We start from the raw sequence: 57,249 nt of genomic DNA, 5'->3' as shown, positions 1-57,249 counted from the left end.
TCACCGACGTCCTCGACGAGCAGTCGTCCCGCCTGGACCAGGTCACCGGCGAGGCGGTACGGCTCGTCAGCGAGGAGACCGCGCGGCTGGCCCGCCTGGTCGACGACCTGATGGAGATCTCCCGGTTCGACGCGGGCGCCGCCGAACTCGGCGCCGACGAGATCGACCTGGCCGAGTCGGTCCGCCGCACCCTCGCCTCCCGCGGCTGGCTGGACCGGGTGCGCACGGAGCTGCCGGACAGCGGCACGCCGCGGGCCGTGGTGGATCCGCGCCGCGTGGACGTGGTGGTGGCCAATCTGGTCGGCAACGCGCTGCGGCACGGCGCACCGCCGGTGACCCTGCGGCTGACCGCCGCCGGCGGATGGGCGGTCATCACCGTCACCGACCGGGGTCCCGGTGTCCCGGAGGCCGACCTGCCGCACATCTTCGAACGCTTCTACAAGGCCAGCCGGGCCCGGACCCGCAGCGAGAGCAGCGGTCTCGGGCTCGCCATCACCGCGGAGAACGTGCGCCTGCACGGCGGCCGCGTGCGGGCGGCCAACGCGCCGGGCGGCGGCGCGGTGTTCACCGTCGAACTGCCGCTGCGCCCCCGCCCCGGCACGGACACCGCCCCCGCGCGGGACGGCGAGGAGCACGCGGAAGAGGAGGAGTCATGAGACGCGCCCCGCGCACGGCGGCCACGGCGGCCCTCACCGGCGCCCTGCTCACCCTGGCGGGCTGCGGCGTACCCACGTCGGGCGTCATCGACGCCGGTGCGCCGGCGTTCGGTGTCCCCGCGCGGATCATGGTCTACTTCGTGGCGGCCGACGGTCTCCTGCGACCCGTCCCGCGGCGCACACCCGACGAGGCCGCCGACCCGGTCACCGCGGCCGTGCGGCTGCTGCTGGCCGGGCCGGACAGGAGCGAGGCCCGGACGCTGACCACGTCCCTGCCGGCGGTGCCGGGGCCGGTCGCCGTGAGCGTCGGCCGAGACGTCGTCTCCGTCCGCTTCCCCGCCGGGGTGGGCCGGCTGGACAACCTGGCGATGGAACAGCTCACCTGCACCGCGGCGGACACGCTGAGCCGGTCTCCGGACCTCGCGCTCCCCTCGTACCCCGCCACGCCTGCGGGACCCGTCGCCGGGGGCGTGAGCACACCGGCACCGCAGCCGCACATCAGCGTCCGCGCCGAGGGAGAAGGCTGGGCCACGGCCCGCTCGGACACCGTCTGCCCCGGCACCTGACGCGGCGACCGGGCGGCGCGTCACCGGGCCCGGGTGCTCGCGGGTTCGGCCGGTGGTGCGGGTGGCGGTGGGCCGGTTTCGGGTGCCGTCCGTCCGCCCTGACGGGCCGCCGTCGCCGTCGTCATCCGCTCACGGCCTGTCCCGGCGGGCACGACGGGTCGGCCGTCGCATCGCCGTCCGCCGGGTCCTGGGCCGCCGGCTGCCCCGTGGCGTCCGGGGAGGAACTGGCCGAGGACGACGGGCAGGACGAGGGGGACGCCGAGCCGCCGGGGGCCGTCGGCCCGCTGGGCTGCGGGGTCGGTGACGTGGGTGACGGGTCCGCGGTGGAGGACCCCGAGGGGTCCGGGGAGGGCGAACCGGGCTGTGACGGCTCCTGGCTCCCGGTGGGCGAGGGCGCCGGGGAGGACGGTCCGGTCGGCGGGGCCGGGTGGGGGCGGGAGGGGACGGGGGTGACCGGTCCCGAGGGGCCGCCGGGACCCGGGTCGACGACGATCCCCCCGCCCCCGCCGCCGCTCCCGCCCGGTGCGCCGCCCGAGTCGACGGGCTTCGTCGCCGGGGTGTCCCCGCCCGCGCCGGGCGACTTCGGGATGACGCCCTTCCCGTCGGGCACGCTGTGCACGCCCCGGCGGTAGAAGTCCAGCCAGTAGCGGACCAGGTCCAGGTAGGCGCGCGAGTCGTTGTAGCTGAGGACGGCCCGGTCCAGGTCCGCGGCCCGGCCCAGGTCCCGGTCCCCGGCGCACAGGTAGTGTCCGGCCGCCAGGGCCGCGTCGAAGACGTTGTCCGGGTCGGCGCGGCCGTCACCGTTGCCGTCCGCGCCCCATCCGGCCCAGGTCGACGGCAGGAACTGCATCGGTCCCACCGCCCGGTCGTACACCTTGTCGCCGTCGTACACCCCGCCGTCGGTGTCCCGGACCAGCGCGAAGCCCCGGCCGTCGAGCGCCGGGCCGGTGATGCGGCCCAGCGTCGTGCCCTGCCGGTCGACCGCCCCGCCGCGCGCCTGGCCCGACTCCACCTTGCCGATCGCGGCCAGCAGTTGCCAGGGCAGCCGGCAGCCGGGGTCGGTACGGGCGACGGACCGCTCGGCCGCCCGGTAGGCACGCAGTACGGTGCCCGGGATCCCGGACTCGGCCCTCACCTCGGTCTCCTGACGTGGCGTCAGCGGCGTGCCGGTGGTGATCAGGGGCGGCAGTTCGGTGTGGTACGAACCGTCACCGGGCGTCCCGGCGGCGGGCGTGTACGGCACGGCACCGGCCGCCGGAGTGCGCTCCTCGTCGGCCGCCGGACGGCCGGGACCGCTCCCGGCCGCCCCGGCCGCGCCCGGCGCGCCGGGGGCCTGGGAGGCGGTGAGAGCCGCCACCGCGGCCACGGCGATGGCGGTGGTCCGCAGGCCCTGGCGGGTACGGGCGCGCAGACGTCGGACGCGGCGTGCGGGCATGGCTGTCACTCCCTGTCGGTGGGCCGCGGTGTGCCCGGAAGGTCTTCGGTGGGGCGGGTGGTCCTCAGCGGCCGAACGTGTCGATGCCGGAGACGAGCCAGTGCCCGTCCCGCAGTACGACGTCGACGGCGAACATGGCGCCCGCGTACGTCCCCTGGTCCTGCGCCGCCTGCTTGCCCTGTGCTCCCTGGCCGCCCTCTGCGCCCCTGGTCCCGGCCTTGCTCCCGGCGGTGCTGACGCTGCTCTGGTCCGCGTAGACCAGGACCCGGGCCCGGTCGCCGTCGACGCGCTCCACCGCACTGTCGGTGACCGTGGTGGTGATGACCGCCTTCTGCTGGTCGGCGCGGGTGCGCACGGTGTCGAGCAGGGCCCGGTGCTGCGCCACGGCCTTGCCCGTGAGCAGGGTCTTCACGGCCTTGTCGTAGGCGGCGGGGTCGGCGTGGTCGTAGGAGAAGAGCGCGGCGACCGCCTTCTCCGTCTGCCCCTTGATCTCGCTCGTGCGGGCCGGATCGGTCAGGGCGGTGTTGCGGACCGCCGGGTCGTCCCGCAGGTTCTGGGCGCGTCCGTGCGCCCACCCGGCGAAGCCGCCGAGGACGAGGGTCAGCAGGCACAGCACGACCAGCGCGGGGGACCGGCGCGTGCGGGGACGGCGGCTCGTGGGGCCTGCGTCCGTGTCCGCTCCCGGGACCGGTTCCGGGCCCGCTTCGGTGAGCGGTTCCGTGTCCGTCTCCTTGACCGGATCCGGGTCCGGTGCCGCCTCGGGGGTCGCGCCCGCCGCCGGCTTCCCCGGCGCCGCGCGTTCGGTCTTCCGGGGCGGGGAGACGGCGGAGGGGGCTCGGGCGGGGAGCACGGCGACACCGGCACCGGGCCGTGCGCTCCCGGGCGCTTTGGGGTCGTCCGCCGCTGGGGCCGCCGTCCGCGCCCGGACCTCCGGGGTATCGGGCCGCGGTTCACGCGCCTGGCGGCGGCGCTGGCGGTTGATGTGGTGGCGGGTCGTGGGCATCGATGTCGTCCTCTCGTGCGCCCGGCCGCTGCCGCGGCTGCGGGCCGGGTCAGCCGGCTGATGTGCCGCCCACGGGGGCCTGGCCCAGGGCGCTCAGCTTCCATCCGCCGCCGGTGCGGGTGAGTTCGCCGAGCATGCGGCTGTCCTTGTCGGTGCTCCGGCCGCCGGGCGCCTTCACCGTCACCCGCAGCGCGACGAGCACCCGGGCGCGGCCGGCCCGGTCGTCGAGTTCGGAGACGGCACCGGAGAGCACCCGGGCCGTGGTGACGGTCTTCGCCGTCTTCACCTGCGCGGTGAACTCCTTGCGCCCGGCGACGAGTTGGTCGTGCAGGTCGCCGGTCGTCGAGGACTCCCACAGGTCGAGGCCGCGGTCGACGCTGCGGTGGTCGAGGGTGTTCAGGTTCTCCACGGCCTGTTCCCCGGCGGCGAGCGCCCGGTCCCGCTGGAGCGCGTACGCCGCCGAGTCGTCGTGCGCGGCGTCGTACCAGTCCCAGCCCGCCCACGCCGCGAACCCGCCCGCGAGGAGGGTGAGGGCGAGGGCCGCCGCGTACAGTGCGCGCAGTCCGGCCGGCAGGGTGCGGACCGTGCGTTTCATGGGGTGCTCCCGTCTCGCGTGTGCCGTCAGCGGGTCTGGAGGTCGACGATCCGCCACTGGTCCCCCTCCCGTCGGGCGGTGACCGCCAGCTGTGCCGCCGCGGCCGAAGGCTTGCCCTTGCCCCGGCGGGACACCTGGTCCAGGAAGACCAGCAACTCGGCCTCGTCGCCGTGGAGTCCGACGACCCCGACGCGTACGGCCTGGGTGCTCAGGGTCACCCGCTGCCTGGCGACGTCCGCCCGGATCCGGGCGACGAGTCCGGTGTACTGGCGGGCCGCCTTCCCGGTGAGGACGGACCGCGCGGAACGCTCGGTGGCGTCGAGGCCGTCCGGGGTGTACGAGAAGACGCGGGCGAGGTCGTTGCCGACGTCCCCGGCGACCTTGGTGGTGGCCTCGTCGTCGGTCAGGGCGGTGTTCCGGGCGGAGGGTGCGGAGCGCAGTTGGTGGGCGCCGTAGAAGAAGCCGCCGCCCGCGAGGACGAGGACGAGCGCGCTCGCCGCGAGGGCGGCCCGGCGGAGCGTCCGGCGCCGGGAGGGGCGTGCGGGTGCCCCGTCCGCGTCGGGCCTCTCGGCGCCGGAAGCGTTCTCCGGCTCGGCGCCGGAAGCGTTCCCTTCCTCGGTGCCGGGCGCGTCCCCTTCCTCGGTGCCGGGCGCGTATCCCTCGTCGGCACCGGAAGCGTCCTCCTCTTCGGTGCCGGAAGCGTTCCCCTCCTCGGCACCGGGCGCGTATCCCTCGGTACCGGGCGCGTTCTCCTCGGCGCCGAGCGCTTCCTTCCGCCCGGTGCCGGACGCCTCCTCCTCCGTGCCGAGCGCTTCCCTCTCCCCGGTACCGGACGTTTCCTTCTCCTCCAAGTCGTCCCCCGCGCGCCCCTGTCCCGCCCGCTCCTCCCGGGTCCGCTCCCCGCCCTCCCGCTCCCGGCGGTCCTTGCGCAGCAGCCGTGTCATCGGCCGTCGTCCTCCCCCGCCGTCCGTGCGAGCGGCACCGCGTCCAGCGCCTTGACCTTCCACTCGTCGTCACCGGTGCGCAGCAGGACCGCTTCCAGGCGTTTGCGGTCCGTGGTCGGTGTCCCCGACCCGGCCGGGGTGACGTCCACACGGACCGTCGCGATGAGTTTCGCGGTACCCGCCCGGGTGTCGAGCGCCGTGACCGCGGCGCCGGTGACGGTGCCGCGCGCCGAGGCGCCCGTCCTGGGTGCGGTGCGGCCCAGTTCGTCCTGGAGCGGGCCGGTCGAGGCGTCGCGCCAGGCCTGGATGCCCGCCTTCGCCTTCTGCGGCGAGGAGGCGTCGAGGGTGGTGAGGACGGCGAGGGCGCCGCGCCCGTCGGCGAGCGCCGCATCGCGCTGGCGGCCGTAGGCGAGCGAGTCGTCGCCGCGGGCCTGCGCGTATGTCCACGCGCCCGTGCCGCAGAAGGCGAGCGCCAGCGTCAGTCCGGCGCCGGCGAGGACGCGGGCCCGCCTCACCGGTCACCCCCGCCCGCCGGGGCGAGCAGGCCCGCCAGGTCTGCCGGGGGGCCGTCGCCGACGCCCGGCAGCGCGAGCGCGCCCGGCAGGGGGGCGGGGAGCGGGCCCCTGTCCGGCGTGCCGTCGCCCGTGGTCCGCGCGCCGCTGCCGGAGGGCAGGGAGGCGGGTGCGGCCGGGTCGGGGACCGCGCCGCCGCGCGGGGCGTTCGCCGAGCCCCGTACGCCGATCCCGCTGGAGGCCGGGGCGGTGCACGAGGCGCCGGTGTTGAGTGCGGGGGCGGTGCCGAGGTCGAGGCCGTTGCGGTAGCGGGTGGCGCCGTAACCGGCGATGCAGGGCAGGGGTTTGAAGAAGGTGACGGCCATGCCGAGGTTCAGTTTTCCTCCGTCGACGGCGGTGGCGCCGGCGGCGACGGCCGCCGGGTACTTCACGAGCAGTTCCTCGATGCCGTGCTGCCGGGTGACGGCGACCTCGGACGTGGTGAGCAGGTTGGCGAGGACCACGCCCAGGCTGGGGTCGAGGTCCCGCAGCACGCCGCTGATCTGGGTGGCGGCGTCGGGCGCGACGGTGAGCAGCCGGCGCAGGTCGGCGTCGGATCCCTTGAGGGTGCGGGCGAGTTCCCTGGCGCCGGTGGCGAAGTCCCGTACGGCGCGGCCTTCTTCGGCCTGGGTGCGCAGGACCGTCTCGCCGTCGTCGATGAGGCGGGTGGTGGCGGGCAGGTTGCGGTCGGCGGCCCGGACGAACTCGCTGCCGTTGTCCAGGAGGACCTGGAGGTCGTCGCCGTGGCCCTCGAAGGCCTTCCCGAACTCGTCGACGACGGTGCGCAGGTCGTCCAGCGGTACCGACTTGGTCAGGTCGTTGACGCTGGTGAGGACGTCGGTGACCGGCGCGGGCACCTGGGTGTCGGACTGTTCGATGCGGGCGCCGTCGGCGAGGTAGGGGCCGCTGCCGCCCTGGGGCCGCAGGTCGATGTACTGCTCGCCGACGGCGGACAGCCCGGCGACGACGGCCCGGGTGTCGGCGGGGATGCGCGGGGCGGACTTCTTGATGCGCAGTTCGGCGACGACGCCGTCCCCGGTGAGGTCGATCGGGCCGACCCGGCCCACCGAGACGCCGCGGTAGGTGACGTCGGAGTGGGTGAACAGCCCGCCGGTGCGCGGGAGTCGCACGTCGACGGTGTAGTAGTCGGCGACGCCGACGTAGCGGCCGAGGTCGGCGTAGCGGATGCCGACGAAGCCGAGGACGAGGACGGCGATGACGAGGAAGGCGAGGTTCTTCAGGCGCACGGCGAGGGTGATCACTGCTGGCGGCCTCCGTCCTGGGCCGGGGTGGGGACGGACGGCAGGGGCAGCGGGGCCGCCGGGGAGGTCTGGGTGGCCGCCGTGGACCCGGCGGTGGCCTTCCCGTTCCCCGCGGCCTTCCCGGCCCCTGCGGCGGCCGGTGTCCGGCCGCTCGCGCCCCGGGCGCCGGCCGCCGCGGGGGCGGAGGGCGAGGGCGAGGGGCCGGCCTGCGGCACCAGGGGCGGGATGACCTGCGTACCCGGCAGAGCGACCATGTTCAGGTACACGTTGAGGTAGTCGCCCTTGACGCCGCGCAGCACCTCGTCGGTGAACGGGTAGGTCAGCAGCACCTGGAGCGAGTCGGGCAGGTCGGCGCCCGCGTCCGCGAGGGCTTTCAGGGTGGGCGCGAGTGCCTTGAGGTCGGCGACCATGTCGTCCTTGCCGGCGTTGATGGTGGAGACGGCGACGCCGGACAGCGTGTCGAGGGAGCGCAGCATGGTCAGCAGGGCGCCGCGCTGCTCGTCCAGGGTCTTCAGGCCGGGCGACAGGCCCGTGAGGACGGTCTGTACGTCGGTCTTGCGGTGGGCGAGGGTGGCGGCGAGCCGGTTGACGCCGTCGAGGGCGTCGGTGATGTCGCCGCGGTGCCGGTCGAGGTCGGTGACGAGCGTGTCGACGCGCCGGAGCATGGAGCGGACCTCGGGTTCGCGGCCGCCGATGGCGGTGTTCAGTTCCCTGGTGATGGTCTTGAGCTGGTTGACTCCGCCGCCGTTGAGGAGCAGGGACAGCGCGCCGAACACCTCTTCGACCTCGGTGTTGCGGCCGGTGCGGGTGATCGGGATCTCGCTGCCGTCGGTGAGGTGCCCGCCGCCGGTGTCCTTGGCGGGGGCGACGAGCTGGACGTACTTCTCGCCGAGCAGGCTGGACTGTTCCAGGCGGGCACCGGCGTCGGCGGGCAGCCGCACATCGCCGTTGATCTTCATGGTGACGCGGGCCTTCCAGCCGTCGAGGCGAATGGCGGTGACCCGGCCGACGGCGACGTCGTCGACCTTGACCGCGGCCTGCGGGACGAGGCTGAGGACGTCGTCGAGTTCGGCGGTGACGGTGTAGGGGTGGGAGCCGAGGTCGGCGCCGCCGGGCAGCGGGAGGTCCTCGATGCCGTCGAAGCGGGGGGCGGTGACGGAGAACGCGCCGAAGGCCAGCGCGAACCCGAGGGCCAGGGCGATCAGTCCGGCCGCTCCGGCTCCGACGGCCGCGCCGCCGGTGCGGATGGAGCGCTTCACCTGTCCCCCTTCCCCGGGGCGCCGTCCGTGGCCGCGGCGCCGCCGGTGGCCGGCAGCGGCAGCAGCGGACCGCCCATGCTGATCTCGTTGAGGTCGGCGCGGCCGTCGAGGGTGCGGTGGTCGGTGTCGTAGGCGTTCACGACGTTGCCCGCGGCCAGCGGTGCGACGTCCAGGGCCTCGGCGAGCGAGGCCCGCTGCCGTACCAGGGTCTGGGTGACGGGCACCAGCTTGTCGACGTTCTTCTTCAGCTCGCCCCGGTTGTCCTGGATGAACTGCTTGACCTGGCCGAGCGCCTTGCCGAGTTCGGCGAGCGCCCCGGCGAGGTCGTCCTTGTTGTCGGCGAAGAAGCCGACGACGGTGTCGAGCCGTTCCTGGGCGGTGCGGACGTCGGCGTCCTTGTCCTTCAGCATGGTGGTGAAGGTCTGGAGCCTGCTGAGGGTGGCGAACAGGTCGTCGCTGGAGCCGTTGAGGGTCTTGGCGGCCTTGCCGAACTGCTCGATGCTGTCGCCGATGGCCCTGCCGTTGCCGTCGAGGTTGGCGGCGCCGGTGCGCAGCAGGTCGGACAGGGCGCCGGTGGAGTTGGCGCCGTCGGGCCCGAGGGCCTTGCCGAGGTCGGTGATCGAGGCGTAGAGCTGGTCGATCTCGACGGGGGTGCGGTTGCCGGAGGCGGGCAGCTCGGCGCCGTCCCGGAGAGCGGGTCCGAACCGGTAGGCGGGGGTGAGCTGCACGAAGCGGTCGGCGACGACGCTCGGCGCGACGATCACGGCGTGCGCCCCTTCGGGGACCTGGACGCCGTCGTCGAGTTCGAGTTCCACCCGCACCTGGGTGCCCTGGGGCCGTACGGACTTCACCTCGCCGGCCCGTACGCCGAGGATGCGCAGGTCGGAGCCGGCGTAGATGCCGACCGCGCGGTCGAAGTAGGCGGTCAGCCGGGTTCCGCCGGAGTCCAGGACGCGGGCGACGGCGAGTCCGGCGGCGACGACGACCAGGGCGACGGCCGCGGCGAGGAGTTTCCTGCGGGTGCTCATCACTCTCCGCTCCCCTGGGCCGGCGCGGCCTGCTTCGGCGGCATGCATCCGGTCCTGGGCTGGGACTGCGCGGGCAGGTAGTCGCGGGGGACGACCCCGCACAGGTAGCTGTCGAACCAGCGCCCGTTGCCGAGGGTGTTGCCGACGAGGCGGTAGTACGGGCCGACCAGGGCGAGGGTCTTGTCGAGCTGGGTGGTGTTCTTCGCGAGGACGTCGGTGACCCGGCCGAGTGCCTTGAGGGTGGGGCCGAGCTGCCGGTCGTTGTCCTGGACCAGGCCGCTGAGCTGGGTGGCGAGCGCCCTGCTGCCGGTGAGCAGGGCGCGGATGGCGTCGCGGCGGTCCTTGAGTTCGCCGAGCAGGGAGCCGCCGTCCTCGATGAGCGTCTCGAAGCTGGACTTCTTGTTCTTCAGTGTCTGGGTGAAGCGGGCGCTGCCCTGGAGGAGTTCGGAGAGTTCCGCGTCGCGCTTGGAGACGGACTTCGACAGGGCGGACAGGCCGGTGGCGGCGTTGCGCACGGCGGGCGGCGAGTCCTTGAAGGTCTGCGAGATGGTCTCGAAGCTCTTGGCGAGCTGCCGGGTGTCGATCCGGTCGACGGTGGAGCTGAGGTCCTGGAAGGCCTGGGTGACGTCGTACGGCGAGGTGGTGCGGGCCAGCGGGATCCGGCTGCCGGGGTCCTGGCGGGCGGTGCCGAGCGGGTCGAGCGCCAGGTACTTGTCGCCGAGGAGGGTCTTGATGGCGATGGCGGCGGTGGTGCGGTCGCCGATCCAGGCGCCCTTGGTCTCGAAGCTGACCTTCACCCTGCCGCGGTCCAGGGAGACTCCGGTGACCTTGCCGACCTTGACGCCGGCGATGCGGACCTCGTCGCCCTTGTCGAGTCCGGCGGCCTCGCTGAAGTCGGCGCTGTAGGTGGTGCCGCCGCCGGTCAGCGGGAGCCGGTCGGCGTTGTAGGCGAAGACGGTGAGCAGGGCGAGCAGGAGCAGGCCGACGAGGGCGACGGCGATCGGGTTGCGTTCCTTGACGGGCTTGAGGCGGGGGCGGCGGGTGCGGCGGGGCGGCACGGCCTGATCGTCGGGGCGGGGGCGCTGCAGCAGGGTCATGCGCCGCACCTCTGTTCCGTGACCGCGATGCCGGTCGGCGGTCTGGAGCCGTCGGAGGTGCTGACTCCGCTCACGCGCGCCTCGCACAGGTAGAGGTTGAACCAGGATCCGTAGGAGGACAGCCGGGCCAGGGCGGTCATCTTGGCGGGGCTCTTGGCCAGGAAGTCCTCGATCCGGCCGGTGGCGTCGCCGAGGTTGCCGGAGAGCCGGCCCAGTTCGCCGATGTCCTGCTTGAGGGGGGCGCGGCCGTCCTGGAGGAGGCCCGCGGTGACGGTGGTCAGGTCGCCCATGGCGGCCACCGCCCGGCCCAGCGGTCTGCGGTCGTCGTTGAAGCCGCTGACGAGCTTGCGGAGCGTGTCGACCAGGGTGTCGAAGCCGGCCTCGCGTTCGTTGAGGGTGGTCAGGACGGTGTCGAGGTTCTTCACGACCGCGCCGATGACCTGGTCCTTGGCGGCGACGGTGGTGCTGAGCGAGCCGATGTGCCGGATCAGGCTGTCGACGGTGCCGCCCTCGCCCTGGAGGACCTGCACGATCGATCCGGCCAGTTCGTTGACGTCCTTCGGGGAGAGCCCCTCGAAGAGCGGCTTGAAGCCGTTGAAGAGCAGCGTCAGGTCGAGGGCGGGCGCGGTGTGGTCGAGGGGGATGGTGTCGCCGGAGGCGAGGGTGCCGCCGAGGTCCCCGCTGCCCCGGTCCAGGGCGATGTAGCGCTGGCCGACCATGTTGAGGTACTTCACGGCGGCGGTCGTGGAGCGGGGCAGGGTGCGGTCGTCACGGACGCTGAAGGTGACCTGGGCGGTGCGGTGGTTCACGACGCGTACGTCGGTGACCTCGCCGACCTTCACCCCGGAGACGCGCACGCTGTCGCCGTCGACGAGGCCGGTGACGTCGGTGAACAGGGCCTTGTAGGAGCGGGTGCCGTCGCCGACGCCCCGGTTGGCGACGCTCAGTCCGAGGACGGTGGTGGCCAGCGCGGTGACGATCACGAACACGAGGGACTTCAGGACGGGCCCGGTCAGGGGGCGGCGGCGGGTGTGCGCGCTGCGCGGGGTGGTCACTTGAGCGTCACCTCCGTGCCGCGCAGGGCGGGTCCGGCCAGCAGGCTGCTCCAGTCCGGCAGGTCGCCGGGCCGCTTGCCCGCGGCCGGGGCCAGGAGTTCGTTGACGAGGGCGTTCTCCTGCGGGGAGTTGGCGGGTCCGAGGTCCTGGCCGGCGGTGGCCCGGGCCTGTGCGGCGGGCTGGGCGGGGACGCCGAGGTAGGGCACCGGGTAGCAGTGCGGGCCGCCGGAGGCGTCGTAGGGGGGGGTGTCCCGGCCGGGGACGTAGGCGCCGCGCGAGGGCACGGTGGTGACGTCGACGTGGAGTCCGGGCTGGTCGGTGCCCTTACCGAGGGCCTTGTCCATGCGGGGCACGAACTCGGCGAGGGTGCGCAGCGTGCACGGGAAGGACGAGGAGTACTCGGACAGCAGCCGCAGGGTGGGTTTCGAGGTGGCGCCGAGCCGGATGATGTTGTCCTTGTTCTGCCGCAGGAACGAGGTCAGGTCCTCGGCGGTGCGGGTGGTGGCGCCGAAGGTGGCGGCCAGCTCGCCGTCCTTCTCGGCCAGGGTGCCGGTGGTGGTGGTGAAGTCGGTGAGCGCGGTGACGATGTCGGGCGCGGCGTCGGCGTAGACCTGGCTGACCTTCACGAGTTCTTTCAGGTCGCGGTTGAGGGCGGGCAGCTCGGGGTTGAACTTGCGCAGGTGGGCGTCGAGTTCGGTGAGGGTGTCGCCGAGTTCAGCGCCGCGTCCCTCCAGGGCCCGGGAGACCGCGGAGAGGGTGGCGGAGAGTTTCTGCGGCTGCACGGCGGTGAGCATGGGCAGCACGTTGTCGAGCACCTGCTGGAGTTCGACGGCGTTCGCGGAGCGGTCCTGCGGGATGGTGTCCCCGGCGTGCAGCGGTGTGCCGGAGGGCTCCGCGGGCGGGACGAGGGCGACGAACCGGGCGCCGAACAGGGTGGTGGGCAGCATCTGGGCGCGCACGTCGGAGGGGATGTGGGCCAGCGCTCCGGGCCGCAGGGCGAGGGTGAGCCGGGCGCCGTGCTCGGTGGCGTCGATGGAGCGGACCTCGCCGACGACGACGCCGCGCAGTTTCACCTCGGCGCCCAGGTGCATCTCGTTGCCGACGCTGCCGGTCTGCACGACCACCGGGTCGGAGTCGGTGAACTGCTTGTCGTAGACGGCGACGGAGAGCCAGACCAGCAGGGCGGGCACCACCAGGAACACCACGCCGGCCAGTCGGCGGCGCACCACTTCGCCTCGGTGTCCGCTCATCTCACCCCGCCACCTTCACGGTCGTGGTGGCGCCCCACAGGGCGAGCGAGAGGAAGAAGTCGGTGAGGCCGATCAGCACGATGGCGTTGCGCACCGAGCGGCCCACGGCGACGCCGACCCCGGCCGGGCCGCCGGTGGCCCGGTAGCCGTAGTAGCAGTGGGCGACGATCACCATGACGCTGAAGATGAGCACCTTCAGTACGGAGAGCAGCACGTCCGTGGGCGACAGGAACAGGCCGAAGTAGTGGTCGTAGGTGCCGCGGGACTGGCCCTTGAACAGGACGGTCACGTACCGGGAGGCCAGGTAGGAGGAGAGCAGCCCGATCGCGTAGAGCGGGATGATGGCGACGACGCCGGCGATGATGCGGGTGGTGACGAGGTAGGGCAGGGAGCGGATGCCCATGCCTTCGAGGGCGTCGACCTCCTCGTTGATGCGCATGGCGCCGAGCTGGGCGGTGAAGCCGGCGCCGACGGTCGCGGACAGGGCGAGTCCGGCGACCAGCGGGGCGATCTCGCGGGTGTTGAAGTAGGCGGAGACGAACCCGGTGAACGCGGCGGTGCCGATCTGGTCCAGGGCCGCGTACCCCTGGAGTCCGACGACGGTGCCGGTGAACAGGGTCATCGCGATCATCACGCCGATGGTGCCGCCGATGACACCGAGGCCGCCGGTGCCGAAGACGACCTCCGCGAGCAGCCGCTGCACCTCCTTGAGGTAGCGGCGCAGGGTGCGCGGGACCCAGAGCAGGGAGCGCAGGTAGAACAGGAGCTGGTCGCCGGAGCGGTCGAGCCAGACGAGCGGGGAGGCCACGGCCTCAGCCTCCCTTCGGCGGGACGATCTGGAGGTAGACGCCCGTCATCACCATGTTGACGAAGAAGAGCAGGAGGAAGGTGATGACGACGGACTGGTTGACCGCGTCGCCCACGCCCTTGGGGCCGCCGCGCGGGTTGAGTCCGCGGTAGGCGGCGACGATGCCCGCGATGAACCCGAAGACGAGCGCCTTGAGTTCGCTGACGTACAGGTCGGGGAGCTGGGCGAGGGAGGAGAAGCTGGACAGGTAGGCGCCGGGGGTGCCGTCCTGGAGGTAGACGTTGAAGAAGTAGCCGCCGAGGACGCCGACCACGGAGACCAGTCCGTTGAGCAGGACGGCCACGCCCATGGCGGCCAGGACGCGCGGGACGACCAGGCGCTGCACCGGGGAGACGCCCATGACCTCCATGGCGTCCAGTTCCTCGCGGATGGTGCGCGAGCCGAGGTCGGCGCAGATCGCGGAGCCGCCGGCGCCGGAGATGAGCAGGGCGACGATGAGCGGGCTGGCCTGCTGGACGACGGCGAGGACGCTGGCCCCGCCGGTGAAGGACTGGGCGCCGAGCTGCTGGGTGAGCGAGCCGACCTGGAGGGCGATCACGGCGCCGAAGGGGATGGAGACGAGCGCGGCGGGCAGGATGGTCACGCTGGCCAGGAACCAGAACTGCTCGATGAACTCGCGGAACTGGAAGGGCCGTCTGAAGATGGCCCGGCCGACCTCCGCGGCGAGTGCGAAGAGCCGGCCGGTCTGCCGCAGCGCTCCGGTGATCACTGGCCGCTCCCGTGCGTGGGCAGCGTCAGCGTGGGTGCGGCGGAGGGGGCGTGGGCGCGCTCGACGGCCGTGCGGGCGGCGGGCGGCAGCCGGTCGAGCATGCCCATGACCCGCTCGCGGCGCCGCTCCACGGCGCGGCGCGGCGGGAGACCGGGTGACGGCTCCAGCTGCGGCACGATCTCGCGGGGTCCGGACGGCAGGGGTACGGCCTCGGCGGCGAGGGTGGCGGCGTCCTTCTCCTCGGACATGCCGATGGGTCCCTCGCGCCGGGCGGCGAGGAACTGGGCGACGACCGGTTCGTCGCTGGTGAGCAGCACCTCGCGGGGCCCGAAGGTGACCAGTTCGCGGCGGAAGAGCATGCCGATGTTGTCGGGGACGGTGGCGGCGATGTCGAGGTTGTGGGTGACGATCAGCATCGTCGCGTCGATCTGCGCGTTCAGGTCGATCAGCAGCTGGGAGATGTAGGCGGTGCGGACCGGGTCGAGCCCGGAGTCCGGCTCGTCGCACAGGATGATCTGCGGGTCGAGCACGAGGGCGCGGGCCAGGCCGGCCCGTTTGCGCATGCCGCCGCTGATCTCGCCGGGCAGTTTGCCCTCCGCGCCCAGCAGGCCGACGACCTCGATCCGCTCCATGACGATGCGGCGGATCTCGGACTCCTTCTTGCGGGTGTGCTCGCGCAGCGGGAAGGCGATGTTGTCGAAGAGCGACATGGAGCCGAAGAGGGCGCCGTCCTGGAACATGAGCCCGAAGAGCTTCCGGGTCTCGTAGATGTCGCGTTCCGGTCCGTTCACCATGTCCACCCCGTTGATGAGGACACGGCCGCGCTCCGGTTTGAGGAGCCCGATGAGCGACTTGAGGAACACGGTCTTGCCGGTCCCGGACGGGCCGAGCATCACACTGACTTCACCGGCCGGAAGGGTGAGGGTCACATCCTGCCAGATGCTCTGCCTGCCGAAGGACTTGGTCAGGCCCTCGACCACCACTTCGATTCCCATATCACCTCCGACAAGCGTGGGTCAGGTGTGCACCGAGGAGCGCACGTTAAGTCGGTGCGCGGCTCACTGACAATAGGCAGGTACCGGGTTCCTGGTGCGCATTCCTTCTTTGTCACCGGGCAGACAAAAAGCGGTCCGGCACTTGTCTCCGGGAGACAGGACAGGGCCGCGCGCCTCCGGGGGGAGTGGATCCGCGGGCCCTGCCTGCGGACGACCGGCCCCGAAGGAGGGCAAAGGCCGGAAACCGCCCGTCGTGCCTCCGGCCGGCGGGGGGCCGCCGACCTGGAGATCAGCGCCGTACCCGGCACGTTACGGCCGGGTAACCTCGGCGGGCAAGAGCAGGTCCGCAGTTTTCGACGACATTCTCTTCGGCCATTCACAGCCTGTCAGACGGGCCACAAAAAAGAGCCTCCCCTTTGTCACCCGGCTGCGTGTCGGGCGCCCCGGAAAGCAGCGGTGGCGACGCATTCCGGACTTCTCGCACACCGCACCGGAAAAAATCCGGGGCGCGCACCCCTTAGCAGTGGATGACTAAGCGGGTGCGCCGACTGCTCACCGGGTCGACAGATACTTGCCCTTTTCAAAGAATCATGGTCGGCGGCATTGTTCGGCCAAGTTTCCCGCAAGTAACGTCGGTGCTCGCGATCGAGGATTCCGATCCCCTGGACCGCACGGCTCCCGCTCCATCCGTTCCGTGGCGGTCCGCCTCTGCCGGTCAATCCCCAAGGAGAGTCCCAGAGCCATGAAGAAGTCCATCAGAAGGATCGCCGTCGTGGCGGGCGCGGGCGCGGCAGCGTTCGGCATCGCCGTCGCCCCCGCCTCCGCGAACGCCTCCACGGTCTGGACCGTGAACCCGACGCCGGCCAACTACACGGCGACCAACAGCGGCAACATCATGCTGACCGCCAACATCCCGATGACGTGTACGACATCGGGCGCGTCGGGCACCATGGCGAGCAACACCGGCAACCCGTCGCAGGTCGCCACCATCAGTGCCATCAACTTCGGCACCGCCACCACGCCGTGCACCAGCCTCCTGGGCAACGTCACGACCGTGGCCACCACGCCGTGGAAGATCATGGCGAAGGACTACAACGCCTCGACCGGCGTCACCACCGGCTACGTCGACGGCATCAGCGCCAAGGTGAGCGCCGGCGCCTGCGTCTTCACCGTGACCGGCAAGGCGTCGGGCACCTACACCAACTCCACCGGCATCCTGGCCGTCAACAGCGTCTCCGGTGAACTGACCGTCACCTCGGCCACCAACTGCGGCACGGTCGTCACGACCTCCACCAAGCCCACCTTCAAGGGCAACTACGCCGTCAAGGTGTCCGGCACCAGCACGATCCCGACGATCAAGGGCTCCAACCCGTGAGTCCTGCCCGCCCGCTCGCAACCGCCTGACCGGGTCACCCCCGGCCGGGCGGTTGCCGCCGGTCCGGGGCGTACCGCCACGGCGGGTCCCCGGCCGGCTCCGCCCGGCAGAAGGAGCGTCACCCAGTCGTGAAGAGGTTCCCCGGCGGGTCACCCGCCCGCGGGGGCGACCGCACCGTCCAGGCGACCCGTACCGGCACCGTCCCGGCGCCCGCCGGCTCCCACCCGTGAGGCAGACACAGATGACAGGCCGTCAGGCAGACCGCCGGATGACCCCCCGAATCCGCGCCCGGAGCGCGTCGACCGCCGCGCTGATCGTGGTGGCCGCCATGGTCCCGGTCGCCGTCGCCACCGCGGGCCCCCAGCAGGTCGACACCGCGCTCCCCTATGTGTGCACGTTTCCCTCGGGGCAGCAGCAGGCGACGGTCCACGTCTCGGCGACCCTCCCGGACCGGGTGGAACCCCGTGAGGCGATCCGGCCCACGGAGGTCACCACCACGGTGGAACTGCCGGCCGCCGCGGTGGCCGCCCTGGACCTGCCGAAGGGCGGCGCGGTGAACGCCGCCACGCGCCTGGCCGTCGCGGTCGCCCAGAACAAGGCCACGGCCGCGGCGACCTGGCGCGGCACGGCACAGCCCGTCACCGTCCGGGAATCCGGTCCGCTCACGCTGACCGCGACCGGCGACGTCCCGTCGGTGACCGCGCAGCGCACGGGCGACCTGACGCTCTCGGCCGGTGACCTGGCCGTCGACCTCGCGGTCACCGCGTCCGGCAGCTCCGCGGCCCCCTCCACGGACACGACCGCGGGCAACACCCCGGCAACCGTCCGGTGCACCCTGGACAAGAACGCTCCCGGCCACGGGCTGCTGGCCACCGTCGCGGTCGGGTCCGGCGCCTCCGGGCCGGGGGGCTCCCCGTCGGCCTCACCGAGCGGAACGGACTCGGGCACCCCGTCGGCGTCGTCCTCGGCGTCCGGACAGCAGCCGCAACCGCACCCCGGGGACCCGCAGAGCGAACGGGCTCCGAAGATCGCCGGTACCACGCCCGGCAACGCCACCGACCGCCGCGACGCGCCACCGTGCCGCTACGACGAGCACCATCCGGCGACGAGCACGTCGCTGAACGCGTACGTCACCGGCTACTCGAACGTGCGGAAGCAGAAGGCGGCGACACTGCTACCGCCCTCGTGCGTGCTGATCGAGCAGGGTCAGCCGGACTTCCAGTTCCCACCGGACGGCAACGGCCCGGCCATCATCACGCAGCACTCCGAAGGCCAGTTCTACTACCGGCAGAAGGCGCAGACGGGGCCGTTCAGAGCCACCTTCCTGACCTTCGGCTTCGTCCCCGCGACGGCCACCATGGTGCTGGAGGAGACGGGGCCCCTGACCATCGACTCTCTCGGCGCCCTGGACACATCGACCTTTTCAGGGTCCTTGGACACCTACATCCGCGTACCGGTGGTGCTCCATGTCACGTCCCTGACCGTCAACGGCACTCCTCTGGACGTGGGGCCCTCCTGCCGTACCAAGACGTCGCTGAGCTCGACCGATCCGGAGCCCGGGAAACATCCCGGAGACCATCTGGTGGTGAAGGGCCGCGGTGAGTACGTCGGCGGCATGCCGGCCACCGGTTACCAGCTGTCCTCCGGAGGCGTGCTCACCGGAACGGCCACCATCCCCGCCTTCACCGGTTGCGGCACGAACGGTGAGGATCTCGACCCTTTGCTGACGGCGTCGGTCTCCGGACCGGACAACTACGTCAAGCAGGTCCAGGGCCAAGCGTGCGGCCAGGCAGCGCCCAACTACGACAGCGAGTGCACCAAGGACCTGCAACCTCTGAAAATCCCCGTGCCCCAGCGCTGACCCCCTCGACTCCCGTCACCCTCCCGGAAGGTCACCCATGAACCGGTTCTCCCGCCGCACCAGAATCGCCGCCACCACCGTCACCGTGCTCGGCACCGCCCTCGGCTCCCTCGCGGCCATGGGCACGGCGACCGCCGCCACCGCCCAGCTCAACGGCGAGTGGGCGCCCTTCACCCGCTGTCCGGTGAGCGCCCCCGCGATGCTGGCCGCCGACGGCCTGGCCCAGACGCCGCAGTGCGTGGTCTCCACCTCGGCCGGCGGCTCCATCAAGCTGGGCAACACCACCGTGACGACGGGCCGCACCGACCTCCAGATGGGCGTCGTGCAGAACTCCGACGGCACCAGCACGGTCGTGGCCCCGTCCGCGGGGGCGATCATCGCCGACTCCGCCACCGTCCCGGGCGGCCTGCTCGGCCTGATGTGCCCGAGCAACGTGCCCGCGATCACGGCCATCTGCGAGCAGATCACCAACAGCAGCCTCAACAAGATCACGGCGACCGTGGAGTCGGTGGGCGCGCCCACCGACTTCAACCAGACGGCGGGCATCGTCACCGGCGAGCAGATCGTCGCCATCCCCGTCCGCATCCACCTGCAGAACCCGTTCCTGGGCAGCAACTGCTACATCGGCACCAAGTCGAGCCCGATCGTGCTGCGCCCGAAGAACCTCAACTACCCCGAGTTCGGCATGACGTTCTTCAAGGGCGACGGCACCCTCGCCGACGACGGCGACATGAGCCGGATCAACCTCACCGGCGCCACCCAGAACGACAGCACCTTCGCGGTGCCCGGCGCCAGCGGCTGCGGTCTGGGGCTGTTCGGCCTGATTGACGCGGCGGTCAACCTCAAGACGGGTCTGCCCTCCGCCGCCGGGAAGAACAGCATCACCCTCAACGACACCCAGACCTCCCTGGCGGGTCTGAACGCGCCCGGCACCGTCGTCCCCGACGCGGGCAAGGTCCTCGCGCGGAACTGGAACTCCGCCGTCAAGTAATGGCCGTACGGCGGCGATTATCGGCCGTCCCGGTCGGCCGCGCCCGCCCCACGGCACCAAAGTGTGCACAACCTGTGTACGGATCAAGGAAGTTGATTTAGCTTCACCTTTCACACAGGTCTGCACCTGACGACCGGTCCTCTGTCGCCCGCCGCCCGCCACCACGGCGGCGGGCGGCGTCCGGCCGGTCCCCCCACCGGGCGCGTCGGAAGAGCAAGGGACGACCAACTCATGCCTTCAACCGTACGGACACCGGAGGTCGGAGAGCCGCTCGACCCCCTGCCCAAGGAGTTCGCGGCCTTCATGCGACCGGAGTTACCCGGGCTCATGAAGGAGATACGCATCGAGGTCACCCGCGCCTACCCCGTCTACGGCCGCCTGCTCAACGGACCGAACGCGGACGCCATCCGCCAGGGCGTCGAACAGGCGCTGTGCGCGTTCGTGGACCGCGTGGCCGAACCCGGCAAGAACTCGGCGCTCCGCGACGAACTGCTCCGCAAGTTCGGCCGCGTCGAGGCCTACGAGGGCCGCGAACTCGACACCCTCCAGGGGGCCTACCGGCTCGGCGCCCGGATCGCGCTGCGCCGCGCCAAGGCCGTGGGCCGCCAGTACAACCTCTCCCCCACCGTCATCCTCGCCTTCGCCGACGCCCTGTTCGCCTACGTCGAGGAACTGGAGGCGCTCTCCCGCGAGGGCTACGTCGAGGTGCAGTCCCGGGCCTCCTCCGAGGTGCCGGCCCTGCGAAGACAACTGCTGCACCTGATCCTGGCCGCTCCGCCGCTGCCCCAGTCGACCGTGTCCGGGCTGTGCGAGGCCGCCGCCTGGCCGCTGCCCGCCGACGTCACCCTCGTCGCGCTGCGCTCCCCCGTCCCCGACCACCTGGAGGCGGGCCTGGCCGGAGACGTCCTGGCCGACCTGGAGATCCCCCAGCCGCACCTGCTCGTCCCGGGCGCCCTGACCCCCCAGCGGCAGGCCATGCTCGACACCGCCCTGGCCGGCGCGCACGCCGTGGCGGGCCTGACCGTGCCGCTCACCCAGGCCGCCGACTCCATCCGCTGGGCGCGCCGCGTGCTCCAGCTCATCGACGAGGGCGTCGTGGCCGACGCGCCGCTGGTCCGCTGCGAGGACCACCTGGTGACGCTGTGGCTGCTGTCCGACCCGTCGCTCGTGTCCCATCTGGCGGCCAGGGAACTGGCCCCGCTCGACGACCTGCCCTCCAGCCGCCGCGACCGGCTCGTGGAGACCCTGCGCGTGCACATCTCCACCCGGGCGCCCGCCGAACAGGTCGGCGAGATGCTGGGCGTGCACGCCCAGACCGTCCGCTACCGCCTGCGCAACCTGGACGCCCGTCTCGGCGACCGCCTCGCCGACCCGGACCACCGCTTCGCCCTGGAGGCCGCCCTGCGCTCCCTGCACCTGCGGCGCGGCGAGGGGGACTGAGGACCGGCCGCGGCGACGCCGACGGGGCGGCGCGACCGCGCCGCCCCCGTCGGGGGTCCGAGGTTCCGGAGCCGGGGCACCGCAACCGGGGATCAGCCGGCCGGGCAGGCCCCCAGGTCCTCCCAGACGCCCCACTGGCCGGTGGTGCCGGGCTTGTCGCCCGTCACCCACCACTTGGCGCGCCAGGTGTGGCCGCCGTAGGAGACGGTGTCGCCGCCGTTGTAGACGTGCGCGGGGTCCCAGACCGGCGCGGTGCAGGTGTCACCGCCGCCGTTGCCGCCGCCACCGCCCCCGTCACCGCCGCCGGTGCCGCCGATGTTGACGTCGACGCAGGAGTAGAAGGCGTTGGCGGTGTCGGCGATGTTCCAGACGGCCAGCACCTTCTGGCGGCCGGTGAAGCCGCCGAAGTTCACCTGCTGGCTGACGTCGGCGGCGGGCTGCTGGCTGTGGCCGTCGAACTCGGCGATCTTCTGCCCGCGGATGAAGTACTGCCAGTTGGCGGTGGAGTGCCGTGCCGTGTTGTGCCAGGTGAACGTCGCCGTGGTGCCGACCGGGGTGACCTTCCAGCCCTTGCTGTCGTCGTCCAGTTCGGCGTACTCCGCGTGACCGCCGCTGCAGCTCTGCAGGCCCTTGGGGCCCTCGACGCTCTGCGGCTCGTACTTGATCTGGCCGCAGTCGACGACGCCTTCGGCGCACTGCTCCTGCCGGCTGGTGGGCAGCGTGACCCAGCCGTGCGCGCCGGCCGTGGCCGCCGGGAGGCTCACGGCGAGCACCGGGGCCACCAGCGCCCCGATCGCGACAGCCACCTTCCTTTTCGTGTCCATGTCACATCACTTCCCTCGATGAATCGGAACCGACGCCTGCGAGGCCCTTGATGTAGGTCTAGACCTACGAAACTTGGTCTAGACCATACTCGGGGACGGGGGCCGGTCAAGGGATTCGGCAGAACCGACCGGCAAAGGAACCGGGCCCGTTCGCCTCCGCCGGGACCCGGGCCCGCGAGGCCGCGCACCACCGGTGCGGGACCACCTCGGCGAGGCGTCGGGGCGGGCGTCACTAGGATCAGCGCCCATGGACTGGCTGGAGCGCGCCGCGAAGCTGAAGCAGTGGAGCCGGGACGGGATCCGGGCGCCGCACAAACCGCTGCTGCTGCTGTACGCGCTGGGCCGCTTCCAGGCGGACGCCGAGGACGCGTTGCCGTACAGCGCGGTGGAAGGTGACCTGAAGCGGCTGCTGGCCGAGTACGGCCCCGCGCGCCCGACCACGCCCGCCTACCCCTTCCACCACCTCGTCAACGACGGCGTGTGGGAGGTACGGACCGACCGCGGGCCCGGCAGCCCCGGAACCGGAATACGGGAGCTGCGGGCGTCCGGCGCCACCGGGCGGCTGGCCCCGGACCTGCGGAGGGCGCTCCGTCGCGACCCGTCGCTGCTGGGCCGTATGGCAAGGACGCTGCTGGAGCGGCACTTCCCTCCGTCGCTGCACCAGGACCTGTGCGACGCGGTGGGCCTGGACCCGGAACCGGAAGCGGAACCGGCGGCCGGGGCGGCCGCGCCCGGAGGGCGGCGACGGGACCGGCGCATGCGGGAGCTGGTGCTGACCGCCTACGAGTACCAGTGCGCCTTCTGCGGCTACGACGGCATGATCGACCACGCTCCCGTCGGCCTGGAGGCGGCCCACGTGCGCTGGTGGGCGTTCGGCGGCCCGGACTCCGTCGACAACGCCCTGTGCCTGTGCTCGCTGCACCACAAGCTGTTCGACAAGGGTGTCCTCGGCATGGGCGACGGCCACCGCGTCCTGGTCTCCCGGCACTTCGTGGGCCGCAGCGCGGCAGCCCGCGCCCACGTCACGGCCCTTGCGGGCCGCCCGCTGACCGGCCCGCAACCCGGAATCCGGCCCGTCGCGGACCTCCACCGCTCCTGGCACACCGCCCAGGTCTTCCGCGGCGCGCCGCGCACGGCCGCCGCCGGCTGAGGCGGCCCCACCCTGCCGGGTGGCACCCCCGGGCGGGCCGGTCCGGTGAGCACCGTCCTCGATCCCGAGACCGCCGTGTTCCGCGCGGGCCTGCTGCCGGCCCCGACCGCGCGGCCACCGCACCCACCCACCTGGAAAGGAACGCCCCAGTGATCAATGACGACGACCCGGCGCTCGACGACCCGGTAGGCCGCTCGCTCGGCGGCCGGCACGCGCACCTCGCCCGCGGGATCGGCCGGGCCCTCGCCTACGACCCCGAAGTGGCGACCTTCTGCTCCGTGTCCGCCCGTCCGGGCCCGGAGGACTGGGCCGGCCTGGCCCGGTTGCTCGGTCCCGGCGCCTTCGCCGACATGTTCAGCTGCCCGGCCGACCCGCCGCCGGACTGGGAGCCGGTCTTCAGCCTCGCCGGCCGTCAGCTGATCTGGCCCGGCGGCGCCCGCCCGGACCTGCCCGGGTCCGGGTCCGGGTCCGGGTCCGGCACGGGCGTGGTCGAACTGGGCGCGGAGAGCGTGCCCGAGATGCTCGATCTCGTCGCGCGCACCGCGCCCGGCCCCTTCCGGCCGCGCACCCGCGAACTCGGCACCTACCTCGGTGTCCGGACCGGCGGCGCCCTGGTGGCGATGGCCGGGGAGCGGCTGCGGCCCCCGGGGTGGACCGAGATCAGCGCGGTGTGCACCGCACCCGAAGCACGGGGCCGGGGCCACGCGGCCCGCCTGGTCGGTGCGCTCGCCGCCCGCATCGTGGCACGCGGCGAACGTCCCTTCCTCCATGTCGCCGAGACGAACACCACCGCGATCGCCCTGTACGAGCGCCTCGGCTTCAAGACCCGGGCACAGGTCACCTTCCGGGGGTTCCGCACCCCCTGACGCAGCCTGCCCCGGTGCTCCGCCCGGACGGTCCGCCTCCGGTCCGCGCCCCCTGGACCGGACCGCGTCGCCGGTCCCGGTGCCGGCGTGATCCCTGCCGCCGGGGCCACGGCGCGGGCGTGGACGGCGGTGCCGGGCGGTCCGTTACGGCCGCCGGGCACAGGGCACTCGCGGACCATGGCATTCACACAGCGCACACACCGCTCGCGCGGGTCCGGCCGGGGCCCGGCCGCGTCCATCGGGATCGGTGTCGCGGCAGGGCTGACGGCCGCGGCCGGTCTCCTGCTCGGCCGCAAGGCGGCCACGATCAGCAAGGTCGGCAAGGGGCACCCGCTCAAGCACCGCGCGCTCGACCTGGCGGCCGGTGCGATGCAGCCGAAGTACCCGCTCGACGCGATGAGCACGTATCTCAACGGTTTCCACATGTACGCCGACGACATGGGCCGGCAGGTGGAGGCCACGCACTTCTGCATCCACCTCCAGCACGACCTGCACCAGTGCGTGATCTTCGACCGCAACGCGCCCGGCGCCCGTCTGATCGGCATCGAGTACATCATCAGCGAGGAGCGCTTCCGCGGCCTGCCCGAGGACGAGAAGCGGCTGTGGCACAGCCACCACTACGAGGTCAAGTCCGGCACGCTCACCGCCCCCGGCATCCCCGACCTGGCCGAACACGCCTATTTCGAGGACCTGGTGACCACCTACGGGAAGACGTTCCACACGTGGCAGTACGACCGCGACGACTTCCCCTACGGCATCCCGCAGCTGATGATGGGCTTCACCGGGGACGGGCAGGCCTCGGACGAGATGATCCGGGCCCGGGACGACAGGCTCGGCGTCTCGACGTCCCGCAAGCGGCAGAACCGGGCGGACATCCCCGTGCCGGACGTGGCGCCGGGCGCCAACGCGTGGGAGAGCGGCCGGACGGTGCAGACACGTGTCGAGGAGATGGACTTCAAGCGCTGACCGCCCCGACGACGGGCCCGGCCGGCCGGTGACGAAGGCCGGCCGCCCCCGTCAGGCGGTCGCCGCCGGGGTGCCGGCCGCGGTGGCCAGGGCGCGGTCGGGGCGGTCAAGGCGGTCACCGCGGCCGCTCCCCCGTGCGGCGACCGCCGCTCTCAGGCCAGAGGCTGCCGCAGCACGGCGACGCCCCGCGGCCCGAGGGTGAGGACGCCGTCGGCGTCCGCGGCGCCGACCAGGACGTCCCCGGTCAGACCGCGTACCGGCACCGGCTGCTCGCCGCGGTTGACCAGGAACAGATAGCGGTTGGCGGCGTCGCGGCGCACCGTCGTCTCGACCCTTCCGCGGGCTTCCTCGGGCAGTTCGGCGGCCACGCCGGCCGGCGCCAGCAGCCGCGGCAGGAGCGAGGTGACCCCTTCGACGCCCAGCCGGGTGGAGACGTAGGCGGCCGAACCGCTCCCCACCGGGCGCCGGGTGACGGCGGGGCGGCCCGCGTGCACGCCGGTGCGGTAGCGCGCCAGGATCTCGGTCCCGGGCTCGGTGACGGCGACACGGTCGGTCCACAGGCTGCCGGTCGTCGCGTCGTCCAGTTCGACGCTCTCCCCCGCGAGCAGCGGCCCGAACTCCTCGACGCGGATGCCGAGCAGGTCGCGCAGGGCGCCCGGGTAGCCGCCGAGCCACACGTGGTCGTTCTCGTCGACGATCCCGGAGAAGTAGGTGGTGACGAGGTGGCCGCCCTGTTCGACGAACGCGGTGAGCGTCTTGGCCAGGTCGGCGGGGACGACGTGCAGGACGGGCGCGATCAGCACCTGGTGGCGGTGCAGGTCGCCGCGGGTGGTGACGAGGTCGGCGCGGATGCCGAGGGCGAGGAGCGCCGAGTACCAGTCGAGGGCCTCCTGGCGGTAGTCGAGCAAGGTGGTGGGGTGGGAGTCCTGCTCGCTGGCCCACCACGAGTCCCAGTCGTAGAGGATGCCGACCGGGGCGGGTTCGCGTTCGCTGCCCGCCACGGGTGACAACGCCTTCAGGGTCGCGCCGAGTCCGGCCACCGTGCGGAACAATTCGCTGTCCGGCCCGGCGTGCGGAACCATCGCGGAGTGGTACTTCTCCGCGCCGGCCGCGGACTGGCGCCACTGGAAGAAGCAGACCGCGTCGGCGCCGTGCGCGACATGCAGCACCGCGTCCCGGACGAGGTCGCCGGGCCGCTTGGCGAGGTTGACGGGCTGCCAGTTCACGGCGCTGGTGGAGTGCTCCATCAGGAACCAGGGCTGTCCGCCGGCGATGCCGCTGGTGAGATTGGCGGAGAAGGACAGCTCGTCGCGGTCCTGCGGGCCCGGCCGGACGTAGTGGTCGTTGGAGACGAAGTCGATCTCCTCGGCCCAGTCCGGGTAGTTCATGCCCTTGGTGCCGCCCATCACCATGAAGTTGGTGGTGACCGGGACGCCGGGGGTGATCTCCCGGAGGATCTCGCGTTCGGCGCGCAGGTGGTCCTTCAGCGCGTCCGAGGAGAAGCGCTTGAAGTCCAGCTGCTGGGTCGGGTTGGGGTGGGAGGCGGCCAGGCGGGGCGGCAGGATCTGCTCCCAGTCGCTGTAGCGCTGGGACCAGAAGGCCGTTCCCCAGGCGTCGTTGAGCACCTCCAGCGTGGTGTACCGGTCGCGCAGCCAGTCACGGAAGGCGCGGGCGGCGTCGTCGGAGTAGTCGTGGACGTTGTGGCAGCCCAGCTCGTTGTTGACGTGCCAGGCGACCAGCGCCGGGTGACCGGCGTAGCGGGTGGCCATCTGCCGTACCAGGCGCAGGGCGTGCTCGCGGAAGACCGGCGAGGTGGGGCGCCAGTGCTGGCGGGCTCCCGGCCACAGCGTCTCGCCGCGGGCGGTGACCGGCAGGATCTCCGGGTGGGCGGCGGTCAGCCACGGCGGCGGGGACGCGGTGGCCGTGGCCAGGTCGACGCCGATGCCGCCCGCGTGCAGGAGGTCCATGACGTCGTCGAGCCAGGTGAAGTCCCAGACGTCCTCGGCCGGCTGGATGCGGGCCCAGGAGAAGATGGCCAGCGAGACGAGGTTCACGCCGGCCTCGCGCATCAGCCGGACGTCCTCCTCCCACACGGAGCGGGGCCACTGCTCGGGGTTGTAGTCGGCGCCGTAGACCAGCCGGGGGGCGGGGGCACCGTCCGCCCCGCCGCGGCGGGACAGGAGGGTGGAGATCATGGTGGTCCTTCCGGGGTGGGACACCGGGGCGGCGCAAAGTGGCCGCGCCGCCCCGGTGCGCTACTTCTCGACGGTGAAGCCCTGCTCCTCGCCGTACTTGACGGAGGCGTCCTGCCAGGCCTTGAGGGCGTCGGCCAGCTTGGTGTGCGAGACGTAGGCCTTGCCGGCGGTGTCGTTGAAGACCGAGTTGGCGTACACCTGGTAGGGCAGGTAGGACCAGGTGCCGGAGACGTGCGCGGCCGAGTCGGCGAAGATCTTGTTGGCCTGCTGCCCGCCGAAGTACGGGAACCGCACGTCCTGGAACGTCTTGGACGACAGCTGCGCGGTCGTCGCCGGGAAGGCGCCGCCCTTGACGCGGGTGTCCACCCCCTTGCCTGAGTCGGCGTACCTGACGAAGGCGTAGGCCAGGGCCTCGTTCTTGCCGAGTTCGGGCAGGGTGAGGGCGCTGCCCCCGTTCTCGGAGCTGTCGTGGGCTCCTGCCCGCCACTGCGGAAGCGGTGCGACGCGCCAGTCGCCGGCGGCGTCCTTCACCCCGGAGGCGAGGTTGGCCGGCATCCAGGCGCCGATGGCCAGCGTGGCGATGGTGCCGTCACCGAGGCCCTTGTACCAGTCGTCGGACCAGCTGGTCACGGGGGCGACCAGCTTCTCGTCGAGCAGTTTCTGCCAGGTGGCGGTGTACTTCTTCGCGCCCGGGTCGGAGAAGTCGATTTTCACCTTGGTGCCGTCGACCTTGTAGGGGCGCGAACCGGCCTGCCACAGCATGCTGGTCGTGAACCCGGCGTCGCCGGCGTCGTTGGTGATGTACGCCTTGGGGTCCGCCTTGTGCAGGGCGCGGGCCGCGTCCACGTACTCGTCCCAGGTCGTGGGCACCGTGAGGTGGTACTTGTCGAAGACCTTCTTGTTGTAGAACAGGGCCATGGGGCCCGAGTCCATCGGCAGCCCGTAGATCCCGTCGCCGGCCTTGACGCCGTTCCACGGGCCCGGTGAGTACTGGGCGGCCAGCTTGCGGGCACCGAAGCCCGTGAGGTCGGTGAGCTGCTTGGTCAGCGTGTACTGGCCCATGGCGTAGTACTCGACCTGGGCGACGTCGGGTACGCCCTTCTTGGCGGAGATGGCGTTCTGCAGCGCCTTGTACTGGTCGTTGCCGGTGCCCGCGTTGACGAGGTTCACCTTGACCCCGGGGTGCTCCTTCTCGAAGTCGGCGGCCACCTGCTTGAGCGTGGGTTCCCAGGCCCAGACGGTGATGGTGCCGCCCTTCTTCAGCGCGGCGCCGATGTCCGCCTCGGAGACGGTCTTCGCGTCCGGCTCCGAGGAGTCCGATCCGCCGCACGCGGTGGCCCCCAGGGCGAGGGCGCAGACGAGGCCGATGCCGCGCAGCAGGCGGCGGGAGTGCTTGTGCATGGGTGTGCGCTTCCACTTCTTGGTGGGCGGGGACGGAAGAGGGGCGGTGCTATTCCTTGACGCTGCCCGCGGCGAGTCCGGACTGCCAGTGCTTCTGGAGCAGCAGGAACGCGGCGATCAGCGGTACGACGGTGAGAAGGGATCCGGTGATCACCAGATGGAACACGGGCTGGCCGCCGGCGGTCGCGGCCTGGGCGTTCCAGCTGTACAGGCCCAGGGTGAGCGGATACCAGTCCGGGTTCTTGATCATGATCAGCGGCAGGAAGTAGTTGTTCCAGGTCGCGACCATGGTGAAGAGGGAGACGGTCACGATGCCCGGCGCGAGCAGGGGCAGGGCGACCTGGAAGAAGGTGCGCATCTCGCCCGCCCCGTCCATGCGGGCGGCCTCCAGCAGTTCGGCCGGGATCGCCTCCGAGGCGAACACCCACATGAGGTACAGGCCGAACGGGGAGATCAGCGAGGGGAGGATCACCGCCCACGGAGTGTCGGTGAGGCCGATGTTGCTGAACATCAGGAAGGTCGGCACCGCCAGCGCGGTTCCCGGGACGGCGACGGCGCCGATCACGACGGCGAACACGGCGCGCCGGCCGGGGAAGTCGAACTTGGCCAGCGCGTAACCGCCCAGCGTGGCCAGGAAGGTGGCGCCGCCGGCACCCACCACGACGTAGAGCACGGTGTTCAGCAGCCAGCGGGTGAAGATCCCGTCGTGGTAGGTGAACGTCTGCGTGATGTTGTCCCACAGGGCGAAGTCGCTGTCGAACCACAGGCCGAAGGAACGGGCCAGTCCCTTCTGGGTCTTGGTGGCGCTGATGAGCAGCCAGACGAGGGGCAGCAGACTGTAGAGCAGCACCAGGCCGGTGAGCAGGGTCAGCGGGACGCTGCGCCGGGGCCGGGCGGGAGAGGCGCCGCGCCGGGGTGCGCGCAGCCGGGGCGCGGTGCGGGACGGGGCCGGCGCCAAGGGCGCGGGCCGGGCGGCGGCGTCGGGGACGGTACCGGTCATCGCTGCCTCACGCTCCCTTGCGCATACCGCGCAGCTGGACGGCATAGGCGATGACCATGGTGATCAGTCCCATGACGATGGCGACCGTCGCGGAGTAGTTGTGCTGCTGGCCGGAGAAGGACAGCGAGTACGTGTAGAAGTTGGGCGTGTAGTCCGTGGTGATGGCGTTGGGGGCCAGCTTCTGCAGGACGCTGGGCTCGTTGAACAGCTGGAAGCTGCCGATGACGGAGAAGATCGTCGCGATCACCAGGGCCCCGCGGATCGCCGGCAGTTTGATCGCGGTGATGACCCGGAACTGCCCGGCGCCGTCGATCTGCGCCGCCTCGTACAGGGAGTGCGGGATCACGCGCAGCGCCGAGTAGAAGATCAGCATGTTGTAGCCGACGAACTCCCAGGTGACGATGTTGCCTATGGAGGCAAGGACCAGGTCCGGGGAGAGCGGGTCGGGCAGTGACAGGCCGAACGCCTGGTCGAGGTCACCGAGGAGACCGAAGCGGGTGCCGTACATGAAGCCCCACATCAGGGTGGCGACGACGGCGGGCACCGCGTAGGGCAGGAAGACGGAGATGCGGAAGAAGTCCGCGCCGTAGAGGCGTCCGCTGTCCAGGGCGAGGGCGACCAGCAGGGCGATGCCCAGCATGATCGGCACCTGGACGCACAGGAAGAGCGAGACCCGGCCGAACGCGGCCCAGAAGTCCGCGTCCCCCAGCGCCTGCCGGTAGTTGTCCAGGCCCACGAAGGTGGTCCCGCCGATGAGCCGGTCACGGAAGAGGCTCAGGTGGACCGAGTACGCGATCGGCGCCAGGAAGACCAGGGCGAACACGGCCACGAACGGGCCGATGAAACCCCACCCCGTCCAGGAGCGGCGTTCCCGTCCCGTGGCGGGTGGCGCCTGTGGCGCCGGCCGTGGCTCGGGGGCCACCTGCGGCTGCAGCGTCGTCATGTCGTTCCTCGCTCGTGCGGGTGGTGACTCGGTGACGCCGCCAGGGCCTGGGCCGGGGCCGCGCCGTCCCGGAGGTTCACGCGGACCTCGCGTGGACACCGCTCACTCCGGAGAGGCCGGGGAGCTGGCGATGTTTACGTAAACATCGGGTGGCGGAATGTCTACACTGCCTCGATGAGGGCGGTCAAGAGCCCGCGCGGGGACGGCGGCCAGGGCAGCGAAGAGGGCGGGGAACGGCGAGTGGACGTGCCTGAGACGGCGGCGGAGGGCGGGCCGGGCGGCACCCCGGACGTGCGGAGCGGCGCGCCCGGCGAGGCCCCGAAGCGCACACGCGGCCGGCCCCCGGGAAGCGGCCGCGGCACGGCCTCCATGGCCGACGTGGCCCGCCTGGCGGGAGTCTCGTCACAGACCGTCTCCCGGGTCTCCAACGGTTACCCCGGCGTCAACGAGAAGACACGCCGGCAGGTGACGGCCGCCATGGAAGAACTCGGCTACCGGCCCAACAGCGCGGCCCGCGCCCTCAAACGCGGCGAGTTCCGCACCATCGGCGTCATCACCTTCTCCCTCGCCACCACCGGCAACGTACGCACCCTGGAGGCCATCGCCACCTCCGCGGCGCAGGAGGGCTACGCGGTGACCCTGCTGCCGGTCGCCCTGCCCACCCAGGACGAGGTGCAGGGGGCGTTCTCCCGGTTGCAGGAACTGGCCGTCGACGCGGTGATCGTCATCATGGAGGTCCACCTGCTGGACGCCGCGACCGTCACGCTGCCGCCGCACGTCCAGGTCGTGGTCGTCGACTCCGACGCCGGGGACCGCTACACGGTCGTCGACACCGACCAGGCGGGCGGCAGCCGCGCCGCCGTGCGGCACCTGCTCGGTCTCGGCCACGACACCGTGTGGCACCTGGGTGGCCCGGAGGGCTCCTTCGCCGCGCAGCGCCGTGCCGACGCCTGGCGCGTCGCCCTGGAGGAGGCCGGCCGCACACCGCCGCCGCTGGTCCGCGGCGACTGGTCCGCCGAGTCCGGCTACCGCGCCGGCCTCGAACTGGCCGCGCGCGAGGACTGCACGGCGGTCTTCGCCGCCAACGACCAGATGGCCCTCGGCCTGCTGCGCGCCCTCCACGAACGCGGACGGCGCGTTCCCGAGGAGGTCAGCGTGATCGGTTTCGACGACATCCCCGAGTCGGCGTCCTTCCTGCCCCCGCTCAGCACCGTCCACCAGGACTTCGGCGAGGTCGGACGGCTGTGCGTCCAGGCCGTGCTGCACAAGATGCGCCACGCCGGCGCCGGACCCGGGACGACCCTCGTGCCGACCCGCCTGGTGACGCGCGCGAGCACGGCACCGCCACCGGGTGCGGACGGGAGAACGGCTGTGGGGAACACCGGTACAGCGGCTGCCGGCGAGACCGGTCATGGGGGGCCGGCACAGTGATGCACTTCGCCGCCGGGGTTCGGTGAGATGCCGCCGGGCCTGCGGGGGGCCTGCCTGCGGTACGGCGGACCGCGGACAGCGGCCGGACGGTGACCGCGCCGGACGGCCCTCACGCCAGGCGCAGCACGAGCACACCGGGAAGATCCGGACGCCTGCGGCCCCCACGCGGACCAGGACGCCGAAGGAGGGCGCGCGGCAATGCCGTGAACCCCGGTGAGACGGATCCTGCCGCGGCTTCCCCGACCGCTCCGGCTACCGGGCTGCCGCGTCGCGGGTGCCGCTGACGGACTGTGCGACGAGCCGGGTCTCGATGTGCCGGAGGGTCGAGATCACGGTGTCGATCTCGTGGAAATCGGTGACGGTACCCTCGAGCAGGCCGGACCACGCCTCCCGCAGCCGCCGCAGGTTCTCCTCCGCCTTCTCGGTGGGGTAGAGACGCACCCGGCGGGCGTCGTGCCGGTCGGCCTCGCGCCGCACCAGGCCCTTCTTCTCCAGCCCGCGCACCGCCCTGCTGAAGTTGCTGGAGATCAGCTGAGTGGCCTCGGCCGCCGCGCCGGCCGTCGTGCCCGGATGGCGGTCGATGTAACGCATCACCGCTCCTTCCAGGGGTGTCCCGGACTCGGCCGCGGCCTCCTTGGACGCCTCGATGTGCCGACCCACCGCCAGGATCAGGTCGGCCAGTTCGAAAAGCCGCGAGGTCTCGTTCTCTTCCACCGCTCCACCCTAACTCTCCTGTCGAAAGACAGCTGTCATTTGACAAGCAAAACTATGCCTCGTAGCGTGCGTACCGTCCGGATCACATGGCTTCGGGACCGAAGCCCGGGGGCCGACCCCGTGAAGCAGGGAACAGTGATGACAGCGACTGACGGCAGGACCGCATTGATCGTCGGCGCGTCCCGGGGGCTGGGTTACGCGCTGACCGCCGAGCTGCTGAGCCGGGGCTGGCAGGTCACCGCGACGGAACGGCGACGCTCCGGGCTGCACGCCCTGGCCGAGTCGGCGAGAGGCCGCCTCACGGTGGAGAACGTCGACATCACGGTGCCCGGGCAGGTCGCGGCGTTGCGCGAGCGTCTGGCCGGTACGGTGCTCGACCTGCTGTTCGTCAACGCCGGGACGAACTACACCACCGACCCCTCGGCGACCTTCGCCGATGTGTCCACCGACGACTTCACCCGCGTCATGGTGACCAACGCGCTGAGCCCCATGCGCACCGTCGAGACGCTGCACGACCTGGTCCCGGCGACCGGAACGATCGGGGTGATGTCCTCGGGGCAGGGCAGCATCGCCGACAACACGAAGGGCGGCTTCGAGGTCTACCGGGCGAGCAAGTCCGCGCTGAACCAGTTGATGCGCAGCTTCGCCGCACGGCACGCCGACGACCCGCGCACGCTCCTGCTGCTGGCCCCGGGCTGGGTGAAGACCGACCTCGGCGGTCCCGGCGCCCGCCTGACCATCGACGAAAGCATCCCGGGCGTCGTCGACACGATCGAGGCCCAGGCAGGCAGGGGCGGCCTGCACTACCTGGACCGGGAGGGGCAGACCGTGCGGTGGTGACCCGGCCTGGACCGGCGGGGCGGACCGTGCGGTGGCAGCACGACGGCCTGCACCGGCGCCGGCGGACCGTGCGGTGGCAGCACGTGCCGATGACCCGGTCCGCGTCGAGCGAGGGGAACCCGGCCGCCGCACGGCCGGGTTCCTCCGGACGGTGAGCGCCGGTCAGCAGGTGGCACTCCCCCGCCGTGAACCGCTCACCCACACGCTCGCGGACCGCACCGCGTCGCGGTCACCGTGGACCGGACGGTCAGCGCTTCAGGGTGAGGAGGCCCGGCCGCCACGGCAGCTGGTCGTAGGGGCCGCTCGCGCCAGGGGACTTGCCCTGGTAGAGGAACTGCAGGTTGCAGGGGTCGACGGTCATGGTCTGATCGGGGTTGTCGCGGACCAGGTCACCGTGGCTGATGTCGTTGGTCCAGGTGGCACCGCTGTTGGCCTTGCCCGCGAAGGGGCTGCTCTCGCTCGCGGCCTGCGGGGTCCACGACCCGCTCAGGCTGGAGGCCGTGAACGAGCGGAAGTAGCGCCCGTTCGCGCCCATCGCCTCCACGATCATCAGGTACTGGTTCTGGCCCTTGACCTTGTAGACCTGCACCGCCTCGAACAGGTTGCTCGTCGAGTCGCTCATGACCGTCGTGTACGAGGAGCCGAAGCTGCCCGGGAAGTTCCCGATCGGCATGCTCGCCCGGTAGATCTTGCCGTTGTCACCTGCGAAGAAGAGGTACATGTTCTGGCCGTCAGCGATCAGGGTCTGGTCGATCGGGCCGGTGCCGGAGCCGGAGATGGAACCGGTGAACAGCGGCTGCGGCGAGGACCAGCCGTTGGGGTCGGCGGGGTTGCTCGACGTGCGGTAGACGAAGGGCGACGCGCCCCACTGGTACGCCAGCACCCAGATGTTCTTGGGCGCGAAGTAGAACAGCGTGGGCGCCACCGCGGCCTGGCTCATCCCGGTCTGGCCGGCCGACGCCATGTCCGACCAGTTCGTGAAGGGGCTGAACATCATCGAGCCGTAGGAGGATCCCGACACGTTCGACGCGTAGACCAGGTGTTTGCCGTTGTACGTCACGGTGGTGAAGTCCTTCACCGCGGCCCACCCGTTCGCCGGCTGCGCCAGCACACCCGTCGAGGTCCACCGGTACGTCGACGGAAGGGAACACGTGTCCGGCGGCGGCGTCGTTCCGGACAGGCCGGTCCACTTCTGGTTGCTGCCGCCGTTGCAGGTCCAGATCTCCACCGCCGTGCCGTTGGCCGTGCCGGCGCCCGTGGCCTCCAGGCACAGCCCGGACTCCACGGCGACGACCGTGCCGTCGGAGTTCACCCGCCACTGCTGGTTCGCACCGCCCGAGCAGGACCAGATCTGCACGCGGGTACCGGCCGTCGTGGCGTGACCGGGGACGTCCAGGCACTTGTCGCCGTAGACGGTCAGCTGATGGTCGTCCGTCAGCGTCCACTGCTGGTTGGTCCCGTTCCAGCAGTCGTAGATCTGCAGGTACGTGCCGTTGTCCTGGCCGGCGCCCACGACATCGAGACACCGGTTCGAACCGACACCGCGCAGGGCACCACTGGTGGCCGCCTGAGCCGGAGTGGCGACGAGCATCGCCGCCAGCGCGGCCAGGACCGCCACCACGGCGGCGAGCAGCGCGGACGTGTGCCCGCGGCTGAAACTTCCTCTATGCATGGGGACTTCCTCAACCTCGACTGTGCACTTGGCGGGTTCATGACAGACACGCCACAGCACGACTCCTCGCGGCCCTGTGTTCGGGCGGTGCGACCCGGAGTTGTCCTGCTGCGCGATGAAGCGACTCGCGTATTCGAGATATCGAACAAAGGTCGGGGGGTCGAGCAACCTGAATGATAGGGAACCAGCGAACGGCGTCAACACCTCTCACACATGTCGACGCCTGCGCCGAAACATTTCGAGCACATCCGCGGGAATGGGCTGGGCGTCAGGCGATAAAGGGCCGAGTCGCACCGCACTTTTCGGCCTCACTGCGTCCGCAGGCGGCGGCGTCGGAGCCTACCGGCGGGCACGCCCGGGGTTTTCGAAAGTTTCGGACATGAAACAGAAACTTTTTATGGCGAGGCGGTTGACGATGCGCCGTCAACGCCTCAATCATTCCTGTCTGAGAAACCGGCGCCGGCTCGGCACTTCGGACCGCGCGGGGCCTTCGGGGCGATCCGTGCCGGGCGACAGGTCCCCGCACAACCGCACAACAGATCCGTGCCCGTGCCTGTCCCGGAAATCGTCCCGGCCAAGGACCGCGTGTCCGGTGAATCCGTGCTGCCCGTGCTCCCGACCCGACCCGACCCGTCAGTCAGTCACTCACTCACTCACTCACTCACTCACTCACTCACTGAAACGATCAGTCAGTCAGTCAGTCCGTCAGTCCGGTCCGTCCGTGACGCCTGTCGTACGGAGCGGACGACGCAAACCCCTGCGCTTCCGTCCTTCCGTGATCTGATCTCTGCCTTGGAGGAACAGTCATGGGCTCGTATGCCCTTCCCAGACCCGGCGTCCGCCGGAAGATCCGCGGTCTGCTGTGGGCGCTGGTCGCCGGCGTCCTCGGTGTGGTCGCCGCCCTGGCCGCGCCGCCGACCGCACATGCCGCCGAGAGCACACTCGGCGCCGCGGCGGCACAGAGCGGCCGCTACTTCGGCACCGCCATCGCCTCGGGCAAGCTGGGCGACTCGGCGTACACGGCGATCGCGGGCCGTGAGTTCAACATGGTGACGGCCGAGAACGAGATGAAGATCGACGCCACCGAACCCCAGCGGGGCCAGTTCAACTTCAGCGCCGGCGACCGCGTCTACAACTGGGCGGTGCAGAACGGCAAGAAGGTGCGCGGCCACACCCTGGCCTGGCACTCCCAGCAGCCCGGCTGGATGCAGAGCCTCAGCGGCAGCACCCTGCGCCAGGCGATGATCGACCACATCAACGGCGTGATGGGCCACTACAAGGGCAAGATCGCACAGTGGGACGTCGTGAACGAGGCGTTCGCCGACGGGAGTTCAGGAGCCCGGCGGGACTCCAACCTGCAACGCACCGGCAACGACTGGATCGAGGTCGCCTTCCGCACCGCGCGCGCCGCCGACCCGGCGGCCAAGCTCTGCTACAACGACTACAACATCGAGGACTGGACCTGGGCCAAGACCCAGGCCGTGTACTCCATGGTCCGGGACTTCAAGCAGCGCGGTGTGCCGATCGACTGCGTCGGCTTCCAGTCGCACTTCAACAGCGGCAGCCCCTACAACAGCAACTTCCGCACCACCCTGCAGAGTTTCGCCGCGCTCGGCGTCGACGTGGCCATCACCGAACTCGACATCCAGGGTGCCCCGGCCTCGACCTACGCCAACGTGACCAACGACTGCCTGGCCGTCTCGCGCTGCCTCGGCATCACCGTCTGGGGTGTGCGCGACACCGACTCCTGGCGATCGGGGGACACACCGCTGCTGTTCAACGGTGACGGCAGCAAGAAGGCCGCCTACACGGCCGTCCTCAACGCGCTCAACGGCGGCTCCTCCACGCCGCCCCCTTCGAGCGGCGGACAGATCAAGGGCGTGGGTTCGGGCCGCTGCCTGGACGTGCCCAACGCCGGCACCACCGACGGCACTCAGCTCCAGCTGTGGGACTGCTCCAACGGCACCAACCAGCAGTGGACGTACACCGACGCCGGCGAGCTGAGGGTCTACGGCAACAAGTGCCTGGACGCCGCCGGCACCGGCAACGGCTCCAAGGTCCAGATCTACAGCTGCTGGGGCGGCGACAACCAGAAGTGGCGCCTCAACTCCGACGGATCCGTCGTCGGCGTCCAGTCCGGCCTCTGCCTCGACGCCGTCGGAGCCGGAACGGCCAACGGCACCCTGATCCAGCTCTACTCCTGCTCGAACGGCAGCAACCAGCACTGGACCCGCACCTGACAACGCCTGCCACGGCGGAACAGTGAAGCGATGACGGCCTACGGTGCGGCTTCCCCCGCCCCTCGACGGCCACATCGCTGACGGTCCCGGGTCACCGTCGTGGGGGCGGCGGCCCGGGACCGGCCAGGAAAGACGGTCACGCTGCCGTGAGGGCGGATGCGATGCTGCGGTGCCGGGTGACGCCGTGTGCGAAATCCGGTACGCGTGACGTGCCTTCGCGCAGGTCGTCCAGGAACTGCCGGTAGGCGTGGGCCACGGCGTAGGCCGGCGCGTCGGCTCGGGGTTCCAGACGGGGGACGCGGACATACGATCCCGGCACCGTCAGGGGAGCGAGTGCGGTGGACGTTCCGCGACCGCCCTCCAGGGTGAGCGGGCTGAGCTGGGGGTGGCCGACCGGGGCGGTGAGGACGAGGTCGCCCTCGGTGCCGTTGATCTCCCAGCGGAAGTTGGTTCCCCGGGACATGCCTCCGCGGTAGTGGAAGGTGGCCACCGCTCCGCCCGGCAGCCGCCCCGAGGCCACCACCTGGTCCGCGGCGGTCATCGGCACGGGCTGTCCGCTCTCGGTGTCCACGGCCGACGTACGCCGCGACACCAGCTGGATCCGCAGTTCCCCGGGCTCACCCAGGACCGACGCGAGTCCGTCGAGAGCGTGGCTGAAGGGAATGGTCAGCAGCGTCGCCCCGTTCGCGGCGTCGAGCACATGGTGATCGCCGGGGCCGACCGTGGCACCCCACGCTCCGCCGGAGCCGACCACCGTCGTGGACAGCACCTCCCCGACGTAGCCGTCGGCCACGAGATGCCGTGCGTAGGCGAGGGCCGGATGCGACCGCGCCTGGAGTCCGACGGCGGTCGGCACGGCGTGAGCGCGCGCGAGCCGCGCCATGTCCTCGGCCTCCGCGAGCCCGTTGCCCAGCGGCCACTCGCACAGCACACCCTTGCCGGCGCTCAGCGCCGTCCGCACCAGTTCCCGGTGGTGCGGCACCTTCACCGCCACGACCACCAGGTCCACCTCGTCGCACGCCACCAGTTCCGCGGCCGTCCCGAAGGCGAGGGGCACGTCATGCTTCAGTCCGGAGCGCTCCGCCGACTGTTTCGAACTGGCGCTCAGGGCCCTCAGCTCATACCCCGGGACGGCGCGCAGGGCAGGCAGGTGTGAGCGCGCGGCCCAGCCACCGTGCGCCCCGAGCCCTATGATCCCTACTCCGATCGGCTTCTCGGACCGGGCCGACTCGGCAAGCGATGACTCAGACGGGTTCATGATCGGTCACCTGTTCCTTGGGTGAAGGGCACGGACGTCACTCGCGCTGGCCGCGGAGCGGCCATGGAGCGGATACGGAAATGACCCCTCCCACGCCCGGCTCATCCCAGGTGGGGGCGCGTGTCGGCAGGCGCCGGCGCAGGAGACGCACGCCCCCAGGGGCGGGGTCAGCGGGTGGTGCCGTGGACGGACGTGCGGGAGGCGGTGGAGCTGTGGGTGTCGCGGAACTTCCGGCTCGGCTCACCGAACACGCTGACGCGGAAGGTGCCGCCGGAAGGCACCAGGCGCGAAGCCTGCCTGACCGTCGGCCGTCAGTTCCGCGCGCGTTCCGATGGCTTCGGGCCGCGCTCGCTGTCCAGCAAAGCCATGAGGTCGGCGGCGTACCGGGTTCCGGCCACCGCGCCGGCCGGGACGGCCTCGTCGATCCTGCCGAGGTCGGCTTCCGTCAGGGTGACGCCGGCCGCCGCCAGCGCCTCCTCGACGCGCTGCGGCCGGCGGGCGCCCAGGACGGCCACGACGGTGCCGCGCTCGCGGCCCCGGGCGATGACCCAGGCGGTGGCGAGCTGCGCGACGCTGATGCCGTGGGCGTCGGCGAGCGGTCGCAGCCGGTCGACCAGGTCGAGGTTCGTGGCGAGGTTGTCGGGGTGGAAGCGGGGCAGCCAGTGGGTGCGCGGGTCGCCTCCGGTCGGCCGTCGGTAGGAACCGGTGAGCAGACCGTGTGCGAGGACCCCGTAAGCGGTGACACCGATCCCCAGCTCACGGCAGGTGTCCAGGATGCCGTTGTCCTCGGGGCCCCGGCTGAACAGGGAGTATTCGATCTGTACGTCGCAGACCGGGTGCACGGCGTGGGCACGGCGGATGGTCTCGGGCCCTGCCTCGGAGAGTCCGATGTGGCGTACGTACCCGGCCTGGACCAGTTCCGAGAGGGCGCCGATCGTCTCCTCGATCGGGGTGTCGGGGTCGAGCCGGGAGGGGCGGTAGATGTCGACGTGGTCGGTGCCGAGGCGGCGCAGCGAGTAGGCGAGGGCGTTCTTCACATGGGCGGGACGGCCCTCGATGCCGACGAAGGTTCCGTCGGGGCCGCGCAGGCCGCCGAACTTGACGCTCAGGAGCGCCTTTTCGCGATCGCCGTCGCGGAGTGCGCGGCGGATGAGGTCCTCGTTGTGGCCCATGCCGTAGAAGTCGGCGGTGTCGAGGAGGGTGACGCCGGCCGCGAGGGCCGCGTGGATGGTGGCGATGGAGTCGGCTTCGTCAGCGGGGGCGGTGTGGTCGGACATACCGGCGCAACCCAATGCGAGAGGGGTGACTTGCGGGCCGCCGGTTCCAAGGGTTCGGGTTCGCATGGATCCTTCCGCGGAAGTGGAAGTGATGAGCGCGGCCGTCAGGGGCCGATGCAGCGGCGGCCACCTGTTAGCGTTGACATCTCAACACTAGAAAGGGCGCGTTGACATGTCAACAGAGGATCGCGGGGCTTCCGGGCCGAACGACGCCATGAGCGAGGCCGCCCTGGATCCCGTCGGCTTCTGGTCCGCTTTCAAGCGCGCCCACGAGATCGTCCGGGCCCGCGTGATCGCGGACGCCGCCGACGCCGCGGGTCTGTCCGAGCCGGATCTGACGATCCTCGTCAACCTGGACAAGGCGGGGGGTTCCCTGCGCCAGAGCGAACTCGCCGCGGCGCTCGGCTGGGACCGCACCCGCATCTCCCACCAGCTCACCCGCATGAGCAGGCGCGAACTCGTGAGCCGCGAACGCGCCGGCGGGGTCACGGTCACCCTCACCGACACCGGACGCCGGGCCGTCACCGCCGTGCACCCCGGCCTGGACGCCGCGGTGCGCCGCCACTTCACCGACAAACTCTCCGCGCAGGAGATCGAGACACTGAGTTCCGTCCTCCGCCGGCTGTAGCCGCCGAAGCGGAAGCCGACAAGCCGCAGGGGTACGGTCACCAGCCAGGCCCGTGTGCCCTGACGGACCATCAGGAAGGGCGTCAGCCGGGCGGCCTCACCCCCTGCCGCCCGCTTCGGGCTGTGACGCGTCGGGCAGTGGCAGCTCGATGCGGAAGGTGCAGCCCTGCCCGGGGGCGGTGAGGAGGGTGAGGCGGCCGTGGTGGGCGGTGACGAGGGCGTGGGCGATGGCCAGGCCGAGGCCCGAGCCTCCGGTGGTGCGGGCGCGGGAGTCGTCGGTGCGGTAGAAGCGGTCGAAGACGCGGTCGCGTTCGGCAGGGGTGAGGCCCGGGCCCTCGTCGGCGACTTCGAGGACGGCCCGGTCGTCCTCGATGCCGACGCCGATGCGGATCGGGGTGCCGGGCGGGGTGTGGGTGACGGCGTTGCCGATGAGATTGGTGACGACCTGACGCAGGCGGGCCTCGTCGGCGACGGCGGGGGCGGTGGCGGGTCTTCCGCCACCGAGGCCGGTCAGGGTGACGGGGCGGGAGGCGGCCAGGGCACGTACGTCGTGGAGGGCGTCGACGGCCAGCGTACGCAGGTCCATGGGGGCGAGGTCGAGGGCGAGGGCCGGTTCTCGCCCGGAGACCGCGCCTTCGTCGAGACGGGCCAGGAGGAACATCTCCTCCACCAGGCGGGTGAGGCGTTCGGACTCGGCGGCGATCCGGGTCATCGTCTGGTCGACGTCCTCACGGGTGGGGAGGGCGCCCATCCGGTAGAGGTCGGTGTAGCCCTTGATGCCGACGAGGGGGGTGCGGAGTTCGTGTCCGGCGTCGGCGAAGAACCGGTGGGTGCGGGCCTCGGCCTCGGCTCGGGCCCGGAAGGCCGTGTCGATCCGGTCGAGCATCTGGTTGAGGCAGGTGGTCAGGTGCCCCACCTCGGTGTGCGGGGCGGCCAGTTCGGGGACGCGGTGGGAGTGGTCGCCGGCGGTGATGGCGGTCGCCGTCTCCGCGATGCGGGTCAGGGGACGCAGCCCTGAGCGGACGGCGAACCAGCCGGCGGCGGTGAGAGCGGCCAGCAGGACGGCGCCCACGGTCAGGGAGAGGTTGCGGGTCTTGGTGACGGTGCGGTCGACCTCGTCGAGGGAGGTGGCCACGACGACGCCGCCTCCGCCCGCGGCCCTGCCGGGCGGGAACACCTGCGCCGGCTGGGTCAGGGCGATGACCCGCCACTCGTGGTCGCCGTTCTTCGCCGGGACGGTGAAGGGCCGGCCCCCGTGGGCGAGGACGGCCGCCCGGTCCAGGGGCGGGAGTCCGGGGCCGCCGCCCGGGGGCACGGTGCCCGCTTCGAACGTTCTGCGGGTGGCGCCGGCATCGTCCAGGTAGGTCACGGTGGTGTCGCCGATGACGCTGAGGGCCTGCACGCTGGTCGGGGTCACGGTGTCTGCGGGCGGGGCGAGGCGGGCGGCGATCTGCCCGGTGAGGACGAGCCGGTCGTCGACGCGGTCCTGGAGGTAGCCGTGCAGGGCCGCGGTGACGATCACGCCGGTACCGAGGAGACCGATCGCGACCAGGGTTGTGGTCAGGCACAGCAGCCGGGTGCGCAGGGACAGCCGGCGCAGCCGTCGGTGTCCGGGCAGCCGCGGGGCGGGCCGCTTCACGCCCGGGGCTCGCGGATCACGTAGCCGACGCCCCGGACGGTGTGGATCAGTCTGGGCTCGCCCTTGTCGACCTTGCGGCGCAGATAGCTGATGTACGTGTCGACGATGCTGGGGTCGCCGCCGAAGTCGTACTCCCAGACGGCGTCCAGGATCTGGTTCTTCGTCATGGTCCGGTCGGCGTTGGCGACGAGGAAGTGCAGGAGGCGGAACTCCGTCGGCGACAGGCGCACGGTCCGGCCGGCCCGGGCGACGTGGTGGCTGTCCGGTTCCAGCGTCAGGTCACCGACGGTGATCCGGGTGGGCTGCTCGCCCCGGGTGCGGCGCAGTACGGCGTGGATGCGGGCGATCAGTTCTTCGAGATCGAAGGGCTTGGTGACGTAGTCGTCCCCGCCGAGCCGCAGGCCGTTCAGCCGGTCCTGGCGTGCGTCGCGTGCGGTGACGAAGAGGACGGGCACGTCGCCGCCGCGGCCGGGCAGGGCCGAGCGGGGCCGGGCCCGTAGGCGGCGGATCACCTCGAAGCCGTCCAGGTCCGGAAGCATCACGTCGAGCAGGACGAGGTCCGGCGTGCGGGCGGCGGCCAGTTCGAGGGCCTCCTGACCGGTCGCGGCCGCGTCGACGTCGAAGCCAGCGTAGCTCAGAGCCGTGCGCAGTAGTTCCCGGACGGTCGGCTCGTCGTCGACGACGAGCAGGTGGTGCCGGCCGGGGCGGCCCACGGAGTGTGCGGGAGATGGGGATGCCGCCATGGTGGGGATCGCTGCCTTCATGGACTGGGGACTGGGCTGACAGGGGCCTTCTCAGGAGACCACATCCAGTTCACGACACCGTGTCCGACGGGACGCGGCGGGCGGGCCGGGCGGCGGCCGACCGGCCGTCCGTGGTGCCGCGCCGCCGCGGGGTGGGGCCCGCACCCCGGGCCCGTCGGCCGTGCAGGCGGCTGCCGGCGTACGAACCGAGGGCCGCCAGGACGAATCCGGTCAGCGCGGACAGCCTCAGGCCGCCTTCCAGGCCCGCGGTCATGCCGCCCATCTCGTTGCCCATGAGACTGATGCCGATCCGCAGCGACCCCTGCGCGAGAAGGGGGAGCAGCAGGGCTGAGGCACCCACCGCGATGCCTGTGCGCAGGGCGATCTCCGAGTGGCGGTCGAGCAGGGCTTCGGAGTCCTCGCGCGGGGTGCGGGCCGGGGTGCGGGCGGAGGCCACGTATCCGGCGATCACCAGGAGGAGCAGCACGAGGGTCATGGCGAGCAGCCACAGCGGCACGCCGGTGCCCGACCAGCCGCCGAGGTCGAGGGACTTGTCCGTGCCCGCCGCGTCCTTCTGCGCGGCGCCCGCGCCGCCGAGCATGCCGAGCATCCCGCCACCGCCTTCGGGCTGCAGCCGGTGGATGCCGGCCTGCCAGGAGGCGCCGAGGCCGGCGGTGAGCAGGACGGCGACCAGGTTGGGGCCGAGGAGCAGCAGCAGGCCCGCCGCCTTCGCCGCCTGGCCCCGGCCGGTCAGGGACGCGGCCCCGGCCAGGAGCGCGACGACCAGGGCCGAGCAGCACAGCACGGCTGCGATCCCGGTCACGGTGGAGGCGACGGCGTGCCACTTCAGGCGCAGGCGGCTGAGGGCGAGGGGGCGCGGAAGGGTCGTACGACGGGCGGCGAGGCAGCCGAGGGCGAGGACGGTGCCGACCCACAGCAGACCGAGGAGGACGGTCGCCGCGGTGTCGGTCTCGAACATGACCGGTGACAGGTTCTTGGTGAGACCTCCGCCCCCACCGCCCGCGAACCGGCTGAACGCTCCGGACGAGGCACCCTTGCCGAAGCGATCCGTCACGCTCTGTGGCAGCCGGGCCGTGCCCCGGGCCATGCCGGCCAGGATCGGGAGGACCACGGCCGAGGCCGCCAGCGCGCCGCCGCACCGGGCCCACAGCAGCGCCGGGGCGGGCCGCCGTCGTCGGCGCAGGGGCCGGAAGAAGCCGATCGCAAGGACGACCGTGCCGAGGAACGTCAGCATCAGTGGCGTCACCGCCGCCTCGCCGGTCAGGCCGAGGCTCAGACCTCCGCCTCCACCGCCCAGTCCCCCCAGCAGGCCGCCGAGGCCGCCGCCGGGACCGCCCCCGTCGCCGGAGCCGGCGGAGGGCGCCGACTCCACGGTGACGCCGCCGCCGACGGCCATGCTCACCATCATCGGCACGAGGCGGGAGAGGGGGGCGATGGCCCCGGCGCCGAGGACCGTGAGCGCCGCCCATGCGGCGGCTGTCATCGCGAGGACGGCGGTCGCGGCACAGAGGGCTCCTTCGAGGGCGTGGCGCCAGGGCGAGCCGGGAGGACGGAGGGACGCAGAGGCGGAGGACATGGGTGGGCTCCTGTGTGCGACATCACGATCACGGAGTACGGGAGAGGGCACGGGGCGGCGGGAGGGGGCCGCCGCCCCGTGGACTTGGGTGTCGGACCGGGGCGGCTCTCGGGCCCCGGTCCCGGGCTCAGTCGCCGGTGCCGGTTCCCGCGGGTTCGGCGACCTTGCCGGGACCTCGGCGCGGCGTCTCGGCGGTGTCGGCCGGGGCGTCACTCCGGTCCCGCTCGAGCCGCTCGCCCTCGACGTCCAGGTCGGGCACGAGCCGGTCCAGCCATCGGGGCAGCCGCCACGCCCGCCGGCCGAGCAGGGCCAGGACGGCAGGGACAAGCGCCATGCGCACGACGAAGGCGTCGAAGAGCACGGCGGCGGCGAGGCCGAAGCCGATGGTCTTGAGCATCTGCTCGTCGCTGCCCAGGAAGGACGCGAACACCGAGATCATGATCACGGCCGCCGCGGTGACCACGCGGGCGCTGTGCTGGAAGCCGCTGACCACGGAGTCCTTCGGCGACTGCCCGTGGACGTACGCCTCGCGCATCCGCGTCACGAGGAACACCTCGTAGTCCATGGCCAGGCCGAAGACGACGCCGACCATGAAGATCGGCATCATCGACATCACCGGTCCCGGCACCGCGACACCGAACACCGAGGACAACCAGCCCCACTGGAACACCGCGACCACCGCGCCGAGACCGGCGAGGACGGAGAGCAGGAAGCCCAGCGCTGCCTTGAGCGGGACGAGGAGGGAGCGGAAGACGGCGATGAGCAGCAGGAACGCCAGGCCGACCACGAGTGCCAGGTACGGGAGCAGTGCGTCGGACAGTTTCTGCGAGACGTCCACGTTCATCGCGGTCGATCCGGCGACCAGGACGTGGGCGTCGTTGTCGCCCGCGAGTGCCGGGTCGCGCAGCGCGTGCACGAGGCCGGCCGTCTCGGTGCTCGCCGGCGCGGTCGCCGGGACGACGTTGAGGACGGCGGTGTCGCCGTTCTCGCTCAGCCTCGGCTGTCCGACCGCGGCGACGCCCTTCCTGTCGCGGATGTCCTCGGCGACGCTCCGGGCGGCGGCCTCGGCGCTGCCGCCTCCTTCTGCCTGGACGACCACAGTGAGCGGGCCGTTGTAGCCGGGCCCGAAGCCGTCGGCGACCAGATCGTACGCGCGGCGCTGCGTGGTCGAGGCGGGCTTGCTCTCGTCGCCCGGAAGCCCCATCTCCAGTGACGCCGCCGGTCCTGCGATCACGCCGAGCAGAGCGATACCGCCCAGGAGGACGGCGACCGGTCGCCTCACGACGAACCGGGCCCAGCGCACGCCCATGGCCGGCTTCGGGCTGTCGTCCTCACCGCGGCGCCGCTTGGGGCGGGGTGGACCGATCTTGCGGCCGCAGATCCCGAGCAGCGCGGGGATCAGCGTGACGGCGATGAGCACCGCGACGACGACCGTGCCGGCCGCGGCGAGTCCCATCTGCGTGAGCAGCGGAATGCCCGCCACGGCCAGGCCCGCGAGGGCGATGACCACGGTCAGGCCCGCGAACACGACGGCCGATCCGGCGGTGCCGACCGCGTGCCCGGCCGCCTCCTCGCGGCTGCGGCCGCGGGCGAGTTCGGCCCGGTAGCGGGAGACGACGAACAGGGCGTAGTCGATGCCGACCGCGAGGCCGATCATGGTGGCGAGCCCGCTCGTGGTCGAGCCGAGCCCGAGCGGCTGCGCGAGCACCTTGATGGCCAGTCCGCCGATGCCGACGCCGAGGACGGCGGTGAGCAGCGGGAGTCCGGCGGCGAGCAGTGAGCCGAAGGTGATGACGAGCACCACGGCGGCCACCGCGAGGCCCAGGGCCTCGGAGGAATGGCCGCCGGCGACCGCGTTGACGGCGTTGCCGCCGACCTCGACCTGCAGTTCCGTCGAGCCCGCCTTCTCGACGGTGTCCTGCAGCGCCGTGCGCGAGCTCTCCTCCAGCTTCGAGGCGGGCACCTCGTAGGAGACCTGAGCGTAGGCGGTGGAGCCGTCGGCGCTCACCGACCGGGTGGCGTACGGGTCGGTGACCCGTACGACCTGCGGATCGCCGCCGAGATCCCGGACCGTCTGCTGGACGGCCTTCTTCGCCTCCGGGTCGGTGATCCTGCCGTCCTGTGCCCGGAACACGACCCGGGCCGTCGCGCCGTCGGCGTTCAGCTCGGGGAAGTTCTTGTCCAGGAGGTCGTACGCCTGCTGCGCCTCCGTGCCGGGCATCGAGAAGTCGTTGGGCGGCGGGGCGGGAGCCCGTCCGGCCAGCACCCCCGTCCCCACGAGCAGCACCACCCACAGCAACGCGACCAGCCAGCGCTTCCGGAAGGAGAACCGGCCCAGCCGGGAAAGGAATGTGGCCACAGCAGAAGCTCCACGTCGGTCGAGGCGTATCGGAACAGGTGCCGAACGCTGTCAGCCCGTCCTGATCGCCTCCGGAGAGATCCTGGGAACTTCCTGAGAGTTCCGGGCGTCATCGCGGCGGGCGATGCCCGGATCTGCGGCGAGGCCGCTGTCACCGCGGCCCGATTCACAGGAAGTTCACCGGATCGCTTCGGGGAGGGTCCCGACCCGCGGGAGCGCCTGGACGAGCGGGGCGACCGGCACGTCCGGGGAGACGAGCACCTCGGCTGGCGTCTCGACGTCGCCGTTCGCACAGCGGAACCCCGGTGCCCGGCAGGCCGGCCTCAAGACCCTTCCCGGGCATGGGAGCCCTTACGGACCGACCCGTCGAGCCCCCGATGAAGCGTTCACCACCGGCGACCCGCTCACACTCATGAGCCTCTGGAATGCAATTTCAGGATGCGTGACCGTGGGGCCATCGAGGAGCGGCTGCGGTATGTCCCGCAGGTGAAGGTCGAAGAAGGCTGACACGTAGTCGCGGGTTATGCGCCACCCGTGTTCTCCGGACAGCGCTGGAGCAGAGTCCGACAGGCCCAACTGCCCGGCCAGACAGGGCAGGTCCGTGAAGGAGAAGTGTTCAGCGCCGGCCACGGTCAGCCAGCGCTTCCAGCCGTTCAGGTGTTTCCACGCTTCAGGTCAGTCGGTTGTCAGGCTGTGGGGGCTGTGGGTGGACTCGACGCCGAGCATCATGAACGGGCGCCCGCCGAGCCCTGCCGCAGCGGGGTGCAGAAAGAAGTCACCGTCCAGGTCGAACCCCGCCCGCACACGACCGTCGGCGGCCATGGTTGCCGACGCGGTCGCACCCCCGATCGAATGCCCGCCGATTCCGATCCGGCTCGGGTCGATCACATGGGACAGCGCCCCGGCCTGTCGGCCGCTGGTCAACTCGCCGATCACGAAGGACATGTCCTTGGCCCGGCCGCGCACGACAGCCGCCTGCTCCTCCGCAGTGTCGACCCGTTCACAGGCCACACAGGTCAGCATCCGGCCCCCGGGGAAAGCAGTGCCGACGGATTCGTACGCGTGGTCCACCGAGGCGACGACGTAGCCGCGACTCGCGAGATCCTCAGCGAGCGAGGTCAGTGTGGTGCGCGGCATCGAGAAGCCCGGGGAGAGCAGCACCAGGGGGAAACGGCCTGGTGCCGGGCGAGTGCCCACGTACGCGTGAGTACGCGCCCCCGCCACCGTTTCGGAGGGCACGACACCGCCGAGTCCCCTCGCCTCCAGGAGGAGCTGCGCCTCCTCACCGGTCATGTAGGCCGCCGGTGATCCACTCGCCGAGCGTGCCGGGTAGGACACCGTCACCATCAGCTCCCGGTCACCGGCCGCCGGCACCCATGGATCGGTGCGGCTCCGGTCGACCAGGTGCAGGGTGCGGCGGCCCACGGGATACGGACCGGCGGGCGCCGGTAGTTCCAACCCGCTGCTGTACGGGACTTGGGGCGCGGCCCGCACGGCGTTGACGGAGACGGCCGGTGCGGTGCCCAGAAGCGGCGCAGCCAGGGCCAGGGCGAGCAGAGTGGCCGCAGTGGCCCTGCGATGTCTGGAGATCACGCAGTCGAAGCTAGGCCCTGATTCTCCACAACACGTCCGGCCCCGGGGTTACTTGGTCGTACCCCTGCCGACGGATCCCGTCAGTCCCCGGTATCACACAGATGAGGGCGCGGTCCGCACAGTCGATCTGCACGGAAGCGTCGGCATCAGCGACGAGCGAGCGCCAAGACCTTTCCCGGCCCGGCCCGTCGAGGTCGGGGCTGTCTGACCTGCGCGAAGCCGCAGGTCAGACAGGCGTCAGGTGTCATGTCTGCGGGCACCGCATACAGCAGACGGCTCCTCCTCCAGGAAGGAAGGGCCGTCTGACCACGATCGTTTCCGCATACGCCGACGGCTACACGGGCTCCAGCACAGGCCGCGCGGGGATCCCGCCGTTCTTTTCGCAGCGCAATTCCTTGGCCATGCCCAAGGAGAAGGAGTGGGCCACGGTCGCGTAGGCGTCCTTCAACGCCTTGATGTCGCCCTCGGGTTGCTTCGGCGTGCCCCAGCGCTCCACGCCGATGTCGATGTGGGCCACTCTCGACGCGTCGGACAACCTGTCGCTCCGGCACGCGAAATAGACGTATGCCCTGTCCGCCGCCGTCACGGCCAGCTCCCCCATCTTCAGCTCGGTGAACTTCGGGGCCGATGGGCCCGTCGGAGGGCCGTCTTCCAGACTCCAGGTGACTCTGAGCTGGAATTCCGGCGTGCCGACGGGCATGAAGACGCGGCAGACATCCTTGCTCACGGTGGGGACCGGGAACGCCTCGACAAGGTCCGCCGCGGCGTGCGCGACGGTGTACTGCTTCGCCGACGCCTCGAACCGCGACGACCCAGTGATCACCTTCAGCGCTCGAGAGGCGTCGGCGGACACTGCACCACCACCGCAGAGCTGTGTACCCGCAACGACCTTGTAGTCCTTCGGAGGTCCGTCCTCGTCCCCACCCCCTCCACAACCGGTGGCCCCGAGAAGCAACGAGCCGGCCATGGCCGCGGAGAGCAGTCCCCCGCGAACCGACCCACGACTGATTCCTGTCCGCATCCTCATGTCTCCTCGGCCGTCCACCAGCATCATCCCGGAGCAGCACACAGCACACACCGGACCCGCGGGAGGTTCGCATGAACCAGGCCCTCAACGAGCGGCAGGAGGCTGTGCTCGTCTGGGTGGGCCAGTGATGCCCCGACGGATTCTGGCCGGGTACCACGTACAAGGTCAGCGCACTGGCCCTGCAGAACCGCGGCCTGATCAAAGTCACCAAGCGCCGCGGGCATCCGAAGCCCAGCGGCGACGCCCTCAAGCCGTTCCTCGGCCGCTGGAGCCCTTACGGACCCCCCTTCCAGTGAGCCTCAACATGAGACATAACGGGCACACCCTCACCAAGAGCAGGCAGAGGAGAAGGGTCCTCGCGGGCGTACCCGACGCGGCGCAACCTGCGGGAAACGAAAGCCTGACGCGCCATCAGAACGTGCGTCCAACGTGCGTCAGAAGTCTCCGACCGGCAGAACTGGGGAAGTGACGCCTACACGGCGTCTCCCGCACCGAAGACCAGGTTGGACAACTTCGACGACGCGGAGCACGGGCTGGGCGGCATCCTGGCCTTCGACGCTGCCGAGGCCACCGACGAGAACCCCGGCCGCGCCGCCGCACGAGCCCTCGTCCGGGCGCGCGCCCGAGGTGTGCCCGCAGGAACCGGACTGGTACCGGGCCACCGCGGTCCGCGCATCAGCTCCCACTGCTCCCGGTCCCGCCTCGTGAAGCCGTCGGGCGTGACGTCGTGCCCTGGCGCCTTCAGTTCCAGGAAGCCGATGATGCGCCCCGATGTCTCCACCGCGTAGTCCGGACACACCCGGGCCTCGGGCAAGGGATACTCAGGATGAAGGCGAGGACTCAGCTTCCAGCGCGCCCCGAATCTTTCCACCGGCTTCGCCAGCGGCAGGCTGATGGACGCCTCTGTGTCGCTGACCCGCACACGCTCCCTGCACCCGGATCCAAAGTCCGCCACGAGAGCCCGTATCCATTCCTCCGGCACCTTGTCCCCTCTCCAAGCTGTGGACGTGGACGGTGGATACCGCAGACACAGCTTGTTGGAGGCGAGAGGACCGGCTCAGTGCACACGGGGGGGGCGCGAGGGGCACGGACAGCGTGTTCCGTGACCGCTGGGAAAGCAGGGGCGGGTGTTGGCTGGGAAGAGACCGCCGTAGCCAATTGGACCTTGCCTACCGCCTAAACGGGAAGGCGCGGACCCGCTGCCCCATCTCGCGAAAGCATACGAATCCACCCGCTGAACGAACGGGTCAGTCCCCCGGCGGACTGCCAGAAGCCAGCACGGCTCCCAGAACCTCATTCCGTCCCGTACCCACGACGCCGAACGTCAGGAAACGGGGAACCAGGCCGACAGGCGCTTGGCAATAGCCGGTACATCGATGTTGTCCTGCGCGACTTCCTCGACGAACGGGCCGGCCACGGAGACGGGTGGCGGGGCGGTACTGGCGCTGACGCCGTTGAACCGCAGGAAGACACGCATGGCAAGCCAGGCGGTGCGCTTGTTGCCGTCGATCAGCGCGTGATTGCGAGCGACGGAGTGCAGCAGTGCCGCCGCCTTCTCGTGCAGCGTGGGATACAGCTCGACCCCGAACACGTTCGTCCGGGGCCGTTCGATCGCTGACACCAAAAGTCCCATGTCACGCACGCTGTGCTCGGTATCGTTGACCGTGCGAGCGATGGCCAGGATCTCGTCGATATGGATGTAGCGCACTTGGGTCACTTCAGGTAGTCCAGGATCTCCGCATCGCTGTCCATCAGCTCGGCCAGGACGTCATCAACCTTCAGCTCGGCCCGGTGCTGGGCGTCACGGATGGCCTCGATGGCAAGTTCCTGCTTGCTGCGACCCTCCCGACGAGCCCGCTCGGTGAGCTTCGCGTCGAGGTCTTCGGGGAGTCGGAGTGTCATCGCCATACAGGAATGATACCGGGCTGGTATCTGGGTGGCGAGGTGATACCAGCCGCTCAAGACCTCGGACCACGACGCCGTCCTTCGTGGCCCGGTCAGGCCGCGGTCTCGGTTCCGAGGTGCGTGCGACGAGGTAGCAGCACGCGCTGCCACTGGCGAGGTGCAGTCGCCCCCCCCCGAGGCGGAGTCCTTGCCCCGCGCCGACGGCCCCGGTCTGCGTGCCAGGGCCGGAGAGGTCCGAGGTTGAGGCATCCGATGTTCGAGCGTCATCGGAGCGTCAAAAATTCTGCATCGCGCATCGCCACGTCGCCGCGAGACCCACGCCGGCCCTTGAACCTGCAGCTCAGAGCGTTCTGCACAAGCGAACCTCAGTCGACGCGTTCCGCGAGCGAAAACAGGCCAAGCGTGACGACCTGAAATGCAAAACGGCAGGTCAGCGACCCTTCTCAGCAGGCTCGAGGATCGCCACGCACTCCACATGATGCGTCATCGGAAACAGATCGAAGGCCCGAAGCGTCCGCACCCGGTAGCCGCCCTCCTGGAAGTAGCCGAGGTCCCGGGCGAGGGCGGCCGGGTCGCAGGCGACGTAGGCGATGCGGCGGGCGCCCAGGGAGGAGAGGTGGTCGACCGTCTTGCGGCCGGCGCCCGCGCGGGGCGGGTCGAGGACGATGAGGTCGACCTCGGTGATGCCGGTGCGCGGGAGGACCGCTTCGACCTTGCCCTGTTCGATGCGGACGCGGGGGAAGCCGGCGAGGTTGTGGCGGGCGTCCTCGACGGCGCGCTTGCCGGACTCGATGCCGAGGACGGCGCCCTGGTCGCCGAGGCGGTCGGCGAGGGCGCCGGCGAAGAGGCCGACGCCGCAGTACAGGTCGAGGGCCATCTCGCCCTTGCGCGGCAGCAGGCCCTGCATGACGGCGGTGACCAGGGTGTCGGCCGCCTTGGGGTGGACCTGCCAGAAGCCCGAGCCGCCGACCCGGTGGGTGCGGCCGTCGGCGCGTTCGCGGACGAAGGGGCGGCCGTGGACGCGGTGGACGCCGCCGGTCTTCTCGTCGACCCGCAGGACGGAGACCGGCTTGTCCAGTTCGACCAGCGGGAGGCGGCCGCCCGGGCGCGGGGTCAGGACGACCTGGCGGTCCTGGGAGCCGGTCGCCGCGATCGCCTCGACCGACTCCATGCCCGTCCAGTCGCGCCGCTCGATGCCCAGTTCGCTGACGCCCTGGGCCGCGATCATGCAGTGGTCGATGCGCTCGACCTCGTGCGAGCGGTGCCGGCGCAGCCCCGCGTGGCCCTCGGCGTCGACGGCGTACTGCACGCGTGTGCGCCACTGCGGCACCTCGCCCGCGGGCAGCTTGTCACCCTCGGCGGGCATCACCGTGCCGTCCCAGCCGGCCTCCTCGGGCGTGAGGCCCGCGAGCCGCTGCAGCTGCTCGGCGACGACCTCGCCCTTGAGGCGGCGCTGGGCGCCCGGCTTGGCGTGCTGCCAGTCGCAGCCGCCGCAGCGGCCGGGGCCGGCGTAGGGGCAGGGTGCCTCGATGCGGTCCTTGGACGCCTCCAGGATCCGTACCGCGTCCGCGCGCAGGAAGCGGGCGCCCTCCTCGCCCTCCGTCACCCGGGCGACGACCCGTTCGCCGGGCAGCGCGTGCCGTACGAAGAGGACCTGGCCCTCTGCGGTGCGGGCGATGCAGTGTCCGCCGTGGGCGACCGGGCCGATCTCGACCTCGTACTCCTCGCCCACCAGCGTCTTCGGCCGGTCCGCCGGTTCCGGTCCCACCTGGGCGTTCTTCGGTTCTGCCTGCATGGTGGGTGACTCCAGATCGGGGAAGCGGGAACGGCCGGACAACAGCCCACCAGTCTACGTGGGTGTCGTCCGGCCGTTCACCACCAGGCCGCGGAGCCGGGGCTCAGGCCTGGGGTGCCGAGGGTTCCTTCGGCTCCTTGCGCACCTGGGCCGGTCCGCGCCGCACCGCGCCGGGCGCGCTCCACTCCTGGCGTCTGCGGGCCCGCAGCTTGGCCGCCTCGGAGGAGGCGAGCTGGTAGGGCACCGAGGTGACCATGACGCCCGGCGTGAACAGCAGCCGGCCCTTCAGGCGCAGCGCGCTCTGGTTGTGCAGCAGGTGCTCGTACCAGTGGCCGACGACGTACTCGGGGATGATCACCGAGACCGCGTCGCGCGGGGACTCCTTGCGCAGGCTCTTGACGTACTCGATGACCGGGCGGGTCACCTCGCGGTACGGCGAGTCCAGCACCTTCAGCGGTACGTCGATGCCGCGCCGCTCCCACTCCTCGCGCAGCACCTTCGTCTCCGCCGGGTCGACGTTGACGGTGAGCGCCTCCAGGCTGTCCGAGCGCATCAGCTTGGCGTAGGCCAGGGCGCGCAGGGTGGGCCGGTGGATCTTGGAGATGAGGACCACGGAGTGGATGCGGGAGGGGCGGACGAGGTCGTCGGCCGGTTCCTCGGGCGCGGCGATCTCCTCGGCGACCCGGTCGTAGTGCTTGCGGATCGCCGTCATCGTCGCGAAGAAGATGCACATGCCGAGCAGGGCGACCCACGCGCCGTGCGTGAACTTGGTGAGCAGGACGACGACCAGCACCAGGCCGGTGAGGAACGCGCCGAAGGCGTTGATGGCGCGCGAGCGGATCATGTGGCGCCGCTTGGCCACGTCCCGTTCGGTGGCCAGATGGCGGTTCCAGTGCCGCACCATGCCGATCTGGCTGAGCGTGAAGGAGACGAACACGCCGACGATGTACAGCTGGATCAGCCGGGTGGAGTCGGCGCCGTAGACGACGACCAGCAGGGTCGCCGCGCCCGCGAGCAGGACGATGCCGTTGGAGAAGGCGAGGCGGTCGCCGCGGGTGTGCAGCTGGCGGGGCAGGTAGCGGTCCTGGGCGAGGATCGAGCCGAGGAGCGGGAAGCCGTTGTACGCCGTGTTGGCGGCGAGGAAGAGGACCAGGGCGGTGGCCGCGGCCAGGACCACGAACAGGAAGCTGCCCTTGCCGAAGACGGCCTCGGCGACCTGGGAGATCACCGGGTTCTGCACGTATCCGGAGCCGAGCGGGCTGCCGTTGTGCAGGAGGTCGGTGGCCGGGTTCTCGGCCATGTGGACCTTGGTCGTCATGGCGAGGCCGATGATGCCGCAGAACATCGTCACGGCGAGCAGGCCCATCGCCGCCAGGGTGGTGGCCGCGTTCTTCGACTTGGGCTTGCGGAAGGCCGGGACGCCGTTGGAGATCGCCTCGACGCCGGTGAGGGCGGCACAGCCGGAGGAGAAGGCGCGCAGCAGCAGGAAGACGAGCGCGAAGCCCGCGAGGCCCTGGTGCTCGGCCTTGATGTGGTAGTCGGCCGTGGGCGCCCGCATGGTGTCCCCGAGGGCCAGCCCGCGGAACGCCCCCCACAGGATCATGATGAAGACGCCGGCGACGAAGACGTACGTCGGGATCGCGAAGAGCGTGCCCGACTCCTTCACGCCGCGCAGGTTCATCAGGGTCAGGAGCACGATCACCACGACCGCGCAGAGCACCTTGTGCTCGACGACGAACGGGATCGCGGAGCCGAGGTTCTCGATCCCGGAGGAGATCGAGACGGCGACGGTCATGACGTAGTCGACGAGCAGTGCGCTGGCCACCGTCAGCCCCGCCTTGGCGCCGAGGTTGGTCGTGGCCACCTCGTAGTCGCCGCCGCCGCTCGGGTAGGCGTGCACGTTCTGCCGGTACGAGGCGACGACCGTGAACATCAGCACGACGACCGCGACCGCGATCCAGGGGCTGAAGTGGTAGGCCGACACGCCCGCGATGGACAGGACCAGCAGCACCTCGCCGGGTGCGTACGCCACGGAGGACAGCGGGTCGGAGGCGAAGACGGGGAGTGCGATGCGCTTCGGCAGAAGGGTCTCCCCCAGCCGGTCGCTGCGCAGTGCGCGCCCGATCAGAATGCGTTTGGGCACGTCGGTCAGTTTGGACACAACAGAGGATCGTAGGGCTTCGAACTGGGGCTCGCCCACCTGCCACCCGAGATCTGCCTCACGAGTGAAATCGGGAGCGGCCGGCGCCACGGATTCCGCAGGTGGGCGCGTGGCTGTGCCTAGATGTCTGGACTCGGCCGCTTCCCCGCCCGCTCGCCCGTCCGTTGCGCGCCCGTTCCCCGCCCGTCGCCGACCCCCGGAGGTCCCATGCCCCCGACCGCGGAGCTGATCGGCGCCGCTGTGACGCTGCTCGGCCTCGGATTCCTGACCGTGCGCAGCGTGCGCAGCATCACTCGGCGCGGGCCCTCGGAAGTGGAATAAAAGCTGCGGACAGCAGTGGTTTCGATCAGAGGACGGGGTCCGGTGCCTGCGATCGCAAGGCGCCGGAAGGTCCTCGCGGCAGAGCTGCCAGGACCTTCCGGCTACGCGGCGAGGGCGCGTGCCGGGCGCCGGCCGCCGGGGCCCCCTCTGTTCGCGGCTCTCGAGGCGTTCGGTCCGGCCGTCCGTCCGGTATGCGGCAGGGGGGTGCCCGCCTCCGGCCGCGCATGTGTAGCTTGTCCCTCTGTCTGAGACCCTGATGGGGCTGAGCAGTAGCTGTTGACACCGGAAGGACGGTCGTGCACATCGTCATCATGGGCTGCGGGAGAGTGGGTTCCGCTCTCGCCCAGACCCTGGAGCAACAGGGGCACACGGTCGCCGTGATCGACCAGGACCCCACCGCCTTCCGCCGGCTGGGGCCCGGGTTCGGCGGCCGCCGGGTCACCGGGATCGGCTTCGACCAGGACACGCTGCGCGAGGCGGGCATCGAGGAGGCCGGGGCCTTCGCGGCCGTCTCCAGCGGCGACAACTCGAACATCATCGCCGCGCGGGTGGCCCGTGAGATGTTCGGTGTGCAGAACGTCGCGGCCCGTATCTACGACCCGCGCCGCGCCGAGGTCTACCAGCGGCTGGGCATCCCGACGGTGGCCACGGTCCGCTGGACGGCCGACCAGATGCTGCGCCGGCTGCTGCCCTCCGGGGCGGAACCGCTGTGGCGCGACCCCACCGGCGGGGTCCAGCTCGCCGAGGTGCACGCGTCCCCGAAGTGGGTCGGCCACAAGATCAGCAGGCTCCAGGAGGAGACCGGCGTCCGGGTGGCGTTCCTGACCCGCCTCGGCGAGGCGATGCTTCCCACCTCGCAGACCGTGCTCCAGGAGGGCGACCTCGTGCACGTGATGATGCGGACGGACGACGTGGACAAGGTCGAGGCGGCGTTCGCCGAGGGCCCCGAAGAGGAGAGCGGTCACTGATGAGGGTCGCCATTGCCGGTGCCGGCGCGGTCGGTCGCTCGATCGCGGGCGAGCTGCTGGAGAACGGCCACGAGGTCCTTCTCGTCGACAAGGCGCCGACCGCCATCTCGGTCGAGCGCGTCCCGCAGGCCGAGTGGCTGCTCGCCGACGCCTGCGAGATCACGTCCTTGGACGAGGCGGCGCTGCAGCGCTGCAACGTGGTGATCGCCGCGACGGGTGACGACAAGGTGAACCTGGTCGTCTCGCTGCTGGCGAAGACGGAGTACGGCGTGCCGCGCGTCGTCGCCCGGGTGAACAACCCGAAGAACGAGTGGCTGTTCAACGAGGCGTGGGGCGTGGACGTCGCCGTGTCCACCCCGCGGCTGATGTCGGCGCTGGTCGAGGAGGCGGTGAGCGTCGGCGACCTGGTGCGCCTGCTGCGCTTCAGCCACGGCGACGCCAACCTGGTCGAGCTGACCCTGCCGGAGGAGTCGGCGCTGGCCGGCACGCAGGTCGGTGACGTGCAGTGGCCCGAGGACACGTCCCTGGTGACGATCATCCGCGGCGCCCGGGTGCTCACCCCCTCGCAGGAGGACTCGCTGGAGGCCGGTGACGAACTGCTGTTCGTGGCCGCGCAGGCCCGCGAGGAGCAGCTGGAGGACCTGCTGTCGGTGCGGCGGGAGGACGCGGAGGGCTGAGCCCGCCGCGGTCGGCCGCACGGCGTACGGCGACGAACTCGGCGAGGTCGAGGCGACGCCCACGCGCGAGGAGTTCGTACCGCTGATCGCGAGCCTGATCGAGGCATGGGACCTCATGCA

At 71.6% G+C, this 57,249-nt stretch carries 47 protein-coding genes and 2 pseudogenes (1 of these 49 only partly in view); 16 read left to right on the top strand and 33 right to left on the bottom strand.

Annotation, left to right across the window (positions count from 1 at the left end):
* Both ABZ719_RS22165 and ABZ719_RS22160 read left to right on the top strand, forming a co-directional pair.
* On the top strand, positions 1-656 hold the 3' end of the coding sequence (locus ABZ719_RS22165) for a HAMP domain-containing sensor histidine kinase (protein WP_366726894.1). 853 nt of this gene lie to the left of the window's left edge; only the last 656 of its 1,509 coding nucleotides appear in the window; its start codon lies off the left edge, out of view; it ends in the stop codon at positions 654-656.
* A complete protein-coding gene (locus tag ABZ719_RS22160; protein ID WP_366726893.1) occupies positions 653-1,222 on the top strand; it encodes a hypothetical protein in 570 nt (189 codons plus the stop codon). Before ABZ719_RS22165 ends, ABZ719_RS22160 begins: the two co-directional genes overlap by 4 nt.
* Positions 1,223-1,343: 121 nt before the next feature.
* Here ABZ719_RS22160 and ABZ719_RS22155 read toward each other — a convergent pair whose 3' ends face one another.
* The 14 genes and pseudogenes from ABZ719_RS22155 to ABZ719_RS22090 form a co-directional block, all read right to left on the bottom strand.
* Complete coding sequence (locus ABZ719_RS22155) at positions 1,344-2,657, bottom strand: lytic transglycosylase domain-containing protein (protein ID WP_366726892.1); 1,314 nt, start codon at positions 2,655-2,657, stop codon at positions 1,344-1,346.
* 64 nt (positions 2,658-2,721) lie between these two features.
* A complete protein-coding gene (locus ABZ719_RS22150; RefSeq protein ID WP_366726891.1) occupies positions 2,722-3,660 on the bottom strand; it encodes a hypothetical protein in 939 nt (312 codons plus the stop codon).
* Between the two features lie 49 nt (positions 3,661-3,709).
* Complete coding sequence (locus ABZ719_RS22145) at positions 3,710-4,255, bottom strand: nuclear transport factor 2 family protein (protein WP_366726890.1); 546 nt, start codon at positions 4,253-4,255, stop codon at positions 3,710-3,712.
* A gap of 26 nt (positions 4,256-4,281) precedes the next feature.
* Positions 4,282-4,770 (bottom strand): annotated as a pseudogene (locus tag ABZ719_RS22140) (hypothetical protein); the annotation flags it as partial.
* A gap of 425 nt (positions 4,771-5,195) precedes the next feature.
* Positions 5,196-5,714, bottom strand: a complete 519-nt coding sequence (locus tag ABZ719_RS22135) for a hypothetical protein (RefSeq protein ID WP_366726889.1) — start codon at positions 5,712-5,714, stop codon at positions 5,196-5,198.
* Positions 5,711-7,012 (bottom strand): MCE family protein, encoded by a 1,302-nt coding sequence (locus tag ABZ719_RS22130; protein ID WP_366726888.1) that lies wholly within the window; start codon positions 7,010-7,012, stop codon positions 5,711-5,713. The genes ABZ719_RS22135 and ABZ719_RS22130 overlap by 4 nt, the downstream gene beginning before the upstream one ends.
* The gene (locus tag ABZ719_RS22125; protein WP_366726887.1) at positions 7,009-8,271 is read right to left on the bottom strand and encodes an MCE family protein; all 1,263 of its coding nucleotides are present in this window, start codon (positions 8,269-8,271) and stop codon (positions 7,009-7,011) included. The genes ABZ719_RS22130 and ABZ719_RS22125 overlap by 4 nt, the downstream gene beginning before the upstream one ends.
* Complete coding sequence (locus tag ABZ719_RS22120) at positions 8,268-9,299, bottom strand: MCE family protein (RefSeq protein ID WP_366726886.1); 1,032 nt, start codon at positions 9,297-9,299, stop codon at positions 8,268-8,270. Before ABZ719_RS22120 ends, ABZ719_RS22125 begins: the two co-directional genes overlap by 4 nt.
* Entirely contained in the window at positions 9,299-10,396 is a 1,098-nt protein-coding gene (locus ABZ719_RS22115; protein ID WP_366726885.1) for an MCE family protein, read from the bottom strand. Before ABZ719_RS22115 ends, ABZ719_RS22120 begins: the two co-directional genes overlap by 1 nt.
* Positions 10,393-11,451, bottom strand: a complete 1,059-nt coding sequence (locus ABZ719_RS22110) for an MCE family protein (protein ID WP_366726884.1) — start codon at positions 11,449-11,451, stop codon at positions 10,393-10,395. The genes ABZ719_RS22115 and ABZ719_RS22110 overlap by 4 nt, the downstream gene beginning before the upstream one ends.
* Positions 11,448-12,701 (bottom strand): MCE family protein, encoded by a 1,254-nt coding sequence (locus tag ABZ719_RS22105; RefSeq protein WP_366726883.1) that lies wholly within the window; start codon positions 12,699-12,701, stop codon positions 11,448-11,450. Before ABZ719_RS22105 ends, ABZ719_RS22110 begins: the two co-directional genes overlap by 4 nt.
* Before the next feature lies 1 nt (position 12,702).
* Positions 12,703-13,509: an ABC transporter permease gene (locus ABZ719_RS22100; protein ID WP_037856002.1), complete on the bottom strand. Its 807-nt coding sequence runs from the start codon at positions 13,507-13,509 to the stop codon at positions 12,703-12,705.
* A gap of 4 nt (positions 13,510-13,513) precedes the next feature.
* Positions 13,514-14,278, bottom strand: coding sequence for an ABC transporter permease (locus ABZ719_RS22095; protein ID WP_366726882.1), 765 nt, complete (start codon positions 14,276-14,278; stop codon positions 13,514-13,516).
* Entirely contained in the window at positions 14,275-15,273 is a 999-nt protein-coding gene (locus ABZ719_RS22090) for an ATP-binding cassette domain-containing protein (RefSeq protein ID WP_366726881.1), read from the bottom strand. Before ABZ719_RS22090 ends, ABZ719_RS22095 begins: the two co-directional genes overlap by 4 nt.
* Before the next feature lie 742 nt (positions 15,274-16,015).
* Here ABZ719_RS22090 and ABZ719_RS22085 point away from each other — a divergent pair.
* The 4 genes from ABZ719_RS22085 (at position 16,016) to ABZ719_RS22070 (ending at position 20,940) form a co-directional block, all read left to right on the top strand.
* Complete coding sequence (locus ABZ719_RS22085; RefSeq protein WP_366726880.1) at positions 16,016-16,648, top strand: hypothetical protein; 633 nt, start codon at positions 16,016-16,018, stop codon at positions 16,646-16,648.
* Between the two features lie 268 nt (positions 16,649-16,916).
* Positions 16,917-18,509 carry a DUF6801 domain-containing protein gene (locus ABZ719_RS22080; protein ID WP_366726879.1) on the top strand — a complete coding sequence of 531 codons (1,593 nt, stop codon included), beginning with the start codon at positions 16,917-16,919 and terminating at the stop codon, positions 18,507-18,509.
* 37 nt (positions 18,510-18,546) lie between these two features.
* Positions 18,547-19,500, top strand: coding sequence for a hypothetical protein (locus tag ABZ719_RS22075; RefSeq protein WP_366726878.1), 954 nt, complete (start codon positions 18,547-18,549; stop codon positions 19,498-19,500).
* A gap of 231 nt (positions 19,501-19,731) precedes the next feature.
* Positions 19,732-20,940 carry a helix-turn-helix domain-containing protein gene (locus ABZ719_RS22070; protein ID WP_366726877.1) on the top strand — a complete coding sequence of 403 codons (1,209 nt, stop codon included), beginning with the start codon at positions 19,732-19,734 and terminating at the stop codon, positions 20,938-20,940.
* Between the two features lie 92 nt (positions 20,941-21,032).
* On the opposite strand, the gene ABZ719_RS22065 is transcribed toward ABZ719_RS22070, so the two are convergent.
* Positions 21,033-21,764 (bottom strand): lytic polysaccharide monooxygenase, encoded by a 732-nt coding sequence (locus tag ABZ719_RS22065; protein ID WP_366726876.1) that lies wholly within the window; start codon positions 21,762-21,764, stop codon positions 21,033-21,035.
* Between the two features lie 247 nt (positions 21,765-22,011).
* On the opposite strand from ABZ719_RS22065, the gene ABZ719_RS22060 reads away from it, so the two are divergent.
* From ABZ719_RS22060 to ABZ719_RS22050, 3 genes are all read left to right on the top strand, one after another.
* On the top strand, positions 22,012-22,914 hold the full coding sequence (locus ABZ719_RS22060; protein ID WP_366726875.1) for a phosphorothioated DNA-binding restriction endonuclease: 903 nt from the start codon (positions 22,012-22,014) through the stop codon (positions 22,912-22,914).
* 149 nt (positions 22,915-23,063) lie between these two features.
* Entirely contained in the window at positions 23,064-23,780 is a 717-nt protein-coding gene (locus ABZ719_RS22055; RefSeq protein ID WP_366726874.1) for a GNAT family N-acetyltransferase, read from the top strand.
* A gap of 177 nt (positions 23,781-23,957) precedes the next feature.
* Positions 23,958-24,746 (top strand): OBAP family protein, encoded by a 789-nt coding sequence (locus ABZ719_RS22050; protein ID WP_366726873.1) that lies wholly within the window; start codon positions 23,958-23,960, stop codon positions 24,744-24,746.
* Between the two features lie 152 nt (positions 24,747-24,898).
* On the opposite strand, the gene ABZ719_RS22045 is transcribed toward ABZ719_RS22050, so the two are convergent.
* From ABZ719_RS22045 to ABZ719_RS22030, 4 genes are read right to left on the bottom strand one after another with little or no spacing between them, the layout of a single operon-like run.
* Positions 24,899-26,941, bottom strand: coding sequence for a beta-galactosidase (locus ABZ719_RS22045; RefSeq protein WP_366726872.1), 2,043 nt, complete (start codon positions 26,939-26,941; stop codon positions 24,899-24,901).
* 60 nt (positions 26,942-27,001) lie between these two features.
* Positions 27,002-28,342 carry an extracellular solute-binding protein gene (locus ABZ719_RS22040; protein ID WP_366726871.1) on the bottom strand — a complete coding sequence of 447 codons (1,341 nt, stop codon included), beginning with the start codon at positions 28,340-28,342 and terminating at the stop codon, positions 27,002-27,004.
* A gap of 49 nt (positions 28,343-28,391) precedes the next feature.
* Complete coding sequence (locus tag ABZ719_RS22035; protein WP_366726870.1) at positions 28,392-29,342, bottom strand: carbohydrate ABC transporter permease; 951 nt, start codon at positions 29,340-29,342, stop codon at positions 28,392-28,394.
* Between the two features lie 7 nt (positions 29,343-29,349).
* Positions 29,350-30,285: a sugar ABC transporter permease gene (locus ABZ719_RS22030; protein WP_366726869.1), complete on the bottom strand. Its 936-nt coding sequence runs from the start codon at positions 30,283-30,285 to the stop codon at positions 29,350-29,352.
* A gap of 369 nt (positions 30,286-30,654) precedes the next feature.
* Here ABZ719_RS22030 and ABZ719_RS22025 point away from each other — a divergent pair, with 369 nt between their 5' ends.
* Positions 30,655-31,716 (top strand): LacI family DNA-binding transcriptional regulator, encoded by a 1,062-nt coding sequence (locus ABZ719_RS22025; RefSeq protein ID WP_366726933.1) that lies wholly within the window; start codon positions 30,655-30,657, stop codon positions 31,714-31,716.
* A 252-nt stretch (positions 31,717-31,968) separates the two neighbouring features.
* Here the strand turns inward: ABZ719_RS22025 and ABZ719_RS22020 are convergent, their stop codons facing one another.
* Positions 31,969-32,430 (bottom strand): MarR family transcriptional regulator, encoded by a 462-nt coding sequence (locus ABZ719_RS22020; protein ID WP_366726868.1) that lies wholly within the window; start codon positions 32,428-32,430, stop codon positions 31,969-31,971.
* Between the two features lie 138 nt (positions 32,431-32,568).
* Between ABZ719_RS22020 and ABZ719_RS22015 the strand changes: the two genes are divergently transcribed.
* On the top strand, positions 32,569-33,270 hold the full coding sequence (locus tag ABZ719_RS22015) for an SDR family NAD(P)-dependent oxidoreductase (protein ID WP_366726867.1): 702 nt from the start codon (positions 32,569-32,571) through the stop codon (positions 33,268-33,270).
* 247 nt (positions 33,271-33,517) lie between these two features.
* On the opposite strand, the gene ABZ719_RS22010 is transcribed toward ABZ719_RS22015, so the two are convergent.
* On the bottom strand, positions 33,518-34,942 hold the full coding sequence (locus tag ABZ719_RS22010) for a non-reducing end alpha-L-arabinofuranosidase family hydrolase (protein WP_366726866.1): 1,425 nt from the start codon (positions 34,940-34,942) through the stop codon (positions 33,518-33,520).
* Positions 34,943-35,748: 806 nt separating this feature from the next.
* Between ABZ719_RS22010 and ABZ719_RS22005 the strand changes: the two genes are divergently transcribed.
* A complete protein-coding gene (locus ABZ719_RS22005) occupies positions 35,749-37,182 on the top strand; it encodes an endo-1,4-beta-xylanase (protein ID WP_366726865.1) in 1,434 nt (477 codons plus the stop codon).
* A gap of 136 nt (positions 37,183-37,318) precedes the next feature.
* Here ABZ719_RS22005 and ABZ719_RS22000 read toward each other — a convergent pair whose 3' ends face one another.
* Entirely contained in the window at positions 37,319-38,440 is a 1,122-nt protein-coding gene (locus ABZ719_RS22000; RefSeq protein ID WP_366726864.1) for a Gfo/Idh/MocA family oxidoreductase, read from the bottom strand.
* 311 nt (positions 38,441-38,751) lie between these two features.
* Positions 38,752-39,783, bottom strand: coding sequence for an aldo/keto reductase (locus ABZ719_RS21995; RefSeq protein WP_366726863.1), 1,032 nt, complete (start codon positions 39,781-39,783; stop codon positions 38,752-38,754).
* A gap of 148 nt (positions 39,784-39,931) precedes the next feature.
* Here ABZ719_RS21995 and ABZ719_RS21990 point away from each other — a divergent pair, with 148 nt between their 5' ends.
* Positions 39,932-40,345 carry a MarR family winged helix-turn-helix transcriptional regulator gene (locus tag ABZ719_RS21990; RefSeq protein ID WP_366726932.1) on the top strand — a complete coding sequence of 138 codons (414 nt, stop codon included), beginning with the start codon at positions 39,932-39,934 and terminating at the stop codon, positions 40,343-40,345.
* 96 nt (positions 40,346-40,441) lie between these two features.
* Here the strand turns inward: ABZ719_RS21990 and ABZ719_RS21985 are convergent, their stop codons facing one another.
* The 6 genes and pseudogenes from ABZ719_RS21985 to ABZ719_RS21960 all read right to left on the bottom strand — a co-directional run bounded on the left by ABZ719_RS21985 (position 40,442) and on the right by ABZ719_RS21960 (position 49,128).
* Complete coding sequence (locus ABZ719_RS21985) at positions 40,442-41,983, bottom strand: HAMP domain-containing sensor histidine kinase (protein ID WP_366726862.1); 1,542 nt, start codon at positions 41,981-41,983, stop codon at positions 40,442-40,444.
* The gene (locus tag ABZ719_RS21980; protein ID WP_366726931.1) at positions 41,980-42,726 is read right to left on the bottom strand and encodes a response regulator transcription factor; all 747 of its coding nucleotides are present in this window, start codon (positions 42,724-42,726) and stop codon (positions 41,980-41,982) included. Before ABZ719_RS21980 ends, ABZ719_RS21985 begins: the two co-directional genes overlap by 4 nt.
* 70 nt (positions 42,727-42,796) lie before the next feature.
* Positions 42,797-44,323, bottom strand: coding sequence for a streptophobe family protein (locus ABZ719_RS21975; protein WP_366726861.1), 1,527 nt, complete (start codon positions 44,321-44,323; stop codon positions 42,797-42,799).
* A 127-nt stretch (positions 44,324-44,450) separates the two neighbouring features.
* On the bottom strand, positions 44,451-46,682 hold the full coding sequence (locus tag ABZ719_RS21970; protein ID WP_366726860.1) for an MMPL family transporter: 2,232 nt from the start codon (positions 46,680-46,682) through the stop codon (positions 44,451-44,453).
* Between the two features lie 351 nt (positions 46,683-47,033).
* Positions 47,034-48,275: pseudogene (locus ABZ719_RS21965) on the bottom strand (alpha/beta hydrolase).
* Positions 48,276-48,609: 334 nt separating this feature from the next.
* A complete protein-coding gene (locus ABZ719_RS21960) occupies positions 48,610-49,128 on the bottom strand; it encodes a hypothetical protein (protein ID WP_366726859.1) in 519 nt (172 codons plus the stop codon).
* Between the two features lie 677 nt (positions 49,129-49,805).
* On the opposite strand from ABZ719_RS21960, the gene ABZ719_RS21955 reads away from it, so the two are divergent.
* Positions 49,806-50,090: a hypothetical protein gene (locus tag ABZ719_RS21955; protein WP_366726858.1), complete on the top strand. Its 285-nt coding sequence runs from the start codon at positions 49,806-49,808 to the stop codon at positions 50,088-50,090.
* Positions 50,091-50,626: 536 nt separating this feature from the next.
* Here ABZ719_RS21955 and ABZ719_RS21950 read toward each other — a convergent pair.
* The 4 genes from ABZ719_RS21950 to ABZ719_RS21935 all read right to left on the bottom strand — a co-directional run bounded on the left by ABZ719_RS21950 (position 50,627) and on the right by ABZ719_RS21935 (position 55,163).
* Positions 50,627-51,019 (bottom strand): type II toxin-antitoxin system death-on-curing family toxin, encoded by a 393-nt coding sequence (locus ABZ719_RS21950; RefSeq protein WP_366726857.1) that lies wholly within the window; start codon positions 51,017-51,019, stop codon positions 50,627-50,629.
* Positions 51,016-51,210 (bottom strand): ribbon-helix-helix protein, CopG family, encoded by a 195-nt coding sequence (locus tag ABZ719_RS21945; protein ID WP_030566796.1) that lies wholly within the window; start codon positions 51,208-51,210, stop codon positions 51,016-51,018. The genes ABZ719_RS21950 and ABZ719_RS21945 overlap by 4 nt, the downstream gene beginning before the upstream one ends.
* Before the next feature lie 427 nt (positions 51,211-51,637).
* Positions 51,638-53,002, bottom strand: coding sequence for a TRAM domain-containing protein (locus tag ABZ719_RS21940; RefSeq protein WP_366726856.1), 1,365 nt, complete (start codon positions 53,000-53,002; stop codon positions 51,638-51,640).
* A 103-nt stretch (positions 53,003-53,105) separates the two neighbouring features.
* Positions 53,106-55,163: an APC family permease gene (locus ABZ719_RS21935; RefSeq protein WP_366726855.1), complete on the bottom strand. Its 2,058-nt coding sequence runs from the start codon at positions 55,161-55,163 to the stop codon at positions 53,106-53,108.
* A 617-nt stretch (positions 55,164-55,780) separates the two neighbouring features.
* Between ABZ719_RS21935 and ABZ719_RS21930 the strand changes: the two genes are divergently transcribed.
* Together ABZ719_RS21930 and ABZ719_RS21925 are read left to right on the top strand one after the other, a co-directional pair.
* Positions 55,781-56,452 (top strand): TrkA family potassium uptake protein, encoded by a 672-nt coding sequence (locus tag ABZ719_RS21930; RefSeq protein WP_037857436.1) that lies wholly within the window; start codon positions 55,781-55,783, stop codon positions 56,450-56,452.
* Entirely contained in the window at positions 56,452-57,129 is a 678-nt protein-coding gene (locus tag ABZ719_RS21925) for a TrkA family potassium uptake protein (RefSeq protein WP_037857437.1), read from the top strand. The genes ABZ719_RS21930 and ABZ719_RS21925 overlap by 1 nt, the downstream gene beginning before the upstream one ends.
* Positions 57,130-57,249 lie beyond the last annotated feature (120 nt).

The sequence above is a fragment of the Streptomyces sp. NPDC006743 genome (assembly GCF_040703815.1).
GTDB lineage: Bacteria > Actinomycetota > Actinomycetes > Streptomycetales > Streptomycetaceae > Streptomyces.
The sequence above is the reverse complement of the archived record's forward strand: the minus strand, read 5'-3'. Positions and strand labels throughout refer to the sequence as shown.

Bases quoted from the DNA above. Each gene is read 5' to 3' on its own strand.
- ABZ719_RS22005 (WP_366726865.1), top strand. From the start codon at position 35,749: ATGGGCTCGTATGCCCTTCCCAGACCCGGCGTCCGCCGGAAGATCCGC.
- ABZ719_RS22030 (WP_366726869.1), bottom strand. From the start codon at position 30,285: ATGACGACGCTGCAGCCGCAGGTGGCCCCCGAGCCACGGCCGGCGCCA.
- ABZ719_RS22015 (WP_366726867.1), top strand. From the start codon at position 32,569: ATGACAGCGACTGACGGCAGGACCGCATTGATCGTCGGCGCGTCCCGG.
- ABZ719_RS22050 (WP_366726873.1), top strand. From the start codon at position 23,958: ATGGCATTCACACAGCGCACACACCGCTCGCGCGGGTCCGGCCGGGGC.
- ABZ719_RS21945 (WP_030566796.1), bottom strand. From the start codon at position 51,210: ATGGCGATGACACTCCGACTCCCCGAAGACCTCGACGCGAAGCTCACC.
- ABZ719_RS22070 (WP_366726877.1), top strand. From the start codon at position 19,732: ATGCCTTCAACCGTACGGACACCGGAGGTCGGAGAGCCGCTCGACCCC.
- ABZ719_RS22010 (WP_366726866.1), bottom strand. From the start codon at position 34,942: ATGCATAGAGGAAGTTTCAGCCGCGGGCACACGTCCGCGCTGCTCGCC.
- ABZ719_RS22105 (WP_366726883.1), bottom strand. From the start codon at position 12,701: ATGAGCGGACACCGAGGCGAAGTGGTGCGCCGCCGACTGGCCGGCGTG.
- ABZ719_RS21990 (WP_366726932.1), top strand. From the start codon at position 39,932: ATGAGCGAGGCCGCCCTGGATCCCGTCGGCTTCTGGTCCGCTTTCAAG.
- ABZ719_RS22120 (WP_366726886.1), bottom strand. From the start codon at position 9,299: ATGAGCACCCGCAGGAAACTCCTCGCCGCGGCCGTCGCCCTGGTCGTC.
- ABZ719_RS22045 (WP_366726872.1), bottom strand. From the start codon at position 26,941: ATGATCTCCACCCTCCTGTCCCGCCGCGGCGGGGCGGACGGTGCCCCC.
- ABZ719_RS22065 (WP_366726876.1), bottom strand. From the start codon at position 21,764: ATGGACACGAAAAGGAAGGTGGCTGTCGCGATCGGGGCGCTGGTGGCC.
- ABZ719_RS22040 (WP_366726871.1), bottom strand. From the start codon at position 28,342: ATGCACAAGCACTCCCGCCGCCTGCTGCGCGGCATCGGCCTCGTCTGC.
- ABZ719_RS22145 (WP_366726890.1), bottom strand. From the start codon at position 4,255: ATGAAACGCACGGTCCGCACCCTGCCGGCCGGACTGCGCGCACTGTAC.
- ABZ719_RS22000 (WP_366726864.1), bottom strand. From the start codon at position 38,440: ATGAACCCGTCTGAGTCATCGCTTGCCGAGTCGGCCCGGTCCGAGAAG.
- ABZ719_RS21940 (WP_366726856.1), bottom strand. From the start codon at position 53,002: ATGCAGGCAGAACCGAAGAACGCCCAGGTGGGACCGGAACCGGCGGAC.
- ABZ719_RS21925 (WP_037857437.1), top strand. From the start codon at position 56,452: ATGAGGGTCGCCATTGCCGGTGCCGGCGCGGTCGGTCGCTCGATCGCG.
- ABZ719_RS21980 (WP_366726931.1), bottom strand. From the start codon at position 42,726: ATGGCGGCATCCCCATCTCCCGCACACTCCGTGGGCCGCCCCGGCCGG.
- ABZ719_RS21995 (WP_366726863.1), bottom strand. From the start codon at position 39,783: ATGCGAACCCGAACCCTTGGAACCGGCGGCCCGCAAGTCACCCCTCTC.
- ABZ719_RS21975 (WP_366726861.1), bottom strand. From the start codon at position 44,323: ATGTCCTCCGCCTCTGCGTCCCTCCGTCCTCCCGGCTCGCCCTGGCGC.
- ABZ719_RS22160 (WP_366726893.1), top strand. From the start codon at position 653: ATGAGACGCGCCCCGCGCACGGCGGCCACGGCGGCCCTCACCGGCGCC.
- ABZ719_RS22060 (WP_366726875.1), top strand. From the start codon at position 22,012: ATGGACTGGCTGGAGCGCGCCGCGAAGCTGAAGCAGTGGAGCCGGGAC.
- ABZ719_RS22025 (WP_366726933.1), top strand. From the start codon at position 30,655: ATGGCCGACGTGGCCCGCCTGGCGGGAGTCTCGTCACAGACCGTCTCC.
- ABZ719_RS22090 (WP_366726881.1), bottom strand. From the start codon at position 15,273: ATGGGAATCGAAGTGGTGGTCGAGGGCCTGACCAAGTCCTTCGGCAGG.
- ABZ719_RS22080 (WP_366726879.1), top strand. From the start codon at position 16,917: ATGACCCCCCGAATCCGCGCCCGGAGCGCGTCGACCGCCGCGCTGATC.
- ABZ719_RS22035 (WP_366726870.1), bottom strand. From the start codon at position 29,342: ATGACCGGTACCGTCCCCGACGCCGCCGCCCGGCCCGCGCCCTTGGCG.
- ABZ719_RS22075 (WP_366726878.1), top strand. From the start codon at position 18,547: ATGAACCGGTTCTCCCGCCGCACCAGAATCGCCGCCACCACCGTCACC.
- ABZ719_RS22115 (WP_366726885.1), bottom strand. From the start codon at position 10,396: ATGACCCTGCTGCAGCGCCCCCGCCCCGACGATCAGGCCGTGCCGCCC.
- ABZ719_RS22155 (WP_366726892.1), bottom strand. From the start codon at position 2,657: ATGCCCGCACGCCGCGTCCGACGTCTGCGCGCCCGTACCCGCCAGGGC.
- ABZ719_RS22150 (WP_366726891.1), bottom strand. From the start codon at position 3,660: ATGCCCACGACCCGCCACCACATCAACCGCCAGCGCCGCCGCCAGGCG.
- ABZ719_RS22085 (WP_366726880.1), top strand. From the start codon at position 16,016: ATGAAGAAGTCCATCAGAAGGATCGCCGTCGTGGCGGGCGCGGGCGCG.